The sequence below is a fragment of the Nocardia sp. NPDC056952 genome, assembly GCF_042674185.1.
Taxonomy (GTDB): domain Bacteria; phylum Actinomycetota; class Actinomycetes; order Mycobacteriales; family Mycobacteriaceae; genus Nocardia.
In genome coordinates this window covers 1-43,757 of the sequence record NZ_JBHURA010000020.1, presented here as the reverse complement: position 1 = coordinate 43,757, position 43,757 = coordinate 1, and the positions used below count along the sequence as shown (strand labels likewise).

Sequence of the window (43,757 nt, the reverse complement as noted above, 5' to 3'; positions counted from 1 at the left end):
TGAGTTCTCAAAGAACACACGCACACACTTCTACCCACAACTTCTCGTCGGGGTTTCGGTGAGGCAAGGGTTCAAACTTAGCTCAGACAACCGGCTGGAAGCAAATCCGTACCAGTCTGTCTGAACACGCAGTCAGTCAGGCGCTCATCGTCCTACCTCGTGTCTCGGCCGCTGGGCGGCTGAGTCGGTGTCCGTGTCGCTCTGACTGGAATAAAGTTACGTGCCGACAATTGCAATGTCAAATCCCCTAGTCAGGGGATATTTTCGCAGTGTTCATGTATGAAAGTGCGCATGGCGGAGGAACATAGCGGGAAGCGTCGGCGGTTGCGTCGCATCGCGAGAGCCGGACTTGTCGTGGCGGGTGGCCTGGTGTTGGTGACGGCTGGGGCGAACATCGCTATGTGGACTTTGTCGTCCGGCCATAGAAGTGATGGGGCGGCCGCGCCCAGCGCACCCGTCGTGATCGTCCCAGGTGCCAAAGTCGGGACGGACGGAACTCCGATGGCCTATCTACGGGGACGTCTCGATGTAGCGATCGAGTTGGTCGAAGCGGGCAAGGCCGAGCAGATTCTGTTGTCCGGGGATGCCGGCGGTTCGTCGGGCGACGAGATCGCGTCGATGACGCGCTATCTACTCGACCACGGCATCGACCCGGCCATCGTCCGATCCGATCGTGCCGGCCTTTCCACGCGGGAGACCTGCGAGCGGGCGAAGTCGCTGTTCGGCATCGACCGGGCGATCATCGTGAGCCAGTATCACCACCTCCCCCGCGCGGTCGCACTGTGCCGGGCCGCGGGTATCGAGGCCGACGGGGTGGTGGCTTATTGCGAGTGCAGGCAGGTCACCGAGGTACGCAACAACGTTCGTGAATGGCTGGCAGCGCCGAAAGCCGTGGCGGAGATGCTTCTGCGCTGACAGCGTGCCGGGAGCGCAGAGAAGCGATGAACTGCCGCCATCTGCCGGGCCGTGCCGACCGCCGCACGGGAGGTCCTGTGACGAGAGGTGGGGACACCAGTGCGTAAGGCGGTCCTGCCATGAGGTTGCGGCACCCCTGTCGAATCTGTTCGCGGATGGTGGTGGGGTCGGCGAACTCCAGGTACTCCGACATCACCTCGAACTCCCTGGCCAGGTCTTCCAGATCCGGTGCGGGTGGGTCCGGGTATCCGGCGAGCTCCCGAAGCTGACCGGTGATCTCACCCAGGTGGTCGGCCGGCGCGGCATCATCTGCCAGCAGGGCTGTCGCGTGAGCTCGTGCCAGCCCGACCCTGACGTCGACTTCCCGCGCCCTCCAGTCGTGCACGAGCCCGAGCTCGGCCATCGCGGTGCGGAACAGTTCAGGAGCTGCGCCACAGTCCGTCCGGTGCAGACAGGCGAGCGCTACCAATGCCGGACTGTCGAGTCCACGCGCGAGCGCCTCGGCGGCGGCCATCGACAGGTCCTCGCCGTTGAGCTCACCGAGCACGAATCGGTCTGCGGCGTGGGCCAAGTCGTCCATGGTCTCAGCGTGCGCTGCGCGAGGGTGATGGGTCAAAGGGTTTTCCGGGGCGGTTGTGGGCGGCGAGGTGCTCGCCGCGGCGGCAGGACCAGCGCCGATGTTCTCGCCACGGCAGGCGGGACCGCCGGGGTGACGTGCTCGGGGAATCCGGATCGCGTACCGTGATCGGGGTTGTCTGCAATGATCGCCGACCGGATTGGGGTGCATCGTGGGCGGTTCCGAGCACGCCGCGCGGCTCGTGCGTTTCTGGCAGACCGTGGAGTTGTTCGATCCGCAGCTGGTTCCCGACGTCGAGACCGACGGACTGGTGGTCGATCTCGCGCCCGACGACCGCGCGCCATGGGAAAACCTCGCCGCGCTGCCCGCGTTGAAAACCGGGCGAGTGTGGCAGTTCGTCGTGTACGGCGGACTGTTCGAGGTGGGGCGCGCGCGGGAAGCGCTGGTGCGGACCTTCGGCGAGGATCAGCTGGAGGCCGACGCCCGACGGGCCGGGACCACAGCGGCTTTCGCGGTGACGTTGACCGACGGCGGAATGGTTGTCGAAGGCTCGGCGACGTTGTCCGGGCTGGCGTGGGCTGTGAACCGGCTGCGCGCACCGGGGCCCGGCGACATCGGCTGGGCCGACGGATTCGACCACGACTCGGCGGCATTCACCGCCGCGCTCGACACGCTGACGCGAGAAACTCACCCCGATGCCGAACAGATGGGTCCGGCGCCGCGGTGGCGTGCGCTGGACGTGGCGGGCCGCGGGGTCGCGGCTTCGGTGCTCGCGGCGGGGGCGGATGGCGTCATCTCGCCCGGTCTCGCCGGGATGTCGGCGTTGGCCTTCGCGGAACGGTTTGCCGTCCGGCCTGAGGACGACGTCGTCGAGGCCCCCCGATTGACCGGCCGCGACCTGCAGATCTTCACCGGTGAACTGTGTGCCGCGTTGGGGATTCGATCGGAATTGCGGGCCGGCGGTGTGCGGGTGGCGTGCGTCCAGGTCGCGGCGCGCGACGCCGACAGTGATGCCGCCGAGGATCGCCTGAACAGCGGGCTCGGCACGGACCTCGCCGAGCTCGCGAAAGCGGTGGAGCGCGGCGATATCGGTGCGGCACTGCGTGACTATCTCGCGGCGGCGGAATCGCTGCCGCTCGATGACCGGATCGATGTCCGTCGACGCCAGGACGCGGTCGTCGAGGGCCTGCTCCCGCACCTCATTCCGGACGGACGCTGGCCGGGCGATCCACTGGTCTCCGGACAGCAGTTCGCGGTCGATCGCGCACTGGCCGAATTGCGCGACGACGCGGGCATTTTCGCGGTGCACGGCGCGCCGGGCACCGGGACGACGACGATGCTGCGAGACCTGCTGGCCGGAATTCTGGTCGAGCGGGCCGCGCAGCTGGCGGCGTTCGACGATCCGATGGCGGTGTTCGCCGGAATCACCGAGCAGGTGCAGGTGGCGAAGAACTACACGGTGGGCGCGCACCGATTGGCGAACTGTGTGACCGGCTTCGAAGTGGTGCTGGCGACCGGCAGCGACGCCACCGCGGCCGATGTGGTCGCCGAGATCCAGCATCGCGACGCGATCGATGGCGAGCTCAATCACTTCACCGACCTGGCCGAACTCGTCGGCGGCGCACCGGCGTGGGGGCTGGTCGCGGCAGCGCTGGGCGGGACCCGACGCACGTTCGCCGAACAGTTCTGGTTCGGGGACCGATTCGCCACCGAGCGCAAGGCCGGCACACCGAACGGCGGGATGCTCGACATCCTCAAGCAGGCCGAGGCCGACCCGGATTCGATTCCCGATTGGCCGACCGCGGTGCGGGATTTCACCACTCGCCGCGCCGAGGTGCGCAGACTCGCGCAGGCGCGCCAGAACGTCGCCGACGCGGTCGCCGAGCTGCCGGCCATGAACGCGGGGTTGCAGTCGACGGCGGCCGAGATCGCCAACGCCGATGACGCGCACGCGCACTGGCGCGAACGTCATCAGCTGGCCACCGAGCATCTGCGGGCCGCGCAGGCCGCGCACCACCGGGCGGGCAAATTCCTCAGCGAGCACGGTGGGCAGAAGCCGGGGTTCGTGGCCTCGCTCTCGACAGGATTCCGGGCCGGACGGCGGTGGAGTGCGCGCAGCAACGAATTGCTGCGCGAACGACATATCGCCGAGGCGGAGATGCGGCGGCGCCAGACCGAGGTCGAGTACACGCGGGAGCAGTGGGCGCAGGCCGCCGAGCACGGCCGCACGCTGATTCGCGAACACGTCGAGCTGACGGAGCGACGGGCGGCGGCGCTGGACGTTATCGAGCGGGGGCGCGAGAACTGGTCGCGCACCATCCCGTTCGGTGATGTGGCGGGCGACGACGAGCAGTTCCAGCTGTGCAACCCGTGGGCGGACGAGCACTACGCGAGCGCGCGGCGTGAGCTGTTCCTGTCGGCATTGAAGTTGCACCGCGCGTTTCTGCTCAACGCGGCCCCGCGGATTCGCGACAATCTCATCGTCGCCATCGCGTTGATCCGTGGTGAGCTCGCGGTGGAGCCGAAGCCGGAAACCGTCGCGGCGGCGTGGCAGACGCTGTTCTTCGCGGTGCCGATGATCACCACGACCTTCACCGCGCTGCCCCGGCTGTTCGCCGGGCTGGGGTCCGAGGCCATCGGATGGCTGTTCGTCGACGATGCCGGGCAAGCTGCGCCGCAGTCGGTGGCCGGTGGGTTGTGGCGGGCTCGGCGGGCGGTGATCGTCGGTGATCATCGTCAGCTGGGACCTGTCGGTGTGCTGCCCACGTCGGCGCAGGAGGCATTCGTACAGCAGTACGGGCTCGATGCGGAGTGGATGCCGGATCAGGCGTCGGCACGCCAGGCGGCTGACCGTGGGGTGCGGTACGGGACCTGGCTGATGCCCTCCGATTCGGTCGCGCCGGTGTGGGTCGGCACCCCGCTGCGGGTCCATCGTCGCAGTGACCGGCCGATTTTCGAGCTCACGCATCACATTGCCTATGACGACGATCTGCTGGTGTTCGCCACGCCGGATCGACCGGAGTTTCCCGGGCACGATCGGTGGATCGATGTCCGATCCGCACGGGCCGAAGGCAATTGGATCCCCGGCGAAGGGGAAGCGCTCGCCGCCTTGCTCGCGCGGTTGACCGAGGACGGGGTGGCAGCAGCCGATATCCGTGTGGTCAGCCCGTTCCGCGACGTCGCCCATGGCGCGCAGGAGATCGCGCGTGAGGTGCTCGGTGCGGAGTTCGCGGAGCGGCAGGTGGGCACTGTCCATGCGATGCACGGCAATTCGGCCGAGGTCGTGGTGCTGATACTGGGGACATCACCCGCAGCGGGCGGGTCGCGACGGTGGGCGGCGACGAATCCGAATGTGCTCAACACGGCGGTGTCGCGGGCTCGGCGGCGGGTCTACGTGATCGGCAACTACCGATTGTGGAGCAGCCAGCGCTATTTCGACGATCTCGCCAGGCGCTGGACGGTCGAGACCGAACAGCTCGCCGATCAGACCGTGAGCCGGTAGAACCGCCAGAATCCGAAGTTCTCGATCGGGAGGACGTCCACGGCGGTGAAACCTGCCTTCTCGGCGTATTCCCCCAGTTTCGCCGTGCGCATGACGGTGCCGGTGCCCGCGGAGCCGGGATGTGCCATGCCGTCGGGCAGGCAGACCAGCAGGCTGAACCCGTACATCAGGCGGTCGATATCGCTCGCCGGCGCGGTGAATTCCGGCGCGACGGCCTCATCCATGATGATCACCGCGCCGCCCGGACGCAGGGCTTTGCGCATCGAGGTCAGCACCGCGACGGGGTGTGGCATGTCATGCACGCACTCGAACGCGAACAGCGCGTCGTAGGCGGATTCGGGGAGGTCGGTGGCGGCGTCGGCGTGGTGGAAACGGACGCGATCGCCGAGTTCGGTGGCATTTTCGGTGGCCATCCGCACCGAGGGCTGATCGATGTCGTAGCCGTCGACCGCCAGCTCCGGGTAGGCGCGGGCAAGGGCGATCGCGGACCAGCCGCCGCCTGAGCCGATGTCGGCAGCCTTGGCACCGGGGCGTGACAGCAGCGCGTGGATATCGGTGACCCCGGCCAGATCTGTCGCGAGACGCCGCTCGAACCAGGGGCGGTTCATGTCCGACTGGGATTCGCGCATGTCGGCGCCGTAGTCGGACCAGCCCACGCCACCGCCATCACGGTAAGCACGCACCAACGCGGGCATCTGGACGGCGGCACCGGCCAGCATACGAGCCAGTGGCGCAAGGTAATCGAGACTGTTCGGGTCGGTGAGAACCTCGGCGGCGCCGGCGGGCAGGGCGAACCGCCCGTCCGCGGCCACCGTCAGAATCCCGGTCGCCGCCTGCTGCTCGAGCCACTCCTGCGCGTACCGGCGATCCCCACCCGCCCGCGCGACCAACTCACCCGCATCCGCGGGCCCACCCTCGACCAACGCCCGATACCAGCCGAGCCGATCCCCGAGATGCACCGCCAGAATATCGATGGCCCCGAGCGCGGCCCCGAACAACCGCTCGGCGAACTGCTCACTGGATTGCTCAGCCCCGGTCACCGGTCACCCTCCTGTCGACGCGATACGGATCGACGCCGACCCGCTGATACGGACTACGGGTCGGCCCGCCGAAAGGTTCAGCAGCAGGTCAGGGTGGCTACGGCGAATCGAACAGGAGGTTGCCGGATTCGACGGTGGTGCCGATGGTGTCGGTGTAGACGGAGTCTTTTGCCGAGTCCATGACTACGACGGGGCAGATGACCGAGTAGCCGGTGGCGGCGGTTTTCGTCGGGTCGAAGGTGACGATGGGGGCGCCGGCTTCCACGGTGTCGCCTTCGGTGGCGAGCAGTTCGAAGCCTTCGCCTTTGAGTTTCACAGTGTCGATGCCCAGGTGGACCAGGACGCCGACACCGTTGCCGAAGATGACGAAGGCGTGGGGGTGGAGTTTGAGGATCTTGCCCGCGATGGGGGCCGTCACCATCAGGGTGCCGCGGGTGCGGTCGGGGTCGAGCGCGATGCCGGAGCCGACGATCTGCTCGGCGAAGACCTGATCGGGGACCTCGGACAGGGCCACCACCTTGCCGGGCAGCGGAGCGATGACCGGGATGCTCACAGAATGTCCTCGATGTCGTCGGCCAGGGTGTCGGCTTCGGGGCCGACGACGACCTGCACGACCGTGCCCGACTTGAGGACGCCGTGGGCGCCCGCGGCCTTGAGAGCGGCCTCGTCGACCTTGCTACCGTCCTTCACCTCGGTGCGCAACCGGGTGATGCAGGCCTCGATCTCGACGATGTTGTCCGCGCCGCCCAAGCCCTGGACGATCGCTTCCGCTTTGGACATCTGTTCTCCCTTTCGGCGGTGGTTGCCAGTACCAGTATGGGAGTCTCGAATGTGCGCCACATCATATTCAGCGGTTGACATCCGACCTCCACCTGGTCAAACTGGCAACTGGTTATGACCGGACAGTACCCGTCAGGTACACCGGTTCACAACAGTTAACCCGGATCGGCGGGCAAGCCGGTCCTCCCTCGCCGAGACCGCCGCAAAGCCGGCACGAAGAAGGTCGACATGACTGCCGTTACCGACACACCCAAACAAGAATCGAAGGTGTTCGCGGGATTGCAGCGCCTCGGTCGCAGCCTCATGCTGCCGATCGCGGTGCTCCCCGCGGCGGGCATCCTGCTGCGCATCGGCCAGGACGACCTCCTCGGCCGCTTCTCCGCGCTGGAGAGCACCGCCTCGGTCATCTCAGCAGCCGGGCAGGCCGTGTTCACCTGGCTGCCGCTGATCTTCGCCGTCGGTATCGCGATCGGCTGGGCGAAGAAGGCCGACGGGTCGACGGCGCTGGCCGCGGTGGTCGGCTACATGGTGATCAACGGCGTGTTCGAAGCGATGTCACCGATCGTGCTCGAAGGGAAAACCGACCCGAAGGGCGCGCAGGCGCTGATCAACTACGGCGTCCTCGCCGGCATCGTGATGGGTCTGCTGTCGGCGATGCTGTGGCAGCGGTTCTATCGCACGAAGCTGCCCGACTTCCTCGGCTTCTTCAACGGCAGGCGGCTGGTGCCGATCCTGACCGCGTTCACCGGCCTCGTCGTCGGCGTCGGCATGGCGTTCCTGTACCCGGCCTTCAATTCCGCGCTCACCTGGGTGGGCGAGACCGTCGCGGACAACTCGGTCGTCGGTGGCGGCATCTACGGCGCGGCCAACCGCCTGCTCATCCCGACCGGTCTGCACCACATCCTGAACTCCACGGTCTGGTTCCTCGTCGGCGACTACACCGATGCCTCCGGCCAGCTCGTGCGCGGTGACCTCAACCGCTTCTTCGCCGGTGATCCGACCGCGGGCACGTTCATGACGGGCTTCTTCCCGATCATGATGTTCGCGCTTCCCGCTGCCGCGCTGGCCATTTGGCGCAACGCGCGGCCGTCGCAGAAGAAGCTGGTCGGCGGCATCATGCTGTCGACCGGTCTGACCGCGTTCGTCACCGGCATCACCGAGCCGCTGGAGTTCTCGTTCATGTTCGTGGCGTGGCCGCTGTATGTGGTGCACGCGATCTTGACGGGCACGTCGATGGCGCTGGTGAACGCGCTCGGTATCCACGACGGATTCACGTTCTCCGCCGGTGCGATCGACTACCTGCTGAACTTCGGCAAGGCCACCAATGCCTGGATGCTGATCCCGATCGGGCTGGGTTACGCGATGATCTACTACGTGCTCTTCAGCTTCGTGATCAAGAAGTGGAACCTGCGCACGCCGGGTCGCGAGGCGGAAACCGATGTCGAAGCCGGTGTGCCCGACGCGGCCCTGGTCGAAGCGGAGGCTGCCCAGACCGCCACGGGCGATACTCGAACCGACGCACCCTCGGTCGCCGAAGTCGAAACGAAGCTGGACAAGAAACTGGAAGGTGAGTGAGGCAATGAGCACCCGCACCGTCATCGTCGGATCCGAGGTGGGGCTGCACGCGCGGCCCGCCGCGAAACTCACGCAGGCCGTGCAAGCCGCGGGGGTGCCGGTGCGGATCTCGCTGAGAGGTGGCGAACCGGTCGATGCGGCCAGCGTGCTCGCGGTGATGACGCTGGGTGCGAGACACGGGGCCGAGGTAACGCTGCACGCCGAAGGCGCCGATGCCGTTCTGGACCAGCTGGCCGAACTCATCGCCTCGGACCTGGACGCCGCCTGATGGCCGAACAGGTGATCCGTGGACTCGGGGTGAGCCCGGGAGTGGTGTGCGCGCCGTGGTTGCGGTTCGGTTCGCAGCTCGAGACGTCGGCGCACGATCCCGTCGGCGGCTCGGTCGCCGACGAGCTCGCACGGGTCAAGGAGGCGCTCGGTGGCGTGTCCGACGAGATGACCGCCAGGGCCGCGCGGGTGAGTGGTGTCGCGGCGGAGATTCTTTCGATGTCGGCGACGATGGCCCGTGATCCGGGCATCGTCGCCGCAACAGAGAAGGAGCTCGCCGCCGGGATGCCGACGGCGCACGCGGTGCACCTGGCGTTCGAGGGATTCTGCGCGAAGCTGGAAGCACTCGGCGGGTACATGGCCGAGCGGGCGACCGATCTGCGCGATATCGGCGGGCGGACCGTCGCGGTGCTGCTCGGGCTGCCGATGCCGGGCATTCCGGAGCCGGGGTATCCGTTCGTGCTGGTGGCACGGGATCTCGCACCTGCCGATACGGCGATGCTGGGTGACAGTGATGTGGTCGGGTTGCTCACCACCGAGGGCGGGCCGACCAGCCACACCGCGATTCTCGCGAAGTCTCTCGCCTTGCCCGCGGTGGTGAACTGTCCGGATACCGATCGGCTCGTCGACGGTGTGCCGGTGCTGCTCGACGGCACCACAGGTGAGGTCGTGATCGATCCGAGTCCCGAGCATCAGCGGGCAGCTCTCGAACAGGCAGCGGCGGCCAAAGCGCGGATCGCGGCGGCCAGCGGGCCGGGACATACCGCTGATGGGACGCCGGTGCAGCTGCTGGTGAACATCGGCACCGTCGACGACGCGGCGAAGGCCGGACCCGTCGACAGTGAGGGGGTCGGCCTGTTCCGCACCGAGTTCATGTATCTCGGGAAGACGTCCGCGCCATCGCTGGATGAGCAGACCGCCTCGTATACAGCGGTTCTCGAACAGTTCGCCGGTCGACGAGTCGTAGTGCGGACACTCGACGCCGGGTCGGACAAGCCGCTGCCGTTTCTCGATCTCGGCACCGAGGAGAATCCGGCGCTCGGTGTGCGCGGGCTGCGGATCGGCACGGTGTTCCCGGAAACTCTGGCCACGCAGCTCACGGCTCTCGCCCGTGCGGGCGAGGCCACGGGCGCCGACCTGTGGGTGATGGCGCCCATGGTCGCCACTGCCGACGAGGCTGCCGGATTCGCTTCACTGGCAAGGGAATCCGGGTTGACCAAGGTCGGGGCGATGATCGAGATCCCGGCGGCCGCGTTGCGTGCCGCTGATCTGCTCGCGCATCTCGACTTCGTCAGCATCGGAACCAACGATCTGAGCCAGTACACGTGCGCGGTGGATCGAATGGCGGGCGGGCTCGCGCAGCTGCTCGATCCGTGGCAGCCCGCGGTGCTCGACCTGATCGCGATGGTCGGTGCGGCCGGCGCGGCGGCGGGTAAATCGGTGGGGGTGTGCGGTGAGGCGGCGTCGGATCCGACGTTGGCGCCGGTGCTGGTGGGGCTGGGCGTGACGAGTTTGTCGATGTCGGTGCCCGCGTTGCCCGCGGTAAGGGCTGCGTTGGCCGCGGTGGATGCGCAGCGGTGCCAGGACGCGGCCGATGCTGCGCGTGCGGCACGGAATCCGCAGGTTGGGCGTGCGGCGGTCGCGGCGATCATCGGGCGGGCGTGAAAAAGGTTGTTGTGCACGTGGTCCGGCCGTCGGCCGGATCGCGATGCGGTGTCCGGTGGCGGTCCGCGATCGCTGTGGTGGATGCCGTATCGGGTCGTTCAGGTGTTGGAGCCGGGCACGGCTGCGGTGATGGGGAAGGTTCGTGGTGACGGGAATCGTGCGCGGTCGTCTCGTCGGGACGGTCGAGGGTGACATCGCCGACGGCGTCGTCGAATTCGAGGACGGGCTGATCACCTGGGTCGGCGATGTAGCGAATCATTCTGCACCGGAAAGTCTTCCAGCATCCAGTGACGATCTGATACTTCCGGGATTGATCGATCTGCACTGTCATGGTGGAGCCGGGTTCGGGTTTCCCAATGCTGATGCGGACGGCGCTCGGGTCGCGGCGGCGCATCATCGGGCGCACGGCACCACCGGGCTGCTGGGGAGCTTGGTGTCGGATCAGCCGGAGGTGCTGGTCGCACAGGCGGCGATGCTGGCCGATCTTGTCGAGGACGGGGCATTGCTCGGGGTGCATCTCGAGGGCCCGTTCATCAATGCGATCCGCTGCGGGGCGCAGGATCCCGCGGCGATCATTCCCGGCGATCCCGCGTTGTTCGAGCGGCTCTACGCGGCCGCGCGCGGCACGGTGCGGTCGATGACAGTGGCTCCCGAAACCGCGCATTTCGATGAACTGCTCGCCGCGATGCGCCGACATGATGTGCTGCCCAGCCTCGGGCACACCGATGCCGATGCCGCGACCACCGCGGCGCGCATCGCCGAGGCCAGTGGTGGCCCTGTCACCGCCACGCACCTGTTCAACGGGATGCCCGCATTGCATCACCGCTCCCCCGGGCCGGTCGCCGCCTGTCTGGCCGCGGCCGGGCGAGGCCAGATGGTGGTCGAATTGATCGCTGACGGTGTGCATTTGGCGCCGGAGACGGTGACGATGGTGTTCGATACCGTCGGCCCGGATCAGGTCGCGCTGGTGTCCGATGCGATGGCGGCGGCGGGCATGAGCGACGGCGACTACCGGCTGGGCGCTCTCGATGTTCAGGTGCACGACGGCGTTGCCCGGCTGGCCACCGACGACGGTTCGCCCGGGGCGATCGCGGGGGGCACGGCACGGCTCGTCGACGTGCTGCGCTGGACCGTCGACGTCGCGGGCATACCGCTGTCCGATGCGGTCGTCTCCGCGACTCGAACCCCTGCTCGTGTCCTCGGTCTCGAGGGCGAACGCGGCAGTCTCACCGTCGGCGCGCGTGCCGACATTCTTGTCACCGACCACTCATTGCGGCCGCGGCGCGTGCTCGTCGCCGGAACGGAAGGAATCTGATGGAGATCGTGATCCGGGCTGACGAAAACGAAGTGGCGAGTACGGTCGCCGATATCGTCGGCGGCTATGTGCAGGGCGGTAACGCGATCCTCGGCTTGGCTACCGGGTCGTCGCCGCTGGGGAGCTATCAGGAGCTGGCGCGCCGGTACCGCGAGGGCGAGCTGGACTTCACCACCGCCAGCGCCTTCCTGCTCGACGAGTACGTCGGTTTGCCGAAAGACCATCCGCAGTCGTATTTCTCGGTCATCCGGTCGGAGTTCGTCGACCATGTGAACCTGGATCCCGCACGGGTGCTGAGCCCGAACGGGGAGGCCGGTGATGTCGCGGGTGAGGGCCGCCGGTACGACGCGGCCATCGCCGCCGCGGGTGGGGTCGACGTGCAGTTGCTGGGGATCGGCACCGATGGGCACATCGGGTTCAACGAGCCCGGGTCGGCGCTCACCTCGCGCACGCGCGTGAAGACACTGACCGAACAGACGCGTAAGGACAACGCGCGCTTTTTCGACGGGCCGGAGAATGTGCCGCATCACGTGCTCACCCAGGGCCTCGGCACCATCAACGAGGCCAGGCATCTGGTGATGATCGCGCTCGGCGCCGGCAAGGCCGATGCGATCGCCGCCGCCGCCGAAGGGCCCTTGTCGGCGTTCTGCCCGGCCTCGGTCATGCAGTGGCATCCCCATGTCACCGTGGTGATCGACGAGGCCGCGGCGAGCAAGTTGAAGCTGGCGGACTACTACAAGTACGCGCTGGCGAACAAGCCTGCCTGGCAGTCGTTCTGACGTGACCGCCCTCGAGTTCGCGGTGCAGGACGCGGCGGGCGCGCTCGGTGCTCGCCGCGTCGGGGCGGATCGGGTGGAATTGTGTGCGGCGCTGGGTAGTACGGGTGGGCTCACGCCCAGCATCGGAACGATCGAGGCTGTGGTGGGAACCGGGATTCCCGTCCACGTCCTGATCCGGTGCCGGGCAGGGGGCTTCGTATACGCCGACGCCGATGAACTGGCGGTGATGAACGCCGATGCGCGGGCGGCGATTTCGGCCGGTGCCGCCGGGCTGGTGATCGGGGCGCTCACCCCGGACCACCGGGTCGACGTCGAAGGGTTGAGCCGTGTGCTCGATGACGTTCCTATCGAAGGCATAGAGCTGACCTTTCACCGTGGGATCGATCAGATTCGCGACCGCGAGACCGCGCTGGACACCCTGATCGCCGGTGGCATGACCAGGGTTCTCACCTCGGGTGGGGCATCTGCTTGCGCCGCGGGACTCGATGAGCTGGCCGCGATGGTCGTACACGCGGCAGGCCGCATCCAGATCATGGCGGGTGGCGGGATCACCGTCGACGACATCGCGGCACTACACCGGGCAGGCGTGGACGCGATTCACCTCTCGGCCCGACGTGTCATCGCTGACGACGGCGGCCCGGGCGGAGGTGGCACGTCCGGCCACGAGCAACTGGACGAGGAACTCGCCGCGGCCGCGGCCACTCAACTGGCGGCCATGGACCGGTCAGCCATCCGCGGCGACCCGACAGCCTGATCGGGCGCGCGATCGAGCGGTCGGATCAGGCGCGCTCGGCCAGGATCAACTCCGCCTCGCCGGGGTCGCAGTCGAAAGCCGCCTGTACCGCGGCGACGGCCTTGTCGTGTTCGCCTGCCGCGACCAGCTGGTCGATGTCGGCCCACAGATCGATGGGCGGGGCCACCGACGGGTCGAGGCGGAGGTCGAGCCGTTCCCACATGCGAGCCACGGTGGGGTCATCGGCGAGGAGTCCGCCGAGGTGGGCCTTGAAGGCGGGATGTTCGGTGCGGTACATGCCCATCCAGCTGCTGGCGGGTGGGCTGGCCTCGGCATTGGCGGTGCGGTCGGCGAGTTTGAGGATCACGGCTCTGGGGTGGGCGGCGATCTTGGTGTAGGCGTTCTGGTTTCGCGCCTTGCGATCGGGGCCGATGCCGGTGACCGCCCAGACCAGATCGAGAACCGCACGCCCGAAACGGGATTCGACATCTTCCGCCGTGACGGGGGTGTCTTCGACGACGTCGTGGAGCCACGCCGCGAGGGCGAGTTCACCGCCGTAGCCGAAATCGTCGAGGACACCCCGAACGGCCGCGAGATGGGTGATGTAGGGATGGACGCCGTAGCGCTGGTCGCCATGTGCCGCGATGGCGAATTCCCGCGCTTCGATTTCGCGCTGATCGAACTCCATGCCGCACCCCCGTGCTCGATTGGTGATCGTGTCGAGATCGACCCTAGCCGAGGGCACCGACAGGTTGCCGGGATCAGTGATGGGCGACCGGTTTCCGCGCGGTCAGGATGCCGGTCTGGTCGCGGCTCTGGGTATAGCCGAGATCGGTGAAGCCGACCGCCTCGACCCGATCGGCATAGTGGCGGATGTCGGCGTCGGCGAACGGATCGCCGCCGCGTCCGAGAAACACGGAGAGCACGGCCCGCATCCGGGGAGAGGGCGATGCGTCGGCGAGCAGCAGATGTCCGCCCGGTCGCAGCACCCGCCACATCTCGGCGATCGCGGCGTCACGCTGCGGCTCGGGGATGTGATGCATGACGAAAGTGCAGGTGACAACGTCGAATTCGGCATCGGGCAGGGGTAGCGACTGTGCCGGGCCCACCACGTAGCGATGGCGTGTGGCGCGGTCCCGGGCACTGTTGCCGGCGACCGCCGTAGCCGAGGGATCGGCGCCGACCGCGGCGCCGTTCGGTCCGACCGCATCGCCGAGCGCGCGGACCAGTTTGCCGGGCCCACAACCGATATCGAGTGCCCGCGCACCCGGGCGCGCACCGGAACGGGTGACGAATTCGGCGAGCAGACGACGGTGCCTGCCCAGGAAGAACACCGTGGTGAAGAGGTTGTAGCGACGCAGGCCCGCGATGACCAGGCCGGTGCCCGCATCGTCGACGAACATGGGGGTGAGAAGCTGATTTCGGGACATGAGTTCATCGTCGGGCGCTGCCGCGCACGTCACCAGGAGCAGAATCGCCGGAGGTGTCCGTTATCGAACAGATCCGGGGAAACCGTGCAGGAGGAAGCGATGGCCGAGCACCCTGATCGCCGGGTTCGACGCACCAGGGACACGCTGCACAAAGCGCTGATCGAGCTGATGATCGAGCGCGGCTACGACAAGGTGACCGTGAGCGACATCATCGGCCGCGCCGACGTGGGGCGATCCACCTTCTACGCGCACTACCGCGACAAGGACGACCTGCTGCTGGTGAGCTGCACCGAGTTCCTGCGCCGCGAGATCATCCGCACGACAACACCGGGTTCTCCGCTCGCGCCGCTGCGCGTGATGTTCCATCTCGCCGCGCAGTATCCCGAGGTGTATCGCCCGCTGATCGGGCCGAAGGCCACCGCCACCGTCGTGCGCGCCTACCGGCAGTGTGTCGCCGAACTGGTCGGTGAGCTCCTCGGTGAGCAGCCGGCGGGCACGATCGAGTTCCTGTCGTGGGCATTGCTCGGCGTGCTGGGTCCGGTGATCGAGCCGACCGCGCCGACACCACCGGCCCAGGCGTGGCAGCGGTTCGAAACGCTCGCGCTGTACGGGCTCACTGGCTCCGGCGGCGCAGGTCCGGCCACGGCGGGCGACGCAGAATCGCCAGCGCCGCGATGACCCCGGTGAGCAGGCCGATCCATTCGCCGAGCTGAGCGATGCGATTGGCGTCCATCGCGGGCGTCCAGTGCGCGCGCCCTTCGTGGACGACGAACACACCGACCGGACGAGGGTGCCGCAACGGACCGCCACCGCGCGAGACGGTGATGACCGTAGCGCCGCCGGACGTGTCGATCGGCTCGCCGAACACGATCGGCGGCTCGGTCACCAGCTGTTCGACGCGATCTCTGATCGTCATCGCCATCCTGTCTCGTCGTCCGGCATTGTCGTCGAACATACGCCCACCGCGTATCCGGCGCCGAGGTTCGTTCCCCGCGGCGCGCCACCGATCGCCGGAGCGAGCCGCGTGACGAATTTCGTTGTCACCCATTCCTTTCCGAATCGGCCACCAGCCCACCGATCCCGGCACGCATCGCTTCGGGAATGCTCCGCCGATCAGCTGCCATGATGGATGGGTCATAGCCGTGGCGAAAGGTGCACCGATGTCAGAGCAGACGCTGTCGACACAGTGGTCACGATCGCTGGGGCTGCGGGTGCCGCTGGTGAACGCGCCGATGGGCGGCGCGGCCGGTGGACGGCTCGCGGCGGCGGTGAGCGCGGCGGGTGGGCTCGGGATGATCGGCATGGGCAGTGCGGGATCGGTGGCGGCGTTGCGCCGCGAACTGGCTGTCGCCGGAGCACCGGACGGGATCGGGCTGGTCGACTGGGTCCGCGCCCGCGAAACCGGGCTGCTCGAGGCTGCGATCGCCGCGGGTCCACGGATCATCTCGGTCAGTTTCGGCACTGATTTCTCCTGGGTCCCCCAGGTGCGGGCGGCGGGCATTCTCGCCGTCACCCAGGTGTACGACGCACCGGGCGCCCACCGCGCGCAGGACGCGGGTATCGACATTCTGGTGGCGCGCGGCAGCGAAGGCGGCGGCCACGGCGCCGACCGGCTGGCCTTGCTGCCGCTGCTCGACGCCGTCCTCGACATCGCGACCGTCCCGGTCCTGGCCGCCGGTGGCATCGGCTCCGGGCGCACGCTCGCGGCCGTGCTCGCGGCGGGAGCGGCGGGTGCTTGGCTCGGGACCTGTCTGGCCGCCGCCGAGGAATCACTGCTGCCCGAATCCGCCCGCCTCGCGATGCTCGCCGCCGACTCCAGTAGCACCACTGTCACCACCGCGTTCGACGAGGCCCTCGATCTGCCCTGGCCACCGATCTATCCGGCGCGCGTCCTGCGCAACGAGTTCACGGATCCGTGGTCACGACTCGAAGGCGACGACGTGCCCGATTCCGACCGACTTCGCGCGGCGATCGCGGAGGACGATCCTCGGCTCGCACCGGTGGATGCGGGTCAGGGTGTCGGATTGGTGACCCATATCGAGCCTGCGGCGGCCATTATCGGCCGGCTCTGCGAGGACGCGGCCGAGCTGCTGGCGTCACGCCACGAGTAAGGCCGGTCGCGACAGGAGCGATCCGTTGCAAAAATATGTAGATCGGTCTAGTTTGAGCGGGTGGGCAAAAAGGGAGCCGAGACGCGGTGCAAGTTGATCAGGGCGACGCGGTCGCTGATCGAGTCGCACGGATACTTCGGCGCCGGGCTCAATCAGATCGTGCAGGAGAGCGGTGCGCCGCGCGGGTCGCTGTACTTCCATTTCCCGGGCGGTAAGGACGAATTGGTGGCGGCGGCGCTCGCCGAGAGCGGCACCGACATCGCGACGATCATCCGCACGGTCGAGGCGACGGACGCGCGAGATTTCGCGCGAAAGATGGTGAACCTGCTGGGCGATCAGCTGGAAGCGTCGGACTGGACCATCGGGTGCCCGGTGGCGGCCGTCGCGCTGGACACCGCATCGACCAACGATGCTGTGCAGCAGGCCTGTTCGGCGACCTATCGGCTCTGGGAGGAGGCGATCCGGGAACGACTGATCGGATTCGGCCATCCCGAACCCGAACGGATCACCACGGTCGCGCTCGCCCTGATCGAAGGCGGGCTGGTGCTGGCCCGCACCCACCGGTCCCGCCAACCACTTCAGCACCTCGCCGACACCATCGACGTGCTGATCTGAGCCGTTCCGGCCCACGGCTCGAGTCTTATCCCGAAAATATGTAAATCGGTCTACTGAAAGTTGGACACCATGACACACACCGACTCCATCGTTTTCGGCGCCGCCGGGTTCATCGGCCGCTCCGTGGTCGCCGAATTGCTGCGAAACGGGAACACCGTCACCGCCGCGCTGCGTGCGGGTAGTCAGGATCGGCTGCGGACCTGGCTCGACGGGCAGAGTGTCGACACCGCCGGTTTGACCATCACCACCACCGATATCGGCGAACCGGATCTCGCGCTGGGCGACACCGTCGAAGGGGTGCGCGATGTGTACAACGCGGCCGCGTTGATGAAGTTCGGGCTGGATGCGGAGGTGGCGCGGCGGGTCAACCTCGACGGGGCGGTGCACGTGCTGGAATGGGCCGCACGGCAACCGGATCTGCGGCGCATCGTCCACATCACCGGCTATCGCGCGGCCGACGACGGGGGTGAGCAGGACTACGGCAACGGCGCGTACGAGGCGTCGAAGGTCGAGGCCGATGCCCTGCTGCGGCGGCTCGCGGCCGAGCGTGACATCCCGCTGACCATGGCGAATCCGGCCGGAGTGCTCGGACCCGGCCAGTACTTCGGGCTTTCCGACATCATCGACAATCTCTGGCAGGGTCGGTTGCCCGCGCTGCCGGGGTCGGCCGACACTTTCGTTCCGGTGGTCGATCTCGACTACGTGGCCCGGTTCATCGTGGGGCTACCCACCCAAGCCGATACGGTCGGCAGGTCCTATCCGCTGCTGGATGCCGCGACTCCCATACTGCCCGAACTGATCCGGCTCGTCGCCGACCATCTGCACGTCGCCGCACCGCGCTTCACGCTGCCGACTGCACTGGTGCGCCGGCTTCCTCGCGCCCTGACCCATGCCGATCCCGAAGCGCTGTCCTTCCTCAGCAGCGATCGGTACGACACCAGCCGAAGCGACGTCATCGCACGGCGTCTCGGCATCGGCCACCCGCCTGTCGACGAACTGCTGCGCACCTACGCCGACGGGATCGTCGCCGGCCGCAACGGCACCGTCACACCCACACCGAAATCCGGATTCCGTGACGGGACATGGTTGGTCGGCGAGCGAACCGACCCGGAATATGTGCTGTTGCACGGCATTCCGCTCGACAGCGAATCATGGTCCGACGTGGTGCGGGAGTTGGATGCCCCTACCCTGGCAGCCGACCTTCCCGGGCTCGGGCGCTCGGCGGTGTCCGCGCAGTCGACCGGTGACTGGATGGAGGAACTGATGGCGCCGGTGCGGACGCGACCGGTCATCGTCGGTCATTCGCTGGGCTCCTGGGCCGCAATCGAATTCGCGTTGCGCCACCCTGATCGGGTGTCACGGCTGGTACTGATCGCGCCCGCGTTCCTCCAGCAGCCCGCCTCCCGGCTGACGGGTTCGCCCATCGCCGCCGAGGTCGTCAAGCGGATGTCCGCCGCGACAGCGGCCGCGCGACTGGGCATTCCGGAAGGTCCGGCCATCACCTCCGCTCTCGCGGATCTGCGACGACCTGCTGTCGCCCAGCGCACCTGGGCGGCCCTGCGCGCCGCCGGTGCCTCCCGAGACGAACTCGCCGCGAAACTGACCCTGGTCACCGTTCCGGTCGACATCATCGTCGGTTCGGACGACCCACTGGTCGAGCCGACCGATCGGCCGGTCACCACGATCACCGGCACCGGGCACTACCCGCAGCTGACCCATCCGGATCTGGTCGCGCGCGCCCTGCGGGGCGAATCGGTCTCTGCTGCACCGCAAGACCACCCGACGAGCAGCGGCCGCTAGTTGGGCAGACAGGCAGGTTGCCGCGCGACGCTCACCCGGCCGGAGCCGTGAGTTCGATCCGGAGTGCGGGGTCGTTCACCATCTCCGGCTGGAGTGCGATGGTTTCCTCGGTTCGCCACCGTGCGTGCCAGATGGGGACGCCGCCGGGGAGATCCAGTTCCCGCGGGGTGGTGAGCAAGGGAAGGTCGAGGCGGGCCGAAGTGACGGTGACGGCGGAGTTCGTCGGCGTGTGCGACCACACGTCGTCGACCGCGTTGGTGATCCGGACGCCGAGTCGATGGCCGGTGGCCAGGCGAGCGTCCTGCCAGAGCAGCCGGACCTCGGATTCGGAGCGGACCGGGGCGATACCGCGGGTGATGACGGTGGCGCGTCCGTCGGGGGCGATGTCGTAGAGCTCCAGTGCGACAGTCGCTTCCGGCGGGCCGCTGAGGGTCAGCGCGGCAGTGGCGCGGCCCGCGAGGTGCACGGGCTCGGCGACCGGGGCCGAGATCGACCAGATTTCCCGGTCCGCGCCGGGCAACAGACCACGATCGCTATAGCTGCCGGTGCGCAATGCGATGGATGTGCGCTGGGCATCCATCGGCGGCCAGGCGGGTTCACCGCGCCACCCACCATCGAACTGGCCGACGGTCACCGGCGGGCCCGGTACCTCGACATCGGCGCCCGCCACGTGTTTGTCCAGGAATGCGTAGAGCTCCGAGGCGAAGTGGGGTGTGCCGCACTTCTCGCGACAGTCCGAGTGGCCCCACTGGCCGAACCAGGCGCGATGCTCGCCGGGACCTCTGGCTTCCCACGCCTCGATGATGCGGTCGGCACGGGTATTGGAGTCGAGGAAGCTCTGGCCGAGGAACATCGGGGTGGTGTTGCCGCGGACGGCCTCGACCATGTCGCGCTCGCGCCAATCCGGGTCGGCGCCGTTGTGGTCGGTGGTGAGGGCGAGGTAGCGGGCGGCGCAGTCCTGGGTCATCTGGACGGCATTGGCTTTGTACTCGTCGCCGTCGTCGGGGTGGCCGGGGGTCGAGGCGATGGCCAGGTGTTCCGCGCCCGCGGTGTCGGCAGGGCGGATCCCGTCCTCGGTCAGCGGTTTCCCGCCGAACTTCCACGCCGTGCCCTGCATGTAGAGGTAGGAGTACGGATCGACGACCGGTTCGAACGCCGCCACCGCCGCCAGCCCCTTCGGCTTCGCGGCCAGCGCCATCATCCCGGTCCATCCCTCATAGGACGTGCCGACCACGCCGACCCGCCCCGTCGACCACGGCCTGCTCGCCGCCCACTCCACCGCCGCCGCCACATCCGACCGCTCCCCCGGGCCGCCGAAATCCGGGCACCCGTTGGACCCACCGAATCCGCGCAGATCGACGATCACATACGTGTACCCGGCCCGCAGCGCCCATTCGACCGGCAAGTTGTCGGTCGAGGGCCCACCACCCGGGCGAGGCTGGGACAGGTATGCCAGGTGCGCCCGATAGGGACTGGCCGTCAGCAGCACCGGAGTCCGCGCGTCGGCGGCCACCCCCGGCGGACGGAGGACATCGGCGTGTAGCCGAGTCCCGTCGGGCGCGGTCAGATACTCCTGCGTCCACGTGAACGCCACATTCACCGGTTCCGCCGTTGCCGGCGCCACCGTCCCGAGCACCAACGCCACACCGGCCACCGCCCGCGCCACCACAACACCCAATCGCACCCCCGGACTATTGCCGGTCCCCGCTTCGCCGTCCAGCCCCGATAATCCGGGGCGTGTCGCCGATCAGCTGCCGGCCCGAGCATCGAACTCGGCGATCAGATCCAGGCTGTCCCGGTAGAGAGCCTGCTGCACCGGTTCGTCATAGGACGCCATCGATGATCGGACCGGTGTGCGGCCCACCAGGTACTGACCGGTGATTCCCTCGCGATCCGATGCTGCGACCAGCCACGCGAGGGCCGGACCCGCGCGGCGTGCGAACACCGGGGAGCACGACGAGGGCGCGGGCGATCGTCTTCCAGGCCAGTCGCTGGACAGCGCTCGCGTCCCTGGCCAATCCGGTTCCAGGCATCAAGCCCGGGTCGAACGCGTTCACAGTGATGTCGCGTGGGGCCAACTCGCGAGCGAGGTGGTAGGCGGTCTGGAGGTTCGCCAACTTCGAAGTGGTGTATCGGCGGCGGGCGTCGCGCTGTGCCGATTCGGTCGGTGGCGGCGGGTAAGCGAGTTCGTGGACGGTGGCGCGCAGTGGGTGCGCAGTGGGTGCGGCATCCCGGTGAACTGCTCGGGATCATGAGTTCCCGAGGACACCATGATGATTCGCGCGGGTGCGGTGAGGTGGTCGAGAAGACCGATAATCGGGATGGCGTGCTTCTTCTCCGCGTACCGAGTCTGGCTCCACGAAGGCGGCGACCTCGCCCAGCATCTGACCGACGCCCGAACGGCGTTGGCCGAATCCGTTCCTCGACACACGTGACGCGCCTCGTAGTCGAGTAGACAAACGAAACAAGCGCCCCCGACAACTCGGCCAGATCGCTCGCTGCGGGCGAACTGATCGAGGGACCAACTTCGTCGTCAGTTCGGGTATTCATCCGGATCAGGGGATGTAATCTGGCTGCCTTCAGGGGGATTCACGGGAACGGTCCCCTCCAGGGAGGGAAGTCCGAATGGTAGACAGTGTCGTATCAGCCTGTGGTGCACCGTGTTCAGTGGTCAAGCGCGGTCAGCTGCGCTCGGCCCTGATCGCGGTGTCGGCCGTGTTGTGCTTGACCGGTACTCCCATGGCGGTCGGTGGTGCGGATCCACTGACCACTCCGCAGAACGACCCGTTCTACACCCCGCCGTCGGGCTGGGACTCGCAGGCACCGGGCGCCATCCTGAATTCGCGACCCGTCGAGGTGGCCTCGCTGACGCCACAGGCGCAGCACGCCGACGCCTGGCAGTTGCTGTATCGAACGACAGATACCGACGGCCGACCCATGGCAACCGTGACGACGGTGCTGCGCCCACGAACCGGTCAGGTCAAAGGATTGATCACCTATCAGGCTGCCACGGATGCCTCGGCCCCACAGTGCGCGCCCTCCTACGTGCTCCGACAGGGAGCGCCTGACAAGTACGACTCCTCACTGGATCTCATTCAGATCGACCAGATGTTGTCGTCGGGTCATGCGATTTCCGTACCCGACTGGGAGGGGCCGAAGGGGACGCTGTTCGCCCCGAGGCAGCCGGGTTACGCCGCGCTCGACGGAGTGCGCGCGGCCCAGGAATTCGCCCCGCTCGGCCTGTCCGGCACCGATACTCCGGTTGCCGCGATGGGCTACTCCGGCGGTGCGTACGGCACCAGCTGGGTCGCGCACGTGCAGCCGACCTACGCTCCCGAAATACGACTGGTCGGCGTCGCCATGGGTGGCGGGACAGCGCCCATCGGCAGCTACATGGGGACCCTCGATGCCGGTCCGTTCTCCGGTTTCCTGCCGTCGCTCCTGCCGGGCATGCTGCGCGCCGATCCACGTCTGGCGGCGACCTTCGACAAATATCTGACGCCTGCCGGGCAAGCGCTGATGGCTGCGGGGGACAGCAAATGCGTGACGCCGAACGTGGCTCAGCACGCGTTCCTGCGCATGGACGACTACCTGACGATTCCTTTTTCGCAACTCATCGAGCAGATACAAGAGTCGTTGACCGAGCTGGACTTCAGCCCCTCGTCACAGACCGCGCCGCTGTTCCACTACAACGCCGTGCACGACGAGATCGTCACCATCGCGGGGCCCGACAAGGCGGTGGCACAGTGGTGCGCATCGGGGGCGCGAATCACGTATACGCGGGACCAATTGAGCGAGCACGTCAGTCTCGCGATCAGCGCGACCCCCGCGGTCCTGCGTTGGATCGATGAGCGTCTGGCAGGGCAGCCCGCGCCGGACGGTTGCTCGACGCGCACGGTGACGTCCATGTCGCCCGGTGGTTCATAGCGCACTACCTCGACACATCCGGGCATCTATGCCTGGATACAGACGAGTCCACCCGTTCCGTGATCGCATTCTGTGATCCCGGAACGGGTGGACTCGAAACTGTTTACTGCGTACCCACTGCGTACCGAACAGGCCGATCAGGCCCATTCCCGCAGGTCAGGATCACACGTCGTAGTAGAGCTCGAACTCGTACGGGTGCGGACGCAGGTTGACCGGGGCGATCTCGTTCTCACGCTTGAGGCTGATCCAGGTCTCGATGAGGTCAGGCGTGAAGACGTTGCCCTCGGTGAGGTAGTCGTGGTCTGCCTCGAGGCGGTCGATGACCGTGGCCAGGCTGGTGGGGGCCTGGGGGATGTTCTTGGCCTCCTCCGGCGGGAGCTCGTAGAGGTCCTTGTCGACCGGAGCCATCGGCTCGATCTTGTTCTTGATGCCGTCCAGGCCGGCCATCATCATGGCGGCGAAGGCCAGGTACGGGTTGCCCGAGGAGTCAGGCGCGCGGAACTCGATGCGCTTGGCCTTCGGGTTGTTGCCGGTCACCGGGATACGCACGGCGGCCGAGCGGTTGCGCTGCGAGTACACCAGGTTGATGGGGGCCTCGTAGCCCGGCACCAGACGGTGGTACGAGTTGACGGTCGGGTTGGTGAACGCCAGCAGCGACGGGGCGTGGTGCAGGATGCCGCCGATGTAGTGACGCGCCAGATCCGACAGGCCACCGTAGCCGGCCTCGTCGTGGAACAGCGGCTTGCCGTCCTTCCACAGCGACTGGTGCACGTGCATGCCCGAGCCGTTGTCGCCGAAGAGGGGCTTCGGCATGAAGGTGACCGACTTGCCGGCCTTCCACGCGGTGTTCTTCACGATGTACTTGAACAGCTGCAGGTCGTCCGCCGCCGAGAGCAGCGTGCCGAACTTGTAGTTGATCTCGGCCTGACCGGCGGTGCCGACCTCGTGGTGGCCGCGCTCGAGCTCGAAGCCCGCGTTCTGCAGGTTGGTCGAGATCTCGTCGCGCAGGTCGACGTAGTGGTCGTACGGGGCGACGGGGAAGTAGCCACCCTTGTTGCGGACCTTGTAGCCGAGGTTGCGGCTGCCGTCCGGGTTGAACTCCTTGCCGGTGTTCCACGAACCGGAGACGGACTCGATCTCGTAGAACGAGCCGTTCATGCCGGAGCCGTAACGGATGCCGTCGAAGATGTAGAACTCGGCCTCGGCGCCGAAGAAGGCGGTGTCGGCGATACCGGTCGAACGCAGGTACTCCTCCGCCTTGCGCGCGATGTTGCGCGGGTCGCGGGAGTACGCCTCACGGGTGAACGGGTCGTGCACGAAGAAGTTCAGGTTGAGCGTCTTCGCGGCGCGGAACGGGTCGATCCGGGCGGTGCTGAAGTCGGGGAGCAGGAGCATGTCCGACTCGTCGATCGACTGGAAGCCACGCACCGAGGAGCCGTCGAACGCCAGACCCTCTTCCGCCAGGTCGGCGGTGAACGCCTTGGCCGGGATCGAGAAGTGCTGCTGGACGCCGGGCAGGTCGGAGAAGCGGATATCGACGTATTCGATGTCCTCTTCCTTAATGTACTGGATGACCTCTTCGGCCGTGCTGAACGTCACTTGCTCTCCTTACGAATCGGTTCCCAGCCAGTCGCGATGCTGGCCCTTTCGAACGACCTGCGCGCAGTCGCTACGAAGGGGTTCGTCGCGACCTGACGCTAAGGACGCGGTGTTTCCCAACAGTCAAGGCTATGTTTCGCCAGTGTTACGCGAGCCGGATGCCTGGGTGATGTCAGCCATCCGGGCGCGATCTTCACGCTAATCCTGCCATCCGCGTGATCCCACGCTGACGTGACCTCCATTAATGCGGTCGTGGGCGACCGATCGCGCGCCACTATCCTGGGTCCCATGGCGCGTATTACCGGCACATGGCTATCCGGATCCCCGGGCGAACCCGGCGACTCGGACATCTCCGGCTACCCCGGTGAGCTGTACGGGCTGCCGCGCGAGGGAGCGGGATCGCTCACCCCGACGTGGCGACGGGTCGTCGCGCTGTTCATCGACTGGTTCATCGCCGTCGGGATCGCCGCGGTGATCACCCGCAGCTTCGTGTCGTCGTCGGTGCCGCTGCTGGTGTGGTTCGTGGTCGGCGTGGCCGCGGTGACGCTGTTCGGGTTCACCCCGGGTCAGTACTTCATGAAGCTGCGGGTGCTGCGCATCGACGCTCCGGTGGCGGTGGGATTCGTGCGCGCGCTGGCCAGGCAGGTACTGCTGGTGTTCGTGGTGCCCGCGCTGTTCACCGATGCCGACGGTCGCGGCATGCACGACCGGGCGACCGGGACGGCGCTGGTCAACGCTCGCTGAGCCGTTGGGCCCGCTCGTAGCCGCGCGCGGCCCTACGATCAGGCCGTGTCACTGAATCCGGCCATGTTGGCCGTACGTTTTCTGCTCGAATTGATCGCCATCGCCTCGTTCGGCGTCTACGGATGGCGCGCCTTCGACTCACCATGGCGGTACCTGCTCGTGGTGGTACTGCCGATCGCGGCCGCGACGCTGTGGGGCGTGTTCACCCTGCCCGACGATCCGGGACGCGGCGGCGGTTCACCGGTGCCCGTCTCCGGCCCGGTCCGGCTGCTCGTCGAGTTCACGGTGCTCTTCGGTGGCGCCGCGGCACTGTGGGCCGCTTCGCTGCCGCGCCTGGCGTTGATCTCGGCGGCTGTTCTCGTCGGTTACCACCTACTGGCATACGACCGGGTTCTGTGGCTGCTGACCGGCCGCTCGCCCAACGCCTGAAACGGCGCGAGCCCGTCACCTGAGAAGGTGACGGGCTCGCGGCGGGAGTGGGTCAGCGGCGACGGATCGCGCGCTGCATGCCCTTCATCTTCGCACCGGGGGGCATCGGGCCCTTCGGCATCGCGGGACCACTGCGCGAACTCAGGGCCGAGAGCCTGCCCTCGATCTGGTCGATCCGCTTGACGTCGATGTTGCGCGGCAGCTTGGTGAGGTACTTCTGCAGCTCCTTGAGGGGAGTCTGACCTTCCTCGTTGCCGACGATCACTTCGTAGATGGGGGTGTCACCGACCAGGCGGGCGGTGCGCTTCTTCTCCTGCTGAATGAGCGATTTGACCCGCTGCGGCGAACCCTCGGCGACGAAGATCACCCCGGGCAGGCCGATCACGCGGTGCACGGCGTCGAGCTGGGTGGTCGCGGCGACGCCGTTGGCGACCCGCCACTTGCCCTGCAGGTTCTCCAGCACCCACGCCGCGGCGCCCGCCTGGCCCTCGGCCTTGCGGTACACGTTCTTCTGCACGCGGCGCCCGAACAGGATGAATGCCAGCAGCACACCCAGCAGCAGACCCAGCGGCAGCAGGAACCACTGCATGTCGAAGATCAGCCCGATGAGGAAGAAGACCACCGTGGTGCCGACCAGTGCGCCGATCATCAGCGGCAGCAGCGCCTTGTCTTCCTTGCGCTGCATGTTGAACGCCTGCCACAACTGCTGACGACGCTCGCGTGATGCCTGCTTACGGGCCGCTTTAGCCGCGGCCCTGGCTTCCTTCGACGGCTTGCCGCCCTTGCCTCCTGCCATGGTGTCAGCTTAGATGGCGCGCCGCCGGGGCGTCTGACCGCATCACACCGCGCGACGATCCCGGCGTTTCGGGCACGTTCGGCGGGCGTGGGTCCTCGCCACGGGCCACAATGGCTGAGATGCGCCCGATCACCGAGAACCCCACCCCGGCCCCCGTCACCGAGGGCGTCGATGACGAGGTCGCCCAGCGGCTGGCTGTCGCGCTGCAGTGCGTGACGGTGTCGACCGAAGATCCCGCGCACACCGCCACCGCGGAGTTCGCGCGCCTGGCCACCCACCTCGAGACATCGTTCCCCCGCGTGCACGCCGAACTGACCTTGACGACCTTCGGCCACAGCAGGCTCTACCGCTGGGAGGGCGCCGAGCCGGGTGCGGTGTCGGCGATCCTGCTCGCCCACCAGGACGTGGTGCCGGTCGACGACGCGCAACGCTGGACCCATCCCCCGTTCGACGGTGTCGTCGACGACGAATTCATCTGGGGCCGTGGCGCGATCGACGACAAGAGCCGCGTGCTCGCCGTCCTGGAAGCGGTCGAGTCGGCGCTGGAAACCGGAATTCGCCCGCGCCACACCATGTTCCTCGCTTTCGGTCACGACGAAGAGGTCTTCGGTGACGGCGGCGCGGTCCGGATGGCCCAGCACCTGCGCGACCAGGACGTGCGCGCGGAGCTGCTGCTCGACGAGGGCGGGGTGATCACCGACGGCGTCGCCGACGGGGTCGACCGGCCGGTGGCCAGCATCATGCTCGGCGAGAAGGGCTATGCGACGGTACGGCTTTCGGTCACCGAGACCGGCGGGCACTCCTCGATGCCCGGCAAGCAGACCGCGGTGGGACGGCTGGCACGCGCGGTCGCGCGCGTGCAGGACCATCCGATGCCACTGCGGCTGACGCCGGTGATCAGCGACATGCTCGCCCGCATGCGCGAGGCGCTGCCCGAACCACGACGCCGGCTGCTCGAGCTCACCGACGCACGCGGGCTGTCCAAACTGACCGGACCGCTCGTCGCCCGCATCATGGCGACGGGCCCGACCACCGAGGCGCTGGTGCGCACCACCACCGCGCCCACCGTGATCAGCGGCGGGGTGAAGGCCAATGTGCTCCCGCAGAGCGCCGAGGCGCTGGTGAATTTCCGTATCCTGCCCGGTGATTCGGTGGCAGCGGTGCTGGCGCACTGCACCAGGGTGATCCGCGATATCGGCGTGGCGATCGACCTCGTCGGGCCCGCGTCGGAGCCCTCGCGGTTCCACGGGCCGGGTCCGGCGTTCGACATGGTCGCCGAGCTGGCGTCGAGCGTGGTGCCCGGGATCGTGACCACCACCGGGATCGTGCCCGGCGCCACCGATTCACGCCACTACGACGGCCTGGCCGCGACCCGCTGCAATTTCGCGCCGATCGTGTTGACCGCGGCGGATCTGGAACGGATCCACGGAACCGACGAGCGGATCTCGCGACTCAACTACGCTCGGCTGATCGAGTTCAACCGGCGTCTCATCGAGCGGCTCGCCGCGGCGCCCGAAGCAGGAGGAGCGCCCCGATGACGACCGACACCGGCGAGTTCGCAGGCCACGGCGGCAAGATCGCCTGGCGCGCATGGCAACCGGAGTCCGCACCGCGCGCGGTGGTGGTGCTGGTGCACGGCGTCGCCGAACACTCGGGCCGCTACGAACACGTCGGCACCACCCTGGCCGAGGCCGGCTTCGCGGTCTACGCGCTCGACCACATCGGGCACGGCCTGTCCGAGGGCCCGGCGGCCAATATCGGTTCGATGCAGGGCGCCGCCGACAATGTCGCGACCCTGCTCGATCTCGCGGGCGCCGCCCATCCCGGTGTCCCCCGATTCCTGCTCGGGCATTCGATGGGCAGCCTGGTGGTCCTGCACCAGGCGACCCGTGGACCGGTCGACGTGGCGGGCATCGTCGTGTCCGCGCCGCCGCTGGACATCCCGCTCGGCAATCCGCTCCAGCGCCTCGCCGCTCCCCTGCTCACCCGGTTCGCACCGAATCTCGGTGTGCTGACCCTGGATTCGTCCACGATCAGCCGCGATCCCGAGGTGGTGCGCGCCTACGACGAAGACCCGCTGGTGTTCCGCGGCAAGCTGCCCGCGCGCACCGCGGTGGAGATCCTGCAGCACACCGCGCTGGTGAAGCAGCGTCTCGGCGCGCTCACCGCGCCGCTGCTGGTAGTACACGGCACCGCCGACGTGATCGCGTCACCGTCGAGCGCCGATCTGCTCGAACGTGACGCGGGCTCGACCGACGTGACAGTGCTGCGCTATCCCGGGCTCTACCACGAGGTGTTCAACGAGCCCGAGCGCGCGAAGGTACTCGGCGATGTCACCGACTGGCTGTCAACCCATGTTACCGGTCAGTAAGTTTTTGCTCGGGCGACACTAGTAGACTTACCACTCATGACCACGTCTACCGGCGCCGTTGCCTTCATCCGCGCCAGCTGGCACAGCTCCATCGTCAACAAGGCGCACGAGGGCTTCCTCGCCGAATACACCGGCTTCGGGTTCGATCCCGAGGTCGTCGAAGTGTTCGACGTCCCCGGCGCCTTCGAGATCCCGCTGCATGCCCAACGCCTGGCCCGCACCGGCCGCTACGACGCGATCGTCGCCGCTGCCCTGGTCGTCGACGGCGGCATCTACCGCCACGACTTCGTCGCCTCCGCGGTGATCGACGGCCTGATGCGCGTGCAGCTCGACACCGATGTGCCGGTGTTCTCGGTAGTGCTCACCCCGCACCACTTCCACGAGCACAGCGAGCACGTGGACTACTACACCAACCACTTCGTGACCAAGGGAGCCGAGGCTGCCCGCGCGGTGGCGAACACCCTCAGCTCCCTGCGGTCACTGCCTACATCGCGCTGACTACTTGAACTGGTTCAGGCAGGCCTGCTCGCCGCTGAGGACGCCGGTGCGGAACGCCTCGAGGCGCTGATATCCGCTCGGCACCACCTTGCCGTTGACGTCGGAGGCGGCGAGACCGTCGGCGAGCAGGCCCGAGACCGCCTCGTCGAGGTCACCGGCCGACAGGCGCGGATCGCTGTTCGGCTCACTGAGTTTCGTGGTGAGCACGCCCGTCAGGCACGCCGTGCGCAGGCCCGCCGACTCGGCGCCCGACAGCGACAGCTTGCGATCCTGCTGCACCGCGAGGGCATAGCGGGACACGAAGACCGCGGCCGCGTTGTAGTCGCCGGTGACGACCGCTGACAGCGGCTCCTCCTTGGCACTGGACCCCTCCCCCGCGCGCTTGGCCATGGCGGGGACATCGGTACCGATGGTGTTCGAGCCCGGGCAGTAGGACACCGGCTCGGTGGTGGTCGTCGACGCGCAGTTACGGGTGACGCCGGCGTAGTCGAACTTCGGCGCGGTCTTCACCGGCATCGACTTGCCGAGCTGGGCCGCGAGGGTGGTCAGGGTCTCCTTGTTCACCGGCAGCTGCTCGTCGCGCTCCCCCTCTTCGAAAGTGACGGGCAGACCGGCGCGACGCTTCTCGATCTCGTCCTCGTTGATGTCCTTGCACGACTTGGCGCCCTGGGTGTAACCCATCTGCACCGCCGTCACCCGCTCGAACGCCGAACCGTGCACGGCGTCGGGATCATTGGGGTCGCGGTCGCGCACGGCGACGGTCGCGCCGAGCACACCGTTGAGCCCGTCGGTGGTGTTGAGCGTGAAGTGCTTCGAATTGCCCTCTGCCACATGGCGAAGGAACACACCGGCCAGGCAGTCGGCCTGCTGCTCCTTGACCAGCGCGTCGGTGAGGAACCCGCGCAACAGGTCGGCCTGGGACTGGATGGCGTGCCCGTATTCGTGGGCGAGCACCATCACCACCGACATCTCCTTGTACTTGTCGACCAGCAGCGGCAGCAGGACGGTGCGGTCCCAGCCGATGGTGTGGTCGAGCGGGCAGTACGCGGCGTTCACCAGCTTGTAGGTGCTGCTCTTGCAGAACTGCACCGACTCCGACTCCGGCGCTTTCGCCGACCACGAGATGTACTTCGAGGCGGGCTTGAAATTGCCGCGAAAAGTCTTGGAATACTCTGTCTGCCAGTACTCTTCGATGTCTGCGATGGCGTTGAGAGCGAGCTTGTCGATCTTGCCGTTGTCGCCGTTGTCGGCCTTCTTGTCGGTGTCGGGCACACCGGGACGGGACCCGCTGGGACCGGTGGACGACGCCGCGCCCGCCACCTCCCATGGATTGTCCATGATCGGCTGCGCCTGGTCGCTCGCGACAGTTGTCGCGCCGCAACCGGATACGAGCATGCCGATACTCATCAAAGCTGCCATGGTCGCGCCGAACCGATGTCTTCTCATGCGCTGTCCTCCCCAAAAATGACGCGGACGCCTAGCGGTCCGCGATCGAGCGCTCACATGGTAAACGACCGCTGTCACAGGTCCATTCGGATCGTGGCCAGCACCGCGCGATGGTCGGAGCCGGGGATGGTGAGCGTGCGGATCTGTTCGGCCACCCCACCTGCGACGAGGATGTGATCGATCCCGATCACCGGTCCCCACCGGCGATCCGCCGGGTAGGTGAGCAGGACACCGTCGCCGGTCTGGTCCGCGGCCGAGGCGAACGCGCCGTCGAGCAGCGCGCGATACGCCGAATGATCTTGCGTGGCATTGAAATCCGCGCCGACGATCGCCGGTGCGCTGGTCGCCGCGAGGATCTCGTCGACCCGGCGCATCTCGACCGACCAGGCGCCGAAGTCGAGGTTCGGCGGAATCGGATGGAAAGCGAAGACCGGCATCGGTCCACGCTGTGGATGTTGCATCGTCGCGGAGATGTTGCTCATGATGAAGCCGTCGTATTTCTTGGTGTCACGCAACGGGTATCGGCTGTAGATGCCGGTGCCGCCACCACCGGACTGCGCCGGTTCCAGGTAGGAGTAGGGCAGTCGTTCTTCGAGTCCGGCCACACGCAGACCCGTGATCGAGTCGATGGTCAACTCCTCGACGGTGAGCACGTCGACGTTGTTCTCCCGCACGGCACCGACCACGGCGACCGGATCGGCCTTGCCGAACAGGATGTTCGACTGCATCACCACCAGTTCCGGCCCATCGGCGGCCCTGGCCTCCGGAATGTAGGACGGCACCACCAACCACGCGGCACCGGCCAGCACCAGTGCCGCCGCCCCTGAGCTGCGCCAGCCTCGGGCGAGCAGCAACAGCAACAGCCCCACGACCGCACCGAGCATCAACCACATCGCCCCCGACGCCAACAGCACCATCGACTTCTGGCGCCAGTCCACGACATGCAACACGATCCCGGCCACCGCCGCGACCACCGCGCCCCACCCCAGGACGAGCAACGCTCGTTCCAACCGTTTACGCATCATGAGGTCACCCTAAGCGGCGCCGCTTTCAGGTCGCTTGCGGCTGTCTTGGGAACTCCGCGAGGACCTACACTGGCCGCCGGAAGGGAGGTGACCGTGTACCTCGAAGAATTCTCCGCCGCGGGTCCACTCACCGAGCGGGCCGTCGAGGAGCTGATGACCGTCGCGAACAAGTACACCTCGGCGATCACCCTGACCGTCGGTGAGCGCACCGTGCAGCTCCCGGTTCTCCCGGTCTGCTGGGATGAGCTGCGCGTCGGCGCGGGCACCGCGATCACGGTCGAAGCCGACCGCGGCTACCGACCGGCCGACCTCGAGGACCGCACCGCGCTGACCGACTTCGTCTCGACCTTCCAGCGCGCGACCGGTAGGCCCTAGAGCGGCAGACCTGCCTCGATCCAGTTGTAGGCCTGGATCTTTCGGGACTCGGGATCGTTGACCACCTGGTTGATGAGGTCGTTGATCTGATCGGTGGACAGGGGGTAGCCGTAGTGTTCGGCCGCGCCCGCCGACGCCCACAGGGAGGCGAACAGACCGGGCCCGCCGAGGAGGTGGGACAGCGCGGTGGCGACCTCGTCGACGGTCTCGATGACGCCGTGAACGAGCGCGATCGCGATGTCTTCGTCGCCGGGCGGCATGCCGGGGGCCAGCGCACCGGATTCGACGGCCCGCTGAGCCAGCCACGCACGCGGGACCAGCGGGCTCGGGCCGATGGCGTCGCCGAGGTAGTAGCGCCATTCGCCGGGGTTGCCCTGGTCGAAGGCGTGGATGTAGAAGGTGCGGGTGAGCGCCCACAGAGCGATGTAGCGCAGGGCGAGCTGTTCGGGACCGAGCAGCGCGTCGGGGCCCTCGGCGCGGTCGCGCTCCAGCAGGTTCCAGGCGAAGCGGAACCAGACCTGTTCGGAATTGCCGACCCAGGTGGCGGGCAGACGGTCGGCCAACGCGGCCAGATCGCCGACCGGGCCGTCGATGCCGCTGTCGCCGGAGGCTTCCACGCGCAGGTTGTCGACATAGCCGCGCAGGGCGTCGACAGAGGTGAACACCGCGTAGCCCAGCTGGGCGAAACGGGTGAGGTCGGCATTGGACGGCTCGAGCACGAGCACCACCGGCATGCCGACGCCCGGCTGCAGGCCCTCGGGCCAAAAGGCTTCGGCGACAGCGAGTTCGCGGCCGGTGACCGGGTCGGAGACCTCACTGTCGAGCAGCGGGAAGCCGAAGCCGTCGGCGACGAGATCGTCGACGAGCGCGTTGACCTGGTCCACCGCGGGATCGCCGATGGTCACCCCGGCCACACCCACCGTCAGCAGGGTCGGGCGGTGCAGTTTGCCGGTGCGCAGCTTTTCGAGGAACGCGTCCGCCGAGGCGGAGAGCATCTTGCGGCGGGCCCGCAGGAACTCACGGTAGTTCTCCACCCGCCACAGCGACGGATCGGTCGGAATCCACTGCGAGGCGAGCACACCCGGGTTGCGCCGTTCCACCTCGGCGAAGTAGTCGGCGGGCTCACGCTCGCCGAGCTCGGCCTCGGAGCCGGGGCCGAGGAAGCAGAAGTTGGCGATCGCGTTGATCTCGTTGCGTTCGTAACCGGCATCGCGCAGCAGGGTTTTCGGGAACAGGTAGTGCACCTGCACCGGGGTGCGCTCGCCGAACTGCTCGATGCCGAGTTCGGTCCCGGTGCCGAGATCGCGGGAACCGTCGACGCGGGTCAGCATGTACAGCAGTGGATAGAACCGGGAACCGCGAGTGGCACCGGCGAAATCGTCGGCGCACAGGTCGAGCGAGCCACCGCGCAGCCGTTCCAGCGAGCCGATCAGCGCGTTGATGCCGCCGCGTTCGAGCGTGTCGTAGTCCTGTTGCAGGAACGTCTCGGTGGAGCCGCTGAACCGGCCCCAGAGCGCGGAATGCACGTACCAGTACAGCACCCGGTCGCGGTGCAGGTCGTCGTCGAAGCGGCCGCCGTTGAGGAACAGCAGGCGGGTGATCACGGGAATCGCGTAGCGCCCCATCAGGACTCGGTCGTGGTCGAGGCCGAGCCGGCCCGCCACCGTGTCGAGGAAGGTGTCGACCTGTTTCGTGGTGGCCACCAGGGCCTGCTCGAATTCCGCGGGCGCCAGATCGCCGAGTGCGTCGAAGTGCGCGCGGCCGTTGCCGACGGCGATCACGTTGCGCAGCAACCAGTCCAGGGTGAACGTGTAGCCGTCTTTGTCCCAGCGGATCAGGTGGTCGCGCAGGTTGCCGCGGGCCTGCGGCCACTGCGCGCACAGGGTGGCCAGCGCGAGGTCGCCCTTGGACAGTTTGGTGCCGCCGGAGTTGACCCGGTTGAAGATGTCGACCACCTCGTCGACCGTGCGATCCGATCCGGTGATGGTCTCGACGTTGAACTCGCGGTTGGCCACCTCGCGAACCTTGTTCAGCCGATCGAGATAGAGGGCAAGGGTTTCCGGTGACTCGTCCGGGAACCTGGCCAGGTAGTGCATCGGCCCCTGGGCGAACAGTTCGGTGATGTCGATCCAGGCCGGCGCGGTGTCGCGGCCGGGCACCTGGAATTCGAAGAGCTCACGCTCGACATCGAAATGCAGACCGGTGAAGGCGATCTCGTCGCCTTCGAAGAACGACGGCGCTGTCCCGCGCATGATCCCGTACAGGGTGGTGATGCGCTGCTGACCGTCGAGCAGCAACTGGCGCAGCCCCGAGCCGGTCGTCGACCCGCGTACCGCGATCTCCTCGGACCCGGTCTCCCACACCAGCAACCCACCGACCGGATACCCGAGATACAGCGACCGCATGAGTCCACGCACCTGGTCGCGGTTCCACACGTAGCCACGCTGGAATTCGGGCAGCAGCACAGCACCGGAGTCGATCTGGTCGAGCAGGGTGGACAGACGTGTCACGGCAGCCTTTCGATCGAGATCCGGTGGCAGACAAGCGCCCCATCGTTGCACGAATCGTACCGACACATCCCGACATGCCAGCGGCCGAACGGAACTGGCGCGATTACTCCATCCCGGACACCGCGGCCCGGAAGGCGTCCGAAGCGTAGAACGGCGCCAGCCTGCGACGCAGCACGGTGTCGAGATAACCGCGCTCGTCGAGTGTTTCGAGGACCGGCGGGCCGAAACGCAGCGCCTCCTCGAGCATCTCCGCGCGCCCTACGCCCAGCTCAGCCAGTAATTCGGCAAGGGGGGTGTCGCCGTATTTGTCGAAGACGTGGTCCACGCCCTCGTCGAGCAGGGCACGGAAGTAGTCGGTATCGCGGAAGGTGCGCCAGAATTCGAAGACGAGCACGACGATGTCTTCGACGTCGGTGGCCGAGACCAGATCACGGAACGAGCCGACCGCGTCGCCGGTGTGTTTGCGCCAGGTCTCGCGCGCGCTGTCGAGCAACACCTCGTCGGCGTCACCGCTGTTGCCGCGCAACACGAATCGCGCACCGGTGCGGGTGAGCCTGCCGACGCCGTGCTCGATCGCGGGCATCGCCGGTTCGGCCAGGCGCGACAGCGCACCGCGCAGCGTCCTGGCCAGGCCGCCGCCTTCGGGGTGCAAACCGTCGTCGACCGCGGTGACCACCGCGCGCTGGACCGCCTCGACGCACGCGTCGACGGTCACCGGGCTGTTGAGCACCAGCCGCACCAGCCGGTGGGTGAGATCCAGATCGGCGACGCCGTCGACCAGCTCGTCGAAGCGGCGGTTGTCGACGAGCTCACCGACCTCGATCTCGTCGTTGGCGCGATGGTTGTACAGGCGGGTGGCGATCTCACCGACGAGTTCGGGAATCGCGCCCTCGACGGGAACCTGGACGGCGAATTTGTGCGCGACCGCTTTGATCTGCTCACGGGTCACCGCCTGCGCGAGGGTCAGCTCCGCGGCCTCCTCGAGCGCGCCGTCGATCTCCTCGGTGACGAACTCGAGGAACCCGGCGGGTTCACGCAACTGCTGCTTGGTGAACGCCACGTGCGCGTCGAGCACCCGCATGGCCAGGTCGACGTGCCCGCCACGCCCCGCGTTCATCTCACCCATACCGCCCAGATTGGCACAGTCCGCGACGCGATGTGACAGGGGCGCAGGCATTGGTTGCCGACCGACGCAACACGCCGGTTTTCCACGGCATACGCCGCCCACATCGCGGTGTGACAGATCGCGAGGCGCGGTTTGCTGGCGAGTATGGCATACTGGGTTGCTGAGACTGGGCTGATCGCAAGTGATCGCCATGGCTCACCTACGGAAAAGACTTTTAAAACATGACTCAAGGCACCGTCAAGTGGTTCAACGGCGAAAAGGGCTTCGGCTTCATCGCCCAAGACGGAGGCGGCCCCGACGTCTTCGTTCACTACTCGGCTATCGGCGGCTCGGGCTTCAAGTCCCTCGAAGAGGGACAGCGGGTGGAGTTCGAGGTCGGCCAGGGCCAGAAGGGCCCCCAGGCCCAGGACGTCCGCGCCATCTGATTTCGGCGTGAACTGAAAAAGCCCCGCACCAGTGGTGCGGGGCTTTTTCATGTCCGGACTATCCCCCGAACACGCGCTCGACGACGGCCTTCGCGCGCCGGGTGATGCGCATGTAGGTGTCGAGGAACTCGCTGCCGTCGTCGTTGGGCCAGCCGGCTACTCGGGCCACCGCCGAGAGCAGCTGGCCCGGGCCGGGGAGCTGGTCGGTCGGCTTGCCCTTGACCAGGACGAGGGCGTTGCGGGCGGCGGTGGCGGTGATCCACGATTCACGCAGGAGCGCGACGTCCTCGGGCTCGAGGATGCCCTCGGCTTCGATCACGTCGAGCGACTGCAGGGTCGAGGTGTTGTGCAGCGCGGGTATCTCGTGCGCGTGGCGCAGTTGCAGGAGCTGGACGGTCCATTCGATATCGGCCAGGCCGCCGCGGCCCAGCTTGGTGTGGGTCGACGGGTTGGCACCGCGCGGAAGCCGCTCGGAGTCGACGCGCGCCTTGATGCGGCGGATCTCGCGGACCGATTCCTCCGACACCCCGCCGGTCGGATAGCGGATCGGGTCGATGACGTGCAGGAAGCGCACGCCCAGATCCTGATCGCCCGCCACCTGGTGCGCGCGCAGCAGCGCCTGCACCTCCCACGGCTGGGCCCATTGCGCGTAATAGGCCTGATAGGCGGTCAGCGTTCGCACCAGGGGCCCGTTGCGGCCCTCCGGGCGCAGGCCCGCGTCGACCTGCAGCGGCGGGTCGACGCTCGGTGCGCCGAGCAGCCGCTGCACCTTCTCGGCGATCCCGTTGGCCCATTTCACGGCCGTGGCCTCGTCTTCACCGGGGCGCGGATCGCAGACGAACAGCACGTCGGCGTCGGAGCCGTAGCCCAGTTCCATCCCGCCGAGCCTGCCCATGCCGATCACCGCGAAGTCGGCGGGCGCGGGCGCTGCGCGTTCGGCCTCCGAGGCGCGGATGACCGCGCTCAGCGCCGCCTCGAGCACCGCGACCCACACCGACGACAGCGCCGCGCACACCTGCGGGACGTCCAGCATGCCGAGCACATCGGCCGAGGCGACCCTGGCCAGTTCGTGGCGGCGCAGTGAACGTGCCGCCGCGACAGCACGTTTCGGGTCGTCGTAGCGGGCGGCCGCGGTCTGCATGCCGCGGGCGACGTCTTCGGGTTTCGTGCTGAGCAGCTGCGGACCGCCGGGCCCGTCGGCGTACATCCGGATGGTGTCGGGCGCGTTGATCAGCAGATCGGGCAGGTACTCCGAGGAACCGAGCACGATCATCAGACGCTGGGCCACCGCGCCTTCGTCACGCAGCACGCGCAGGAACCAGATCTGGTCGTCGAGCCCCTCCGACACCCGGCGGTACGCGAGCAGCCCGGCGTCGGGATTCGGTGTGTCACCGAGCCATTCGAGCAGAGTGGGCAGCAGCAGTGCCTGGATGCGGCCCTTGCGCGAGACGCCGCCGGTGAGCGCTTTGAGATGGCCGAGCGCGTTGGCCGGTGCGCCGTAGCCGAGGGCGGCGAGCTGGCGGACGGCGGCGTCGGGGCTCAGGCGCAGCGCGTCGGAGTCCATCCGGGCAACCGCGTCCAGCAGCGGGCGATAGAACAGTTTCGCGTGCAACCGCCGGACTCGCACGGCGTTGCGGCGGATGTCGGTATCGAGCACGCCGACCGCGTCCTGGCGGCCGTCGGGCCGGATGTGGGCGGCGCGGGCCAGCCAGCGCATGCCCTCCTCGTCATCGGCCGCGGGCAGGGTGTGGGTGCGCTTGAGCCGCTGCAATTGCAGGCGGTGTTCGAGCAGGCGCAGGAATTCGTAGGAGGCGGTGAGGTTGGCGGCGTCCTCACGGCCGACGTAGCCGCCCGCGGCGAGGGCCGTGAGCGCTTCGACGGTATTGGTGACATGCAGTGCCTCGTCGACCCGGCCGTGCACCAATTGCAGGAGCTGCACGGCGAATTCGACATCGCGCAGGCTGCCCGCGCCGAGCTTGAGCTCGCGCTCGCGCATGTCGGCGGGGACCAGGTCCTCGACCCGGCGGCGCATGGCCTGGACGTCGGCGACGAAGTCGGGGCGTTCTGACGCGGTCCAGACCATCGGCATCAGCGCGTCGCGGTACTGCTTGCCGAGTTCCATATCGCCGGTCATCGGCCGGTTCTTCAACAGCGCCTGGAACTCCCAGGTGCGCGCCCACCGCTTGTAGTAGGCGAGGTGGGAGTCGAGGGTGCGCACCAGTGCCCCCGCCTTGCCTTCGGGGCGCAGTGCGGCGTCGACCTCGAAGAAGGCCGAACTCGCGACGCTCATCATCTCCGCGGCGAGCCGGGTCGCGGTCGCGTCGGCCGGTTCGGCGACGAACACCACGTCGACGTCACTGACGTAATTCAGTTCTCGCGCACCACATTTGCCCATCGCGATCACCGCGAGGCGCACCGGCACCGGGCCGTTCTTACACACCCTGGCCACCGCGACCGACAGGGCGGCGGTGAGCGCGGCATCGGCCAGATCCGACAGGTGCTTGCCGACCACCAGGTACGGCGGCACCGGTTCGTTCTCGACGGTGGAGGCGAGGTCGACCGCGGCCAGCAACATCAGCTGATCGCGGTACCTGCCGCGCAGCAAGGCGACCGCCTCCGGACCGGCGATCCCGGCACGGAACAGCATCGGCCCCGCGTTGGGTCCGTTCTCCGGCGCCGCGTCGACGGCGTCGAGCAGATCGGCGATCAGTTCGTCACGGCTGGGAAGTTCGTTCTCGCGCAGCACTTTCCACGCCGCCGGGGCAGCGACCAGATGGTCGCCGAACGCCGTCGACGAGCCGAGCAAACCGAACAGCCTGCCGCGCAACGTGGTGTCGGAACGGATCGCCGAATCCAGTTCGGGCCATTCGTCTTCGAGCGATTCGCGCAGCCGCACCAGCGTGGACAGGGCGAGGTCGGCATCGGGCGAACGCGAGAGTGCCCAGAGCACCGGCACCCCGTCGACGTTGTCCCAGCCGAGTTGATGCAGGGAAGCCGCCGCTGTCGGTTCGAGTAAACCGAGCCGGCCGACGCCGGGTACAGCGGAGCGGGCAGTCGGTGGCCGGACCATAGCTGTGATCCTAGCGGCTGACTCCGCGGGCTTTCGGCCTGGAAGCCTTGATCCGGTCAGCCCGGATCAAGGCGGCCCGGGATCACTCAGAGACTCAGGTATTCCTTCAGCTCCCAGGGAGTGACCTGTGAGCGGTAGTCGGCCCACTCACGGCGCTTGTTGCGCAGGAAGAAGTCGAAGACGTGTTCGCCGAGGGTTTCGGCGACCAGCTCGGAGCGCTCCATCGCCTGCAGGGCCTCGTCGAGGGTGCCGGGCAGGGTGCGGAAGCCCATGGCGCGACGCTCGGCGTCGGTCAGCGACCACACGTCGTCCTCGGCCTCGGGGGGCAGCGTGTAGCCCTTTTCGATACCGCGCAGACCCGCGGCCAGCAGCACCGCGAAGGTCAGGTACGGATTGCAGGCGGAATCAGGGCTGCGGATCTCGACGCGCCGCGACGACGACTTGTTCGGGGTGTACATCGGCACCCGCACCAGCGCCGACCGGTTGGACCGGCCCCACGAGGCCGCGGTCGGGGCTTCGCCACCGTGGATCAGCCGCTTGTAGGAGTTGACCCACTGGTTGGTGATCGCGCTGATCTCGGGGGCGTGCTCGAGGATGCCTGCGATGAACGAGCGCGCGGTGCCCGAGAGGTTGTTCGGGTCGTCGGGATCGGCGAAGGCGTTGTTCTCGCCCTCGAACAGGCTCATGTGGGTGTGCATGGCCGAGCCGGGGTACTGGGAGAACGGCTTGGGCATGAACGTCGCGCGCACGCCCTCGTCGATCGCCACCTCTTTGATCAGGTAGCGGAACGTCATCACGTTGTCGGCCATCGAGAGCGCGTCGGCGTAGCGCAGGTCGATCTCCTGCTGGCCGGGAGCGCCCTCGTGGTGGCTGAACTCGACCGAGATGCCCATCGATTCGAGCGAGTCGATGGCATGGCGGCGGAAGTTCGGCGCCGCGTCGTGCACGGCCTGGTCGAAGAAGCCGCCGTTGTCGGCCGGGGTCGGCTCGTAGCCGTCCTTGAGCTTGTTCTCCAGCAGGAAGAACTCGATCTCGGGGTGCACGTAGCAGCTGAAGCCCGCGTCGGCGGCCTTGTTCAGCTGACGGCGCAGCACGTGGCGCGGGTCGGCCCAGGACGGCGAACCGTCGGGCATGGTGATGTCGCAGAACATCCGCGCCGAGTGCTGGTGACCCTTGGAGCTGGCCCACGGCAGCACCTGGAAGGTCGACGGATCGGGCCGTGCGACCATGTCCGCCTCGGACACGCGCGCGAAGCCTTCGATGGCCGAGCCGTCGAAGCCGATGCCCTCCTCGAAGGCGCCTTCGAGCTCGGCGGGGGCGATGGCGACGGACTTGAGGTAGCCCAGCACATCGGTGAACCAGAGACGGACGAAGCGGATATCCCGCTCTTCGAGCGTCCGCAGCACGAATTCCTTCTGGCGATCCATACCGGCGAGCGTAAGCACCCGGCGTTAAATCCGTGTTACATACGGAGACGGGTTTGCGATCTCGTCACATCGTTCGCACATCTCACCGGCCACGACGGGGCGCGGTGAGTAAATGTGGCTCTCAGCATGTGAGACCGGGCGCGGGCGTGGCGAGATCGACCAGATAGTCGATCACCGCGGTGTCGAGACACTGATCGCCCGCCACCAGAGCGGCGGTGTGCCGATTGCCACGGAAGGTGATCAGGTCGGCACCCAGCTGTGCGGCCAGGTCGACACCGGCCTGATACGGCGTGGCCGGGTCGTCGGTGGTGGAGACCACGACGGTGGGCGGCAGCCCGGGGGCCGAGACGCGATGCGGGGTGCTGGTGTTGGGCACCGGCCAGGCAGCGCACAGTTCCAGCGGGGCGGCGCCGGTGCCCTTGCCGTCGTCGAGGAACGGGGCGGCCTTGCGGTACTCGGTGTCCTGACGGCCGGTCACCGCGGGATCGGTGACGCGCGGATCGTCGACGCAGCGGATCGCGTTGAAGGCGTCCTGGGTGTTGGCGTAGGTGCCGTCCTGGCGGCGGCCGTCGTACATATCGGCCAGCTGCAGCAGGGTGTCGCCGCTGCCCGCGCGCAGTTCGGTGAGGCCCTGGGTGAGGATCTGCCACAGGTCGTCGCTGTACAGAGCCTGCTGGACGCCGGTGATCGCGTCGTTGTAGCTGAGGCCGCGCGGGTCGGTGGTCGGCGCCGGAGTCTTCTCCAGCGGTCCGACCAGCTCGCGGAAACGGGTGACGGCCTGGGCGGGGTCGGTGCCGAGCGGGCAGTCGGCGTTCTTCGCGCAGTCGGTGGCGTAGGCGGTGAACACGCCCTGGAAGCCCGCCGCCTGACGCAGTGACTCCTGGACCGGGTCCTGCGAGGAGTCGACGGCGCCGTCGAGAACGAGCGCGCGCACGTTCTGCGGGTATTTCTCGGCGTAGGCCGAACCGAGGCGGGTGCCGTAGGAGTAGCCGAGGTAGCTCAGTTTCGCGTCGCCGAGCACCGCCCGCATGACATCCATGTCCTGGATCACCTCGCGGGTACCGACGTGACCGAGCAGGTCGACGCCGGAACGCTGGGCGCAGCGGTCGGCGTACTCACGGTTGTCGGCCTCGGCCTCGGCGATGCCCGCCGGCGTGTTGTCGGTGGGCGGCTCGGCACGTTCGGCGTCGGCCTGCTGCGGGGTGAGGCAGACGATCGAGGGCAGCGACGAGCCGACACCGCGCGGATCGAACCCGACCCGATCGAACTTCTCCGCCAGTTCGGTGCGGTTGCCGACACCGACCATCGACAGGCCGGAGACGCCGGGCCCGCCCGGGTTCATCAGCAGCGAGCCGACCTTCTCGCCGGTGGCCGGGATCCGGGAGAGGGCGATCTGGGCGGTCGGGCCGTCCGGGCGCGCGTAGTCGATCGGCACGGTGATCCGCGCGCACTCGGTTTTGGGTGGCAGCCGGTCCTCCGGGCTGCCGTAGCTCTCGCACGAGCCCCAATCGATCTGCTGGTCGTAGAAGCTGTTCAGGCCCGGTGGGGGCGGAGGCAGTTCAGCACGCGGTGCGCTGTCCCCGCCGGTGCCGCATCCGGTGACGATCAACGCAGAGACAGCGCCGAGGAGCACGACGAGCCGGCCTCGCTGCACAGTGGGCCCACCTTTCCGCGCCCTGCGGCGCACACAATGCGCCCGAATGGGCTCGCATCACGGTAACCGAATCGCTGGTGTGACCGATCACACCGGCGCCGGGCCTTAAACCCGTGCGGGCGCAGGTGGCACACTGAGATGGTCAGAAAAGCCCGGGGACCCGGTATGGGCCTCGAGGAACCAGACGAAAGGGACGATGATGTCCGTATCCGATGAGCAGACTCCTGCCTACGGTGCCACTCCCGCCGACAACAAGCCACGCCGCAAGACCCGCGTCCAGCATCTCCAGCAGATGAAGGCCGACGGTGAGCGCTGGTCGATGCTGACGGCCTACGACTACTCGTCCGCGCGGCTGTTCGAGGAAGCCGGCATCCCCGTGCTCCTGGTCGGCGATTCGGCCGCCAATGTCGTCTACGGCTACGACACCACCGTGCCGATCACCGTCGACGAGCTCATCCCGCTCGTACGCGGTGTCGTGCGCGGCGCCCCGCACGCGCTGGTCGTCGCCGATCTGCCGTTCGGGACCTACGAGTCCTCGCCGCAGCAGGCTCTGGCGACCGCCATCCGCTTCATGAAGGAGGGTGGCGCGCACGCGGTGAAGCTCGAAGGCGGCGAACGGGTCGCCGAGCAGATCGCGCTGATCACCTCCGCGGGCATCCCCGTGATGGCCCACATCGGGTTCACCCCGCAGAGCGTGAACACCCTGGGCGGTTTCCGTGTCCAGGGCCGAGGCGACGGCGCCGAGCAGCTGGTCGCCGACGCGATCGCCGTGCAGGAGGCCGGTGCGTTCTCGGTGGTCATGGAAATGGTCCCCGCCGAGATCGCGGGCCAGGTCACCCGCAAGCTGACCATCCCGACCGTCGGCATCGGCGCGGGCGCCGACTGCGACGCCCAGGTGCTGGTCTGGCAGGACATGGCCGGCTATACCAGCGGCAAGACCGCCAAGTTCGTCAAGCGCTTCGGCAACGTAGGCGACGAACTCCGCACCGCCGCAGCCACTTACGCCGCCGAAGTCCGCCAAGGCACCTTCCCCGGCCCAGAACACAGCTTCTGACCGAACCCACAACAACCCGTCCCCGTCCCCGTCCCGTCCCCGTCTTCAACAACCCACCCAACCCACCCACCGCACTCCCGACCCCTAGGGAGGGACGGCCGCGAAGTGGCCGGTCCGCGGCCGGGCCGCCGGTCAGGCGCCGGTGCGTAGGCGACGAAGGAGCAAGCACCGGTGCCC

At 67.8% G+C, this 43,757-nt stretch carries 39 protein-coding genes; 21 read left to right on the top strand and 18 right to left on the bottom strand.

From position 1 onward, the window contains the following. Positions 1–354 precede the first annotated feature (354 nt). On the top strand, positions 355–915 hold the full coding sequence (locus tag ACFTS5_RS33625; RefSeq protein ID WP_378639259.1) for a vancomycin high temperature exclusion protein: 561 nt from the start codon (positions 355–357) through the stop codon (positions 913–915). On the opposite strand, the gene ACFTS5_RS33620 is transcribed toward ACFTS5_RS33625, so the two are convergent. Beyond that, entirely contained in the window at positions 842–1,495 is a 654-nt protein-coding gene (locus ACFTS5_RS33620; protein WP_378639257.1) for a hypothetical protein, read from the bottom strand. The genes ACFTS5_RS33625 and ACFTS5_RS33620 overlap by 74 nt on opposite strands. Positions 1,496–1,703: 208 nt before the next feature. Here ACFTS5_RS33620 and ACFTS5_RS33615 point away from each other — a divergent pair, with 208 nt between their 5' ends. Next, positions 1,704–4,994, top strand: coding sequence for a DEAD/DEAH box helicase (locus ACFTS5_RS33615; protein WP_378639254.1), 3,291 nt, complete (start codon positions 1,704–1,706; stop codon positions 4,992–4,994). Here ACFTS5_RS33615 and ACFTS5_RS33610 read toward each other — a convergent pair. From ACFTS5_RS33610 to ACFTS5_RS33600, 3 genes are all read right to left on the bottom strand, one after another. Beyond that, complete coding sequence (locus ACFTS5_RS33610) at positions 4,976–6,034, bottom strand: class I SAM-dependent methyltransferase (RefSeq protein WP_378639252.1); 1,059 nt, start codon at positions 6,032–6,034, stop codon at positions 4,976–4,978. The genes ACFTS5_RS33615 and ACFTS5_RS33610 overlap by 19 nt on opposite strands. 97 nt (positions 6,035–6,131) lie before the next feature. Next, positions 6,132–6,587 (bottom strand): PTS glucose transporter subunit IIA, encoded by a 456-nt coding sequence (locus ACFTS5_RS33605; protein ID WP_378639250.1) that lies wholly within the window; start codon positions 6,585–6,587, stop codon positions 6,132–6,134. Continuing rightward, a complete protein-coding gene (locus tag ACFTS5_RS33600; RefSeq protein WP_101469146.1) occupies positions 6,584–6,814 on the bottom strand; it encodes a glucose PTS transporter subunit EIIB in 231 nt (76 codons plus the stop codon). The genes ACFTS5_RS33605 and ACFTS5_RS33600 overlap by 4 nt, the downstream gene beginning before the upstream one ends. 228 nt (positions 6,815–7,042) lie before the next feature. Between ACFTS5_RS33600 and ACFTS5_RS33595 the strand changes: the two genes are divergently transcribed. The 6 genes from ACFTS5_RS33595 to ACFTS5_RS33570 all read left to right on the top strand — a co-directional run bounded on the left by ACFTS5_RS33595 (position 7,043) and on the right by ACFTS5_RS33570 (position 13,169). Continuing rightward, positions 7,043–8,389: a PTS transporter subunit EIIC gene (locus ACFTS5_RS33595; protein WP_378639247.1), complete on the top strand. Its 1,347-nt coding sequence runs from the start codon at positions 7,043–7,045 to the stop codon at positions 8,387–8,389. A gap of 4 nt (positions 8,390–8,393) precedes the next feature. Next, positions 8,394–8,657: an HPr family phosphocarrier protein gene (locus tag ACFTS5_RS33590; RefSeq protein WP_378639244.1), complete on the top strand. Its 264-nt coding sequence runs from the start codon at positions 8,394–8,396 to the stop codon at positions 8,655–8,657. Continuing rightward, positions 8,657–10,321, top strand: a complete 1,665-nt coding sequence (gene ptsP / locus ACFTS5_RS33585; RefSeq protein ID WP_378639242.1) for a phosphoenolpyruvate--protein phosphotransferase — start codon at positions 8,657–8,659, stop codon at positions 10,319–10,321. Before ACFTS5_RS33590 ends, ptsP begins: the two co-directional genes overlap by 1 nt. A 142-nt stretch (positions 10,322–10,463) precedes the next feature. Then, entirely contained in the window at positions 10,464–11,636 is a 1,173-nt protein-coding gene (locus ACFTS5_RS33580) for an N-acetylglucosamine-6-phosphate deacetylase (protein WP_378639239.1), read from the top strand. Next, a complete protein-coding gene (gene nagB / locus ACFTS5_RS33575; RefSeq protein ID WP_378639237.1) occupies positions 11,636–12,415 on the top strand; it encodes a glucosamine-6-phosphate deaminase in 780 nt (259 codons plus the stop codon). Before ACFTS5_RS33580 ends, nagB begins: the two co-directional genes overlap by 1 nt. 1 nt (position 12,416) lies before the next feature. Continuing rightward, the gene (locus ACFTS5_RS33570; protein ID WP_378639234.1) at positions 12,417–13,169 is read left to right on the top strand and encodes a copper homeostasis protein CutC; all 753 of its coding nucleotides are present in this window, start codon (positions 12,417–12,419) and stop codon (positions 13,167–13,169) included. 25 nt (positions 13,170–13,194) lie between these two features. On the opposite strand, the gene ACFTS5_RS33565 is transcribed toward ACFTS5_RS33570, so the two are convergent. Together ACFTS5_RS33565 and ACFTS5_RS33560 are read right to left on the bottom strand one after the other, a co-directional pair. Beyond that, positions 13,195–13,836 (bottom strand): HD domain-containing protein, encoded by a 642-nt coding sequence (locus tag ACFTS5_RS33565; RefSeq protein ID WP_378639231.1) that lies wholly within the window; start codon positions 13,834–13,836, stop codon positions 13,195–13,197. A gap of 73 nt (positions 13,837–13,909) precedes the next feature. After that, positions 13,910–14,578: a class I SAM-dependent methyltransferase gene (locus tag ACFTS5_RS33560; protein WP_378639229.1), complete on the bottom strand. Its 669-nt coding sequence runs from the start codon at positions 14,576–14,578 to the stop codon at positions 13,910–13,912. A gap of 99 nt (positions 14,579–14,677) precedes the next feature. Here ACFTS5_RS33560 and ACFTS5_RS33555 point away from each other — a divergent pair, with 99 nt between their 5' ends. Continuing rightward, the gene (locus ACFTS5_RS33555) at positions 14,678–15,256 is read left to right on the top strand and encodes a TetR/AcrR family transcriptional regulator (protein WP_358124343.1); all 579 of its coding nucleotides are present in this window, start codon (positions 14,678–14,680) and stop codon (positions 15,254–15,256) included. Here ACFTS5_RS33555 and ACFTS5_RS33550 read toward each other — a convergent pair. Then, the gene (locus ACFTS5_RS33550) at positions 15,192–15,494 is read right to left on the bottom strand and encodes a hypothetical protein (protein WP_378639225.1); all 303 of its coding nucleotides are present in this window, start codon (positions 15,492–15,494) and stop codon (positions 15,192–15,194) included. The genes ACFTS5_RS33555 and ACFTS5_RS33550 overlap by 65 nt on opposite strands. Positions 15,495–15,738: 244 nt before the next feature. Between ACFTS5_RS33550 and ACFTS5_RS33545 the strand changes: the two genes are divergently transcribed. From ACFTS5_RS33545 to ACFTS5_RS33535, 3 genes are all read left to right on the top strand, one after another. After that, on the top strand, positions 15,739–16,689 hold the full coding sequence (locus ACFTS5_RS33545) for an NAD(P)H-dependent flavin oxidoreductase (RefSeq protein WP_378639222.1): 951 nt from the start codon (positions 15,739–15,741) through the stop codon (positions 16,687–16,689). A 60-nt stretch (positions 16,690–16,749) separates the two neighbouring features. Continuing rightward, on the top strand, positions 16,750–17,304 hold the full coding sequence (locus ACFTS5_RS33540) for a TetR/AcrR family transcriptional regulator (protein ID WP_378639219.1): 555 nt from the start codon (positions 16,750–16,752) through the stop codon (positions 17,302–17,304). A 69-nt stretch (positions 17,305–17,373) separates the two neighbouring features. Continuing rightward, entirely contained in the window at positions 17,374–19,104 is a 1,731-nt protein-coding gene (locus ACFTS5_RS33535) for an alpha/beta fold hydrolase (RefSeq protein WP_378639216.1), read from the top strand. 31 nt (positions 19,105–19,135) lie between these two features. Here the strand turns inward: ACFTS5_RS33535 and ACFTS5_RS33530 are convergent, their stop codons facing one another. Next, the gene (locus ACFTS5_RS33530) at positions 19,136–20,788 is read right to left on the bottom strand and encodes a CocE/NonD family hydrolase (RefSeq protein WP_378639213.1); all 1,653 of its coding nucleotides are present in this window, start codon (positions 20,786–20,788) and stop codon (positions 19,136–19,138) included. A gap of 63 nt (positions 20,789–20,851) precedes the next feature. Further along, on the bottom strand, positions 20,852–21,049 hold the full coding sequence (locus ACFTS5_RS33525) for a hypothetical protein (RefSeq protein ID WP_378639210.1): 198 nt from the start codon (positions 21,047–21,049) through the stop codon (positions 20,852–20,854). Positions 21,050–21,771: 722 nt separating this feature from the next. On the opposite strand from ACFTS5_RS33525, the gene ACFTS5_RS33520 reads away from it, so the two are divergent. Further along, complete coding sequence (locus tag ACFTS5_RS33520) at positions 21,772–23,031, top strand: lipase family protein (RefSeq protein ID WP_378639208.1); 1,260 nt, start codon at positions 21,772–21,774, stop codon at positions 23,029–23,031. 162 nt (positions 23,032–23,193) lie between these two features. On the opposite strand, the gene glnA (ACFTS5_RS33515) is transcribed toward ACFTS5_RS33520, so the two are convergent. Beyond that, on the bottom strand, positions 23,194–24,630 hold the full coding sequence (gene glnA, locus ACFTS5_RS33515; RefSeq protein ID WP_358072623.1) for a type I glutamate--ammonia ligase: 1,437 nt from the start codon (positions 24,628–24,630) through the stop codon (positions 23,194–23,196). A gap of 288 nt (positions 24,631–24,918) precedes the next feature. Here glnA (ACFTS5_RS33515) and ACFTS5_RS33510 point away from each other — a divergent pair, with 288 nt between their 5' ends. Further along, positions 24,919–25,374, top strand: coding sequence for an RDD family protein (locus ACFTS5_RS33510; protein ID WP_378639204.1), 456 nt, complete (start codon positions 24,919–24,921; stop codon positions 25,372–25,374). A gap of 45 nt (positions 25,375–25,419) precedes the next feature. Beyond that, positions 25,420–25,803 carry a YrdB family protein gene (locus ACFTS5_RS33505; RefSeq protein ID WP_378639201.1) on the top strand — a complete coding sequence of 128 codons (384 nt, stop codon included), beginning with the start codon at positions 25,420–25,422 and terminating at the stop codon, positions 25,801–25,803. A gap of 52 nt (positions 25,804–25,855) precedes the next feature. Here ACFTS5_RS33505 and ACFTS5_RS33500 read toward each other — a convergent pair whose 3' ends face one another. Next, positions 25,856–26,599, bottom strand: a complete 744-nt coding sequence (locus ACFTS5_RS33500; RefSeq protein WP_056821069.1) for a DUF4191 domain-containing protein — start codon at positions 26,597–26,599, stop codon at positions 25,856–25,858. 119 nt (positions 26,600–26,718) lie between these two features. Here ACFTS5_RS33500 and ACFTS5_RS33495 point away from each other — a divergent pair, with 119 nt between their 5' ends. From ACFTS5_RS33495 to ACFTS5_RS33485, 3 genes are read left to right on the top strand one after another with little or no spacing between them, the layout of a single operon-like run. Further along, positions 26,719–28,137 (top strand): M20/M25/M40 family metallo-hydrolase, encoded by a 1,419-nt coding sequence (locus ACFTS5_RS33495; RefSeq protein ID WP_378639198.1) that lies wholly within the window; start codon positions 26,719–26,721, stop codon positions 28,135–28,137. Next, a complete protein-coding gene (locus ACFTS5_RS33490) occupies positions 28,134–28,970 on the top strand; it encodes an alpha/beta hydrolase (protein WP_378639196.1) in 837 nt (278 codons plus the stop codon). Before ACFTS5_RS33495 ends, ACFTS5_RS33490 begins: the two co-directional genes overlap by 4 nt. Positions 28,971–29,006: 36 nt before the next feature. After that, positions 29,007–29,468: a 6,7-dimethyl-8-ribityllumazine synthase gene (locus ACFTS5_RS33485; protein ID WP_358071185.1), complete on the top strand. Its 462-nt coding sequence runs from the start codon at positions 29,007–29,009 to the stop codon at positions 29,466–29,468. Here ACFTS5_RS33485 and ACFTS5_RS33480 read toward each other — a convergent pair whose 3' ends face one another. Together ACFTS5_RS33480 and ACFTS5_RS33475 are read right to left on the bottom strand one after the other, a co-directional pair. Next, positions 29,469–30,914, bottom strand: coding sequence for a metallopeptidase (locus ACFTS5_RS33480; RefSeq protein ID WP_378639193.1), 1,446 nt, complete (start codon positions 30,912–30,914; stop codon positions 29,469–29,471). Between the two features lie 74 nt (positions 30,915–30,988). Beyond that, on the bottom strand, positions 30,989–31,939 hold the full coding sequence (locus tag ACFTS5_RS33475) for an endonuclease/exonuclease/phosphatase family protein (protein ID WP_378639191.1): 951 nt from the start codon (positions 31,937–31,939) through the stop codon (positions 30,989–30,991). A gap of 93 nt (positions 31,940–32,032) precedes the next feature. Here ACFTS5_RS33475 and ACFTS5_RS33470 point away from each other — a divergent pair, with 93 nt between their 5' ends. After that, on the top strand, positions 32,033–32,314 hold the full coding sequence (locus tag ACFTS5_RS33470; protein ID WP_378639189.1) for a hypothetical protein: 282 nt from the start codon (positions 32,033–32,035) through the stop codon (positions 32,312–32,314). Here the strand turns inward: ACFTS5_RS33470 and ACFTS5_RS33465 are convergent. Both ACFTS5_RS33465 and ACFTS5_RS33460 read right to left on the bottom strand, forming a co-directional pair. After that, the gene (locus tag ACFTS5_RS33465; RefSeq protein ID WP_378639186.1) at positions 32,311–34,824 is read right to left on the bottom strand and encodes a DUF262 domain-containing protein; all 2,514 of its coding nucleotides are present in this window, start codon (positions 34,822–34,824) and stop codon (positions 32,311–32,313) included. The two genes, ACFTS5_RS33470 and ACFTS5_RS33465, sit on opposite strands and share 4 nt — an antisense overlap. A gap of 103 nt (positions 34,825–34,927) precedes the next feature. Next, positions 34,928–35,950 carry a hypothetical protein gene (locus tag ACFTS5_RS33460; protein ID WP_378639184.1) on the bottom strand — a complete coding sequence of 341 codons (1,023 nt, stop codon included), beginning with the start codon at positions 35,948–35,950 and terminating at the stop codon, positions 34,928–34,930. Between the two features lie 221 nt (positions 35,951–36,171). On the opposite strand from ACFTS5_RS33460, the gene ACFTS5_RS33455 reads away from it, so the two are divergent. After that, positions 36,172–36,375 (top strand): cold-shock protein, encoded by a 204-nt coding sequence (locus ACFTS5_RS33455; RefSeq protein WP_056821080.1) that lies wholly within the window; start codon positions 36,172–36,174, stop codon positions 36,373–36,375. A gap of 58 nt (positions 36,376–36,433) precedes the next feature. Here the strand turns inward: ACFTS5_RS33455 and ACFTS5_RS33450 are convergent, their stop codons facing one another. The 3 genes from ACFTS5_RS33450 to ACFTS5_RS33440 all read right to left on the bottom strand — a co-directional run bounded on the left by ACFTS5_RS33450 (position 36,434) and on the right by ACFTS5_RS33440 (position 42,526). After that, positions 36,434–39,445: a bifunctional [glutamine synthetase] adenylyltransferase/[glutamine synthetase]-adenylyl-L-tyrosine phosphorylase gene (locus ACFTS5_RS33450; RefSeq protein WP_378639181.1), complete on the bottom strand. Its 3,012-nt coding sequence runs from the start codon at positions 39,443–39,445 to the stop codon at positions 36,434–36,436. An 86-nt stretch (positions 39,446–39,531) separates the two neighbouring features. After that, the gene (gene glnA / locus ACFTS5_RS33445) at positions 39,532–40,872 is read right to left on the bottom strand and encodes a type I glutamate--ammonia ligase (RefSeq protein ID WP_378639179.1); all 1,341 of its coding nucleotides are present in this window, start codon (positions 40,870–40,872) and stop codon (positions 39,532–39,534) included. A 121-nt stretch (positions 40,873–40,993) separates the two neighbouring features. Beyond that, complete coding sequence (locus ACFTS5_RS33440) at positions 40,994–42,526, bottom strand: alpha/beta hydrolase (RefSeq protein ID WP_378639176.1); 1,533 nt, start codon at positions 42,524–42,526, stop codon at positions 40,994–40,996. Between the two features lie 199 nt (positions 42,527–42,725). On the opposite strand from ACFTS5_RS33440, the gene panB reads away from it, so the two are divergent. Beyond that, positions 42,726–43,580 carry a 3-methyl-2-oxobutanoate hydroxymethyltransferase gene (panB, locus tag ACFTS5_RS33435; RefSeq protein WP_378639174.1) on the top strand — a complete coding sequence of 285 codons (855 nt, stop codon included), beginning with the start codon at positions 42,726–42,728 and terminating at the stop codon, positions 43,578–43,580. The last annotated feature ends 177 nt before the right edge of the window (positions 43,581–43,757 follow it).

Coding starts and splice junctions, on each gene's coding strand:
- ACFTS5_RS33620 (WP_378639257.1), bottom strand. CDS start 1,495: ATGGACGACTTGGCCCACGCCGCAGACCGATTCGTGCTCGGTGAGCTC.
- ACFTS5_RS33600 (WP_101469146.1), bottom strand. CDS start 6,814: ATGTCCAAAGCGGAAGCGATCGTCCAGGGCTTGGGCGGCGCGGACAAC.
- ACFTS5_RS33595 (WP_378639247.1), top strand. CDS start 7,043: ATGACTGCCGTTACCGACACACCCAAACAAGAATCGAAGGTGTTCGCG.
- ACFTS5_RS33590 (WP_378639244.1), top strand. CDS start 8,394: ATGAGCACCCGCACCGTCATCGTCGGATCCGAGGTGGGGCTGCACGCG.
- ptsP (WP_378639242.1), top strand. CDS start 8,657: ATGGCCGAACAGGTGATCCGTGGACTCGGGGTGAGCCCGGGAGTGGTG.
- nagB (WP_378639237.1), top strand. CDS start 11,636: ATGGAGATCGTGATCCGGGCTGACGAAAACGAAGTGGCGAGTACGGTC.
- ACFTS5_RS33565 (WP_378639231.1), bottom strand. CDS start 13,836: ATGGAGTTCGATCAGCGCGAAATCGAAGCGCGGGAATTCGCCATCGCG.
- ACFTS5_RS33560 (WP_378639229.1), bottom strand. CDS start 14,578: ATGTCCCGAAATCAGCTTCTCACCCCCATGTTCGTCGACGATGCGGGC.
- ACFTS5_RS33555 (WP_358124343.1), top strand. CDS start 14,678: ATGGCCGAGCACCCTGATCGCCGGGTTCGACGCACCAGGGACACGCTG.
- ACFTS5_RS33550 (WP_378639225.1), bottom strand. CDS start 15,494: ATGACGATCAGAGATCGCGTCGAACAGCTGGTGACCGAGCCGCCGATC.
- ACFTS5_RS33545 (WP_378639222.1), top strand. CDS start 15,739: ATGTCAGAGCAGACGCTGTCGACACAGTGGTCACGATCGCTGGGGCTG.
- ACFTS5_RS33535 (WP_378639216.1), top strand. CDS start 17,374: ATGACACACACCGACTCCATCGTTTTCGGCGCCGCCGGGTTCATCGGC.
- ACFTS5_RS33510 (WP_378639204.1), top strand. CDS start 24,919: ATGGCGCGTATTACCGGCACATGGCTATCCGGATCCCCGGGCGAACCC.
- ACFTS5_RS33500 (WP_056821069.1), bottom strand. CDS start 26,599: ATGGCAGGAGGCAAGGGCGGCAAGCCGTCGAAGGAAGCCAGGGCCGCG.
- ACFTS5_RS33495 (WP_378639198.1), top strand. CDS start 26,719: ATGCGCCCGATCACCGAGAACCCCACCCCGGCCCCCGTCACCGAGGGC.
- ACFTS5_RS33490 (WP_378639196.1), top strand. CDS start 28,134: ATGACGACCGACACCGGCGAGTTCGCAGGCCACGGCGGCAAGATCGCC.
- ACFTS5_RS33485 (WP_358071185.1), top strand. CDS start 29,007: ATGACCACGTCTACCGGCGCCGTTGCCTTCATCCGCGCCAGCTGGCAC.
- ACFTS5_RS33480 (WP_378639193.1), bottom strand. CDS start 30,914: ATGAGAAGACATCGGTTCGGCGCGACCATGGCAGCTTTGATGAGTATC.
- ACFTS5_RS33475 (WP_378639191.1), bottom strand. CDS start 31,939: ATGATGCGTAAACGGTTGGAACGAGCGTTGCTCGTCCTGGGGTGGGGC.
- ACFTS5_RS33460 (WP_378639184.1), bottom strand. CDS start 35,950: ATGGGTGAGATGAACGCGGGGCGTGGCGGGCACGTCGACCTGGCCATG.
- ACFTS5_RS33455 (WP_056821080.1), top strand. CDS start 36,172: ATGACTCAAGGCACCGTCAAGTGGTTCAACGGCGAAAAGGGCTTCGGC.
- ACFTS5_RS33450 (WP_378639181.1), bottom strand. CDS start 39,445: ATGGTCCGGCCACCGACTGCCCGCTCCGCTGTACCCGGCGTCGGCCGG.
- glnA (WP_378639179.1), bottom strand. CDS start 40,872: ATGGATCGCCAGAAGGAATTCGTGCTGCGGACGCTCGAAGAGCGGGAT.
- panB (WP_378639174.1), top strand. CDS start 42,726: ATGTCCGTATCCGATGAGCAGACTCCTGCCTACGGTGCCACTCCCGCC.